Source organism: Streptomyces sp. NPDC048192 (assembly GCF_043202415.1).
Lineage (GTDB): Bacteria > Actinomycetota > Actinomycetes > Streptomycetales > Streptomycetaceae > Streptomyces.
The window spans coordinates 97,195-154,865 of record NZ_JBIDAL010000010.1; the positions used below are offsets into that span (position 1 = coordinate 97,195).

Sequence of the window (57,671 nt, forward strand, 5' to 3'; positions counted from 1 at the left end):
GCGGGCACCGGCCATTAGTGGCCCGCCCCGGGGGGCGTCGCATGGCCACCCGGGGGGGGGCCGGGGGGGGCCCCCCCCGCCGGCGGGGGGGGGGGGCCCCCGGGCCCCCCCCCCCCCGGCGCGCTACTGCTTGCCCGACTGCAGCGCCCGGCGCAGGGGGCGGCCCACCACGCGGCGGGCGCGGCGGTAGACGGAGGTGGCCGGTGCGGGCAGCGCGCCCTGCTCCTTGCGGGAGCGGGCCAGCTCCTTGCGCAACTTCGCGTTCGCCTGCGTCAGTTCCCCGACCTGGGCGTGCAGCCAGCCGAACCGGCTGCTCAGCGAGGCGAGATCGGCGTCGTTCCACGGCCGGATGCCCGGCGGGAAGGACAGCGACCGCATCCGCTCCTCGAACGCGGCACCGCCGTCGCCGTGCGTGAAGGTGTTCCGCAGCCCGTTCTTGTCCAGGAAGCCGGTGAACCGGTCGAACCGCTCGCGGTGGTTGCCCACCAGCCCGCCGAGGTCCGCCTCCTCGTACAGCCGCGCCGGATCCGCCGCCTGAGGATCCTTGGCGGCCTGGTCCAGCCGCCGGTGCGGGATCTCGAAGTACCGGCACAGCTCCAGCGTCCGCGAGTCACCGCACAGCACGGTCGCGGGCGTCCCCGCCAGCAAGGCGGCGATGTTGCCGTGGATGCGCGAGCCGAAGGAGAAGTCGAAGCCGCGCAGATCGTCGATCCAGGTGACCGGGTCGATGTAGACCCGCACCTTGTCCTCCCGGTACATCGGGTGGTCCGGGTGCGTCGGCATCGCGGTCACCAGGGAGTTGGGGTCCGACAGGTCCCGCCAGTGCAGCTGCCGGGCGTCGCTGAGGTTCTGGCCGACGAACCGCAGGTTCGGATAGCGCGCGTGGGTACGCTCGATGATCCGGTCCAGGCCCTGCTTCTGCACCGCGCTGTGCGAACCGTTCACCGCGATCCGCGACTCGGCGGTCAGCGCCGGCACCCGCTTGCGGACGTCCAGTTCGGCGCCGTACAGGAACATCGACGGGCAGCCGATGACCTCCACGTCACGGAAACCCATGTCCCGCAGATACTGCTCGGTGAACTCGCCGCGCACCCCGATCGACGAGCTGCGCTCCAGCACCGCCGCGCAGAACTCGCGCACCGACCGCTCCATCGGCCTCAGCCGGGCCGGGTCGTAGGTCACCCCGGTCTGCGCGCCGACGCCCAGGACCACGACCGGGATCCTCAGCTTGGAGATCAGCCGGGTCAGCCGCTTCAGCCGGGCCTCGAAGGACGGCCGGAAGGCGTTGGCCAGCGGGACGACGAAGGCGTCGTACTCCTCGTTGATCCGCGCGGCCGCGGTCACGTCCGTCCCGATGCCGTTGGAGGCGACCTCGGTGTCCGGCGTCTGCAGGATCTTGTGGGCCGCGTCGCTGAAGATCAGATTGCCTGAGTTTGTGGCGATGACGTCCCGGTGCAGTGCTTCCTCGACGGACAGGACGTCGTACGGGCTCTTGCCCGACCTCAGCAGAATGCGTTTCACGATCTTCAACTTATGTTGACACGAGCTTTAATTTCCATACGCAACCAGTACAACCTTTTTGCCGTACGCAAACCGTGAAGGTGCCGCTACGGACCGCATGTCCGGAGGCTGGACCGACGCGCGCGGGACGATCCACTTCGCGTAGATTGCCGGTCAGGCGGGCCGTGACCGCGCGCGGCACCGAGAGGGAACAGAGGGCAAGGTGACAAGGGCAAGGCAGGCCGTGGGCGAGGCCCGCAGGATCGTCGTCAAGGTGGGCTCCTCCTCGCTGACCACCGCGGCCGGCGGACTGGACGCCGACCGCGTCGACGCCCTGGTCGACGTGCTGGCCAAGAGCCGCACCAGGGGAGAGCGGGAGGTCGTCCTCGTCTCCTCCGGCGCCATCGCCGCCGGTCTCGCGCCGCTCGGCCTGCGCCGCCGCCCGAAGGACCTCGCCCGCCAGCAGGCCGCCGCCAGCGTCGGCCAGGGCCTGCTCGTCGCCCGCTACACCGCATCCTTCGCCCGCTACGGCATCCGCGTCGGCCAAGTCCTGCTCACCAGCGACGACATGAGCCGCCGCGCCCACCACCGCAACGCCTCCCGCACCCTCGACAAGCTCCTCGCGATGGGCGCCTTCCCGATCGTCAACGAGAACGACACCGTCGCCACCGACGAGATCCGCTTCGGCGACAACGACCGCCTCGCCGCCCTCGTCGCCCACCTCGTCCACGCCGACCTGCTGGTCCTGCTGTCGGACGTGGACGGCGTGTACGACGGCGACCCCAGCAGGCCCGGCACCTCCCGGATAGCGGAAGTGAAGGGGCCGGAAGACCTCGCGGGCGTCGAGATCGGCAGCGCGGGCAAGGCCGGCGTGGGCACCGGCGGGATGGTCACCAAGGTCGAGGCCGCCCGGATCGCGGCCGCCGCCGGCATCCCCGTGGTCCTCACCAGCGCCGTCCACGCGGCGGAGGCCCTGAGCGGCGGCGACACCGGCACCTACTTCCACCCCGCCGGCAAACGCTCCGCCGACCGGCTGCTGTGGCTCCAGCACGCCTCCACCCCGCAGGGCGCGCTGACCCTTGACGACGGCGCGGTGGACGCCGTCGTCAAGCGGCGCAAGTCGCTGCTGCCCGCGGGAATCGCCGCCGTCGAGGGCGAGTTCAGCGCCGGCGACCCCGTCGAACTGCGTGACGCCTCGGGGCGCGCGGTGGCCCGCGGGCTCGTCAACTTCGACGCCAAGGAGATCCCCCGGCTGATCGGGCGCTCGACCCGCGAACTGGCCCGGGAACTCGGCCCGGCGTACGAACGCGAGGTCGTACACAGGGACGACCTGGTGCTCCTGCACGCGTAAACCCTGACGCAACCACGGCCCCCGGTGGGGGACCTTCCGTAAAACCGCCCCGCGGACCCTTACGGGCTGCTCAACTTTGTCTCAGGCAACGTTCCCGAGCGCTGGGTGAAGGAGGCCGTCGTGAGACGAGTGCGCCCTGGGGCGACAACCCGCGGTGCCCTGACGAGCGTCGCGGCCGGGGACACCTACGAGGAACCCGTGGACCTGCCCCGGCTGTGGCACGTCACCCTCAGCGTCGCCGGTCCCGCGGTCCCGCTCAAGGAGCTGCGCCGGGCCCTGGAACAGCTCGCCCACGACCATCCCTTTCTGCTGACCAGCAGATACGCGAGCGACCACGCGGAGATCCGGTACTGGGAAGAGGCCCGCGACCTGCACGACGCCGCCGCCGTCGCCCTGCGCCTGTGGGGCGAGCACCGCCAGAGCGCCGGGCTGCCCCCGTGGGAGATCGTCGGCCTGGAGGTCATCGACCGCGAGACCTACCACCAGCGCCTCGCCGAGGGCTACGGCCCCCCGCCCGCGACACCGGTCGGGGTGCACCCCTTCTGAGCCCCTCCAAGACGCCGGCTCGCGGCTCCCCTGAGACGCTGTCTCGCGCTTCGGGATGAGCGGTGACCAGCCCCTGCCGCGCACTACCCTTCCCTCATGACCACGCTCTCGCCGTACGACTCCATGTCCCCGGTCACCCGGGCCGCCTACCGGGCCAGGGCCGCCGCCGCCGATCTCGCGCCGCTCCCGCGCGCGGAGAAGGACGACGCGCTGCTCGCCATCGCCGACGCCCTGGAGGTCCGGACCGCCGAGATCGTCGAGGCCAACGCCCGCGACGTGGCCAAGGCCCGGGAGAACGGCACCAGCGAGGCCATCGTCGACCGGCTCACCCTCACCCCCGAGCGGGTCCGGGCGATCGCCTCCGACGTCCGTGACGTCGCGGGGCTGCCCGACCCGGTCGGCGAGATCGTCCGCGGCTCCACCCTGCCCAACGGCATCGACCTGCGCCAGGTCCGCGTCCCGCTCGGCGTCGTCGGCATCATCTACGAGGCCCGCCCGAACGTGACCGTCGACGCGGCGGCGCTGTGCCTGAAGTCCGGCAACGCCGTGCTGCTGCGCGGCTCCGCCTCCGCGTACGAGTCCAACACCGCCCTCGTCCGCGTCATCCGGGACGCCGTCGGCGGCGCCGGGCTGCCCGCCGACGCGGTCCAGCTGGTCCCCGGCGAGAGCCGCGACTCCGTCCGCGAGCTGATGCGCGCCCGCGGCCTGGTCGACGTCCTCATCCCGCGCGGCGGCGCCTCCCTGATCCAGACCGTCGTGAACGAGTCGACCGTCCCGGTCATCGAGACCGGCACCGGCAACTGCCACGTCTACGTCGACGCCGAGGCCGACATCGACATGGCCGTCGACATCCTGATCAACTCCAAGGCCCAGCGGGTCAGCGTCTGCAACGCCGCGGAGACCCTCCTCGTCCACCAGGACATCGCCCCCCGGTTCCTGCCGCGCGCCCTCGACGCCCTCGCCGAGGCCGGCGTCACCGTGCACGCCGACGAGCGCGTCCTGGCCTACGCCAAGGACTCCAAGGCGACCGTCGTGGAGGCCGTCCCCGAGGACTGGGAGACCGAGTACCTCTCCCACGACATCGCCGCCGCGGTGGTGGACTCGCTGGACAAGGCCGTCGAGCACATCCGGCTGTGGACCTCCGGCCACACCGAGGCGATCGTCACCACCTCCCAGCAGGCCGCCCGCCGCTTCACCCAGCTGGTCGACTCCACCACCGTCGCCGTCAACGCCTCCACCCGCTTCACCGACGGCGGCCAGTTCGGCTTCGGCGCCGAGATCGGCATCTCCACCCAGAAGCTGCACGCCCGCGGCCCGATGGGCCTGCCGGAGCTGACCAGCACCAAGTACATCGTCACCGGCGACGGCCACGTGCGCCCCTGACGTTCACCCGTCCGGCCGCAGGTCACCCGGCGTGCCCACGGCACAGCCGGGAACCGGGGCCGCGCGACCGGAAGGCGTCTCACCAGTCAGACGAATTTCCCTACCGTCTGCCCAAATTGACCCCCCAGGTCTACTCTGGATGCGTGCCGGAGGACGTGGGGGGCACGCCGTTCCCTGACGGCTGGGAGCCCGACGACGACCACGACCACGGGGTGTCGGACGAAGAGTTCGCCTCCGTGGTCTTCGACGAGGCCTTCATACAGGCGGCCACGGTCCACGAGCCGACCGCCGTCGAACGCCTCCTCGCCGCCGCACAGGCCAGAGCCGAGGCCTCCGAGGCAGAAGCCCGCCGCTCCCACGCCCGGGGCGAGCGCTACGACGACGCCTACGGCCCGGAGGGCGCCGATTTCGGCCAAGATCCGGACGACGAACTGGAGGACACCTACGTCCTCGGCGACCGCCACCTGGGCGGGTACGGCAAGCAGGTCCGCTGGCACCGCCCCGTGGCCTGGGTACTGGCCGTCGTGATGGGCATCGGCATGGTCGCCCTCGCCTTCGCCGCCGTCTACCGCGGCGGCTCCGCCGGCACCCGCGACGGAGTCCCCACACCCGCCCCCACCGGCCTGGAGCAGGGCAGCGCCGCCGCGCCCTCCGTCTCCGCCGACACCTCCCAGCCGGCGGCCTCCGCCATCCCGAGAACCCCCTGAGCGCCCACCCCCGCTTTTGGTGAGCACCTGTCAGAAGTTGTCCGCCGACGGGGCGTTTACCCGAGGCGTACGCGACCTACCCTGAAAGTATGGGCGGGCCTGTAGACCCACCGGAGGGCGGCCCCGAGGGCAGCCCCGGCGGCGCAGAGGACGAGTACCGATCCGTCGTGTTCGACGAGTCGTTCATCCGCGCTGCCCGCCTCCAGGAGTACTCCGCCGAGGAGCGGATGGCCGACCACGCGCCCGCCGTACGGCGCCGCCCGCCCCTGCACCGCGGACTCACCCGCCAGGCCCTGATCCTCCTCGTGCTGATAGCCGTCGCCTTCGCCACCGCGATCTACATGGGCGTCCGCCACCCCTACGGCTCCCCGGAGGCCCGGCGCCCCGTCGAGCCCCTGCGGACGACGGTGATCCCGCTCGCCCCGACGGGCAGGGTGCCCGGCACCGCCGACGCCGAGTACCTGTACGAGCACAGCCCCGCCGCCCAGTACGACGTCGGCGCCGAGGGGATATCCCTGCCGGCCACCCGCAGCACCGCCCACTTCTCCGTCAGCCAGGTGGTCAGCGCCCTCACCACCGCGAAGGACTACATCGTCCGCTCCTCGCTCTACCCGGAGGTGCTCACCGGCCGTGACGTCCAGCCCGCCCGGTCCCTCCTCGACGCCGACCAGCTCGACCAGTTCGACCAGAGCTTCGACCACCCGGCGGCGGACGGCCGGCATGCCCCCACCGGCTGGCTGGTCCGCCTCGACCCGTCCCGCGCCCAGCTCGCCGACGACCGCATCCGCGTCCAGGGCGATCTGCACGCCACCGAGGCCGACTCCGGCGCCCTGGAGGTCACCGCCGACCACACCTTCGTCTACGCCCTGCGCCCCACCGGCGCCGCCGCGAACGCGCCGGCCTCCCTGTTCACCGTCCGCCGCGAGCTGACCTTCCGCTTCACCCGCGACGACCTGCGCGCCCACCAGCTCCAGCTGGTCACGTCCTACGTCCAGGCAGGCCCCCTCGCCTGCGCCGAGGACTCCACGGCCTACTTCCGCCCCCTCCTGGCCGGCCAGACGACCCGCGCCGGCGGCCCCGCGGGCACCGATCCCTACGAGACGGACAGCCCGACGGCCCTGTGCGGCACGCTGGCCCCCGGGGCCGAGCCGAAGGTGTGAGGGAGGAAGGGGGGTCCCGCCTGTCAGGGGGGTTCTGGGGACTGTGAAGGCTGCGTCGGGCTGAGGGGTGGGCTGGGCGCCGGCCGTTCCCGCCGCTGTGGCTGGGCGCCGTCGCGGCGGGAAGATCGAGACCGCCGGTGTGTGCCGGGATCAGCCCTCCTGCGGGGCGTCGGCCGGCCCGCCCTTCTGCGGGGGCGGGCTGCGGAAGCCCTCGAAGCCACGCCGGACCCGGCCGCCCAGGTCGCCCGCACCGTCGGCGAGGTCCGTGACCAGCTTCATCAGCGGGTCCTTGGACGTCTTCACATCGCTCGCGTAGCTCGCCGCCGACTCACGGAAGGAGTCGCTGACCGAGGCGTCCTTGTCCTGGTCGCGCCGCGGGTAGTGACCGTCCATGATCCGCTGGAAGTCCCGGGACTCCGCCCACTTCTTCAGCTCGGCCGCGCGGATCGTGGCGAACGGGTGCGACCGCGGCAGCACGTTGAGGATCTTCAGCACCGAGTCGCGCAGATCGCCCCCCGACTCGTACTCCTCGGCCTGCTCCAGGAACGCGTCCACGTTCATCTCGTGCAGGTGGTTGCCGCCCGCGATCTTCATCAGGCCCCGCATCGAGGCCCGCAGGTCCTGGCCCACCAGCAGGCCCGCCCGGTCCGCGGACAGCTCCGACTTGCGGAACCACTCCCTGAGCGCCGTGATGATGGCCATGACCGCGAGGTTGCCCAGCGGGATCCAGGCGACCTTCAGCGCCAGGCTGGTCAGGAACAGCAGGATCGTGCGGTACACCGAGTGGCCGGACAGCGCGTGTCCCACCTCGTGCCCGACGACCGCCCGCATCTCCTCCTCGTCGAGAAGCTCCACGAGCCCCGTGGTGACCACGATGATCGGCTCGTCCAGCCCGATGCACATCGCGTTCGGCTGCGGGTCCTGGTTGACGTACATCGGCGGGACCTTCTCCAGGTCCAGGATGTAGCAGGCGTCCAGCAGCATGTCGTGCAGGTGCTGGAACTGCCGCTCGGAGACCCGCACCGAGTCGGACAGGAACAGCAGCCTCAGGCTCCGCTCGGGCAGCAGCCCGCTGAGCGCCTTGAAGACGGTGTCGAATCCGCTCAGCTTGCGCAGCGCCACCAGGGCCGAGCGGTCGGCCGGGTGCTCGTAGGCACGCGAGGAGATTTCCGGGAAGCGCCTGCGCTGCCTGCTCGGCACGCGCTCGTGCCCCGTCTGCTGCCGGCCGTCGTCGGACATGTCTTCCCCCATGTGCGTGTGAGTGGCCACTGTGCCCCCGAGGAGGAGCCCAGCCTAGGCGGAGATACCGTGGACGGGCAGTACAGCCGAAGGAGTCCGTTCATGGAGCACCACCCCGCAGCCGCCTGGCTGACCGAGACCGCCGCGAGCGCCGTAAAGCAGCACGGGGCGGGGAATCTGCTCCGCATCGTCCTCGTCCTGATGATCCTGGGCTGTGTACTGACCGCCTGGTTCCTGCTGCGCGGCTACAAGCGGAAAGACGACTGACAGCTCGCGAAAGTTCCCCGCACGGCCCAACGGAGGAGTCGGCGTGATCGCCGCCGGTCCGCCCGCATACGATGAGCCGACATCTTTATCCCGCCCACACGCGTTAGGTCCTGCCGAAGATGAGCCTTCCCAGCACCGCAGCCCACTTGGTCACCCTCGCCGAAGCCGAGGGCGGCCACCACAACAGCCTCAACCCGGCGGTCACCGGCGGCAGCGCCCTGGCCATCCTGCTGCTCCTGCTGTGGATCACCACGCGCTTCAACCGCGACCGCTGAGCGGGGACCCCGTCCCCGGCCGGACGTCACAAGCCGGGCCGGTAGGGTCTGCACGCATGGGAGAGCAGGACATGCCTACCGGTCCGGCGCACGAGACCGCCGACGACACGGTGAAGCACCCGCAGTACCGGCGGCACCGGCCGGGCCACGGCCCTGCCCACACGGGCAAGCGGCGCCTGGGCGTCATGGGCGGAACGTTCGACCCGATCCACCACGGGCACCTCGTGGCCGCCAGCGAGGTCGCCGCGCAGTTCCAGCTGGACGAGGTGGTGTTCGTGCCCACCGGCCAGCCGTGGCAGAAGTCCCACCGCAAGGTCTCCCCGGCCGAGGACCGCTATCTGATGACGGTCATCGCGACCGCCGAGAACCCGCAGTTCTCCGTCAGCCGCATCGACATCGACCGCGGCGGCCCCACCTACACCGTGGACACCCTGCGCGACCTGCGCGCCCTCAACCCCGACACGGACCTGTTCTTCATCACCGGCGCCGACGCCCTCGCCCAGCTGCTGACCTGGCGGGACAGCGAGGAGCTGTTCTCCCTGGCCCACTTCATCGGCGTCACGCGGCCCGGCCACCACCTGACCGACCCGGGCCTCCCGGAAGGCGGCGTCTCCCTCGTCGAGGTCCCGGCCCTCGCCATCTCCTCCACGGACTGCCGGGCGAGAGTCGCCAAGGGGGAACCCATCTGGTACATGGTGCCGGACGGAGTCGTGCGCTACATCGACAAGCGCGAGCTGTACCGCGGCGAGTGAGCCGAGAGGGGCACCGGTGAACGACCGATACGACGCGGGCGACGGAGGCTACGGCGCCGGTCCGTACGAGATCGTCGGCTACGACGAGTACGGCCGGCCCGTGTACCAGCAGGTCCCGGAACAACCGGCACCGCAGGCTCAGCACACCGCCTACGACCCGTACGCCCAGCAGCAGGGCTACGGCTACGACCCGTACGCCACCGGCTCGCAGCCGCAGGCGCCCTCCTACGACACCGGCAGGCCCGGCTACGACCCCTACGGCTCCCAGGCGCCCTACGACCCCTACGGCACCGGCGCCCAGCACCCCGTCGGCTACGACCCCTACGGGCAGGCCGCGAGCAGCGGGCAGCAGCCCCGGGTCACCGAGCAGACCGCCTACATCCCGCAGCAGGCCGGCCCCGCGGAGGCCCCGGCCTCCCCGGCGCGCTCCGAGGAGCCCGGACAGGAGGCCGGACGGGACTACCGCACCGAGCAGTTCGCGTTCGTCGAGGAGCCGGACGGCGACTCCGAGGACGTCATCGACTGGCTGAAGTTCACCGAGAACCGTACCGAGCGCCGCGAGGAGGCCCGCCGCCGCGCCCGCAGCCGGATCATCGCCCTCCTCGTCGTGCTCGCCCTCGTCGCCGTCGGCGGCATCGGCTACCTCTGGTACGCCGGCAAGCTGCCCGGCCTGTCCTCCTCCGGCTCCAAGCCCGGCGCGGCCACCCCGGTCAGCGCCCAGAAACGCGACGTGATCGTCGTCCACCTGCACGTCACCGGCAAGGGCGGCACCTCCACCGCGCTGCTGGTCGACAACACCACCACCAAGCAGGGCAGCACCGTGCTGCTGCCCAACTCCCTCGCCCTGAGCGACGACGACGGCTCCACCACCACCCTGGCCAAGTCGGTGGCCGACGACGGTTCCTCCGGCACCCTCGACCAGCTCGACACCGTACTCGGCACCAACATCCAGGGCACCTGGCGGCTGGACACCCCCTACCTGCAGAACCTCGTCGACCTGGTCGGCAACATCGACATCGACACCGACACCGACGTCCCCGACCCGGACGCCAAGAAGAAGGGCACCGAGCCGCTCGTCCACAAGGGCAGCGACCAGACGCTCAGCGGCAAGATGGCCGTCGCCTACGCCACCTACCGCGCCCCCGGCGAGTCCCAGAACGCCCAGCTGGAGCGGTTCGGCCAGGTCATGCAGGGCGTGCTGCGCAAGATGTCCTCCGACCCGGCGTCGGCCACGACCACCGTGCAGACCCTCGCCCAGATCCTCGATCCGCCGCTCACCGACAAGGACCTGGGCACCTTCCTCGCCAAACTCGCGGACCTCGCCAAGAGCGGCGCCTACAAGACCGCCCTGCTGCCCGTGCAGCCCGACGGCACCCTGAGCGCGAAGACCAGCGACAGCGTGGTGAAGGACATCCTCGGCGGCACCGCCAAGAGCCCCGACGCCGGCTCTGCGGTCCGGGTCTCCGTACAGAACGCCACCGGTGTGAAGGACGACGCGGAGAAGGCCCGCGTGGTCCTGCTCAACGGCGGCTTCACCTTCCTGGAAGGCGGCAGCGCCTCCGGCACCCAGGCCACCTCGAAGGTCGTCTACTCCGACGCCGCCCACAAGGCGGACGCCGCCGAGGTCGCCAAGACCCTCGGCCTGCCCGCCGGCTCCGTGGCCAAGGGGAACGTCTCCGCGGGCGCCGACGTCTCGGTCGTCCTCGGCCGGGACTACAAGCCCGCCGGTTCCTGACCCGTGTCCCTCGCACCCCACGTGCCGCAGTAATCACGTGGGGTGCGCCCGGCGGTCCGTGAGACCCTTGAGAAGTTCAGTGACCGCCGACCGAAAGCTACGCAGTGACCGCCACCGACCGTTCCCTTGAGCTCATCAACACCGCCGCCCAGGCGGCGGCCGACAAGCTCGCCCACGACGTCATCGCCTACGACGTCAGCGACGTCCTGTCGATCACGGACGCCTTCCTGCTGGCCTCCGCGCCGAACGACCGCCAGGTCAAGGCCATCGTCGACGAGATCGAGGAGCGCCTGCTGAAGGAACTCGGCGCCAAGCCGGTGCGGCGCGAGGGCGACCGCGAGTCCCGCTGGATCCTGCTCGACTACGTCGACATTGTCGTCCACGTCCAGCACAGCGAGGAGCGCGTCTTCTACGCCCTGGAGCGGCTGTGGAAGGACTGCCCCGAGCTGGAGCTGCCCGCCGACGCCAAGGCCACCCGCGGCAAGGCGGAGGAGCACGCGCGGATGCAGGCCGCCGAGGCCGAGCAGGAGCCGGGCGGGGAGTGGTGATGAGCGCCACCGGCGAGGTGACCGACCGCAAGAACCGCGGCCGCCGCATCATCCTGTGGCGGCACGGCCAGACCGCCTGGAACGTGGAGCGCCGCTTCCAGGGCAGCACGGACGTGGCGCTCACCGAGACCGGCGTCGGGCAGGCCCGCCGCGCGGCCCGGCTGCTGGCCTCCCTGGGGCCGGACGCGATCATCTCCTCGGACCTGCAGCGGGCGGCGAACACGGCCGCCGAGCTGGCCTCGCTCACCGGCCTCGACGTCACCCTCGAAGAGGGCCTGCGCGAGACCTACGCGGGCGTCTGGCAGGGGCTGACGCACGAGGAGATCATCGCCCGCCACGGCGAGGAGTACGCCGCCTGGAAGCGCGGTGAGGCGGTCCGCCGCGGCGGCGGCGAACTGGAGACCGAGGTCGCCGAACGCGCCGCACCGGTCGTCCTGCGGCACGCCGAGAAGCTGCCGGAGGACGGCACCCTCGTCGTCGTCAGCCACGGCGGCACCATCCGCACCACCATCGGCCGGCTGCTCGGCCTGGAGGCCCGGCACTGGGAGAGTCTCGGCGGCCTCTCCAACTGCTGCTGGTCGGTGCTCGGCGAGGGCGCCCGCGGCTGGCGCCTGCTGGAGCACAACGCCGGCACCCTCCCGGAGCCCGTCCTCGGCGACGACGACTGAGCCGGGGACACCCCCGGGACACCGGATTTCACTTTCTGGCAGGTCACAGGCTAAAGTTCTTCTTGTTCGCCCCGCCGAGCGGGAGCGGAACACCATGCGGCCCGGCTGCGTGGCAAGGGGCTATAGCTCAGTTGGTAGAGCGCCTGCATGGCATGCAGGAGGTCAGGAGTTCAATTCTCCTTAGCTCCACTGATCGACACTCTGTTGAGTTGTCAAGGATCGGTGATGAAGGTCCCGTCCCCGTCAGGGGGCGGGATTTTCTGCGTTCAGCCGCGGAGGAGGCCCTTCGTCTCCTCGCCCTCCGGTTCCGGCGGCCACAGCCGTATCCGTCGGGCCCGCAGCAGCCCGACCTTCTCGCGGGTCTCCTCGTCCTCGGGGGTGTAGACGACGACATCGCCGGCTACACCATCTCGTACTCGGTGCTGCTGATCACCGGCGCGCGGCTCGGCGACCGGCTCGGGCACGGCCGGGTCCACCTCACCGGGGTCACCCTGTTCACCGCCGCCTCGCTGGCCTGCGGCCTGGCACAGGGGGCGACCGAGCTGATCGTCTTCCGGCTGGTGCAGGGCGCCGGCGCCGCACTGGCCATCCCGCAGGTGCTCAGCCTGATCCAGCGCACCTTCGCCGGCGAGGCCCGGGCCCGGGCGCTCGGCGCCTACTCGGCGGTCCTGGCGGTCGGCGCGGCCGCCGGACAGATCGTGGGCGGCGTGCTGGTCAGCGCCGATCTGTTCGGCACCGGCTGGCGGCCGGTGTTCCTGGTCAACGTGCCGGTGGGCGTGCTGCTGCTCGTCCTGGGCCGCCGGGTCCTGCCGCTGGGCGGCGCGAGCCGGAGCGAGCGGGCGCGTGCGCTGGACCTTCCCGGGCTGGTGCTGCTGGGCGCGGCCGTGTCGCTGCTGACCGTGCCGCTGGTGCTCGGGCAGGAGGAGGACTGGCCGCTGTGGTCCTGGCTGTCGCTGGCCGGAGCGGCGCTGCTGTTCGCGCTGTTCTGCGGGTACGAGGCCCGGCTGGCCCGGCACGGCGGCGCCCCGCTGATCGCGCCGCGGGTGCTGCGCCACCCCGGGATCGGCCTGGCCATGTTCCGCGTCCTCACCGCGATGTCCGTCAACGCGGGCTTCCTCTTCGCGCTGACCCTGCACGTCCAGGGCGGCCTCGGCTACAGCGCGCTGCGGGCGGGCCTGAGCTTCGGCCCGACCGCCGCGGTGTTCGCCGCCGTCAGCCTGACCTGGCGGAGGTGGCCCGCCGGGCTCCAGCGGGCGCTGACGACGGCCGGGTTCGCGCTGACCGCGGTGTCCGTGGCCGTCGTGGGGCTGGCCTTCCACGGGGGCGGCGACGGGGGAGCGCTGCTGTACGCCGGATACACGGGCCTGGGCGCCGGGCTCGCGCTCGCCTTCAGCCCGACGCTCACGGGCGCGCTCGCCACCGTGCGGCCCGAGGACGCGGCGGACGCGAGCGGGCTGCTGGCGACGGTGACCCAGCTCGGTCAGCTGATCGGCGTGGCGGCTTTCGGCACACTGTTCCTGAACCGGCTTGAGTCAGTCGCGGTTGTGCGCTCGTATACCTCTGCGGAGGCGTTCTCGGTGTGTGCCTGGGCGCTGGCCGCGGCGGCAGCGGCGGGTGCCGTGTCCGGACTGGTACTGAGGCGTCGCTGACCGTATTGCTCCGGCCGTGGCAGAATCAAACGGCCGGATGGGGGCGCGGCCCGACGGGAGGGAGTAGCGATGCCTGCGAGCATCCTTGAGGAGGTCGGCCACCTCCTCGGTGCGGCGTTGATACAGGACACGACCACCCGGCTCAGCTGCCCTTCCTGCGGTTCCGCGCACGTCGCCCAAGTCCTCGGCGACAACGGCGGGATCTCCTACGTGTGCACGGCCTGCGGCCACAGCTGGAGCTGATCGATGGGTGCACACAGGCGAAAGTGCGACTGGTGTGGGAGCGGTACGCCGATCGTCCGTGACATGGAGCCGATCAATCCCGACTACCAGTACTGGTGCGAGGAATGCGCGCGGGCGCTGATCATAAAAGGCGACCCGATCGAGACGTACCGGGAATTGGAGGGCGAGCCCATCTACGGCCGCCTTCTCGAGGAACACTGCACCCTCAAACGCTTCTACTCCTTCGTGACGGCTTGAGGTCGCGCGCTGCGCCTGCCGCGCGACCGCCGAGCGTCGCGCCGAGCGACGGCTGAGCAATTCCAGGGCGCCCCGATGCACTTCGGGGCGCCCGCTTGCGTGCCGCACTCCCCGGGGCGCCACCTGCCGGCGCACCGACCGCACCGGACGGCGTCCACGCGCGCGTGGTCGGCAAGTTTGGGCCGCAAAACGGACATTTATGTATGTATGGAGGTGGCGTGGAAACCGATTTGGCGCTGCGCCGCCGGGCCTGTAATGTTTACGTCGTCGCCGGGGGAACCGGGCGAAACAAGAGAACAAGGGGCTATAGCTCAGTTGGTAGAGCGCTTGCATGGCATGCAAGAGGTCAGGAGTTCAATTCTCCTTAGCTCCACAGAAGTCGAAGGCGGATCATCCTCGCGGATGGTCCGCCTTCGGCGTGTTGCCCAGCCGGGATTGCGCGGGGCGCAGTCGAACGAAGGGGGCGGGGGCGCGCGGCTCGGCGCCCCCGCCCCCTTCGTGTGCTCAGCGGCCGAGCGCCCGCCGGCCCCGGCCCTGCGAGACGACCGGCAGGTTGCGGGACGGCGCCTGCCCGCGTGTGTCCTCCTCGATGCGCAGGGCGAGCGCAGGGCAGCGGCGCACCGCGCGCAGTGCCTTCGCCTCCGCGTAACGCGGCACTTGCGCCTGGGCGACGGTCGGGAAACCGTCGGCGCCGAGCTCGAACACCTCCGGCAGGATGTCGGCGCACAGCCCGTGGCCCCGGCACAGCGTCCAGTCGACGTAGATCTTCTGGCGGCTGGCGCCGGTCTCCTCGGGCTCTCCGCCGCCCGGGATGCCCGTGGGGGCCCTGCCTCCCTCGAAGAGCGGCAGAACGCCCTCCACGGGCCGTCCGCAGCCGTTTCCGAGGACGTGGGCGGCGAGGTCATCGGTGAACGCCTTGATGGTCGACTCCAGGAACATGGCCGAGCCGTCCGGGTGCGAACAGGCGCCGCGGCGCTTGACGTTCTTCGCGACCTGCTTCAGCGCCTCCAGAGCGGCCGGGCCGCCGCCGTTGAGGATGTCCTCCATGCCGCGCGCGGCGGCCGGCAGCCCCAGGTAGCAGGGGCCGCACTGGCCGGCGCTCTCCTCGGCCAGCCACTGCGCCACCCGCAGCGATTCGCCCAGCGGGCAGGTCTCCTGGCTGATCGGCAGGATCGCGCCCGCGCCCAGCGAACCGCCCACGGCGTCCAGCGAGTTGCGGGAGACGATCGCCTCGTTGACGGTCGCGGCGTCGATCCACTTGCCGTGGTAGCCACCGGTCAGGACGCCCTGCGGCACCGGCGGGGCGCCCGCCAGCTGCAGCACGTAGCGCAGCGGCACGCCTGTGGGGACCTCGATCACCATGGGGCGGGCCACCGCACCGGACACCGTGAGCATCACGGTGCCCGGTTCGTCGTACAGGCCGGTGTTGCCGTAGCGCTCGGGGCCGATGCGGGCGGCGATGGCCAGCTGCGCGAACGTCTCCGCGTTGGACAGCAGCGTGGGCGCGCCGCCGACGCCGCTCTGCGAGGCGCTGACCTTGCGGCCGGGCGGGATCGCCGGGCCGCCGTCGATCGAGCGGATCAGCGAGGCGGCCGCGCCGGTGACCATGCGCACCGGATTGCGCTGCACCCACGCGCGTAGCGCCGATCTACGGCTGTTGCTCAGCCCGCGTTCGGCGAGCGCGGCCTCCATGGAGCGCTGCGTCGACTCGCGTGTGACGCCGATCACGAGCGTCCGCGCGCCGAGCGCCTCGGCGCACAGCAGCGCGCCGTCCAGGATCAGGTGCGGGGCGCGGTTGATCAGCACCGTGTCCTTGCGGCAGGCCGGTTCGTCCTCGCTGCCGTTGACCACGACGACCGGCCGCACCCCGCGCTTGATCGCCGACTCGGCGACCGAGCGCAGCTTCTTGTGGAACGGGAAGCCCGCGCCGCCGCGGCCCTTGAGGTTGATGTTCTCGGCGAGCTGCGCGAGCTGTTCGCCGCCCAGCGGGTCGAGCGGTCCGTGCACCTTCAGGTGCATGGGCAGGTCGAGTCGCTCCACAAGGTCGAAGCCCGACGTGAGCTGCGGAAGACCGACCACGCGGACTTCGGGGACGTCGGGCAGGGCCTCGTTCACTTAAAGCCTCCGGACGGCGTGTTCCAGGATTCGCCCGAGCCCGGTGTGTCGAAGGACGCGCCAGGCAGTGTTTCGGTCGCGGGACCGCTGTTGTACGGGTCACTGGCGTTGTACGCGCCATAGAGGCCGTTTGTCTCACCGGTGTCGTACATGTCACTGCCGCCGTATCCGGCAGTGCCTGGATTGCCGTAGACGGGGATGGTCTGTCCGGTGTCCTGGAGCGGGTCGTACGCGGACGGCGGGGCCTCGCCGACCGGGGGCGGGGACGGGATCGGCCAGCTCCCCGAGGTGCTGGACTGGCCGTCCGCGCGCGGGACGGCCTGAGTGGCCTGCAGGTCCAGCGGCAGGTCCATGCGGGCGGTCTGGCCGGCCGCGTACGACTGCCGGGAGCGGCCCGGCGTCGAGACGGCGCGGTAGGCGGCCGCGAAGCCCGGCGCGGGTTCCGCGGCGGCGGCGACGGGGGACTGGTACAGCGGTGCGGACGGGGCGGCCGCCGCCCTGGGCTCACGCCGGCCCTCGAAGCCCGCCGGCGCCGGCTCGGCCACCCTGGACCGGCTCGCGTCCAGGTCGTCCAGCCCCGGCCGCTCGGAGCTGCCGAACAGCGCCACCAGCCGGTCGGCGACCTTGCGCTTGACCGGGCGCGGAGCGGAGCGCAGGGCGAGGGCCGCCATCACGGCCAGCAGCGACAGGCTGTAGAGGATCACGAAGATCGGCTTGGCCGAGCGCCCCGCGTACAGGCCGTGGACGAGCGCCGCGCACCAGGCGGGGTAGGCGAGCATGTGCATGGCGCGCCAGCGGGCGGCCACGGGTGCCGGGGCGGCGAAGTTGCTGCGCAGGGCTCCGGTGATGCCCACGAAGATCATCAGCAGGCCGGCGAGCGAGCCCAGGCCGATCAGGCCGCCGATCCCGGTGACGCCGAGCGAGAAGGGGATGATCGCCGCGATCAGCTGCGTGTGGCCCATGGCGATCTTCGTGGTGATGTGCAGCAGCAGGAACGCGATCGAGGCGACCGCGGTGGTCCGGTGCACCGCCTGGCCGACGATCCGCTGCCGGGTGTTCAGGAAGATCCGGTCCTGTGCGAACAGTCCCCAGATCACCGAGCAGCTGAGCGAGACCAGGGACAACACGCCCGCGCCGAAGTTCAGGAAGTCGCGGAACTGGTTGCCTCCGACCAGCACGGCCACGGGTATGAGCAGCAGAACGACAGCGGACGCCACCCCATAGGCCGAGCGGCCCGGTTTGGGGAGGGAGCTGGTACTACGACGAGGGTTCATGGGGGCAACTCCGAGCAGTTTCGGGAAAGCGGTCCCGCTGCCGAACTCTAAGTGGCTGCATACCGATCAGTACGAGGGTTTCGGTTATTGCGCTGTTATCAACGGACAATATGGCTGGAGCGATGTCCCTTGGTGGACGGTACGCGAAGCAGTCGTTGACCTTGATTCAGCTCCCTCGTGGGTCCTGGCATGTCCACAAGGGATACGCAAGCGCGTCCCGGCTTGCTCAAGCCCGTCGCCGCTCGCTCAGGGCCTGCGGTACCCTAACGCCATGCGTGCCGTACGCCTTCTGCTTAGCGGGCCGCGCTGATCAGTACCGACCCCGGTCGCACCGTGAGGTCGGCATCGGCGCGGCGTCCCCTCCTGTGTGAGGGGTTTTTTCGTTTCTTTGGATGTCACAGCCGCAGGCAGAGACGATCGATGGAGCTTTGAGGATCATGAGCGAGACGAACCCCGCTGCCGCCGCCGCCACGTCGGCGGAGGCAGCGCCGCACCGCTACACGGCCGCCATGGCGGCCCTGATCGAGGCACGCTGGCAGGACTTCTGGGACGCCGACGGCACCTACGCCGCGCCCAACCCCAAGGGCGACCTGGCGGGCGACCCCGAGCTGGTCGCCAAGCCCAAGAAGTTCATCATGGACATGTTCCCGTACCCCTCCGGTGCGGGCCTGCACGTCGGCCACCCGCTGGGCTACATCGCCACCGACGTCTACGCCCGGTTCCAGCGCATGACCGGCCACAACGTCCTGCACACCCTGGGCTTCGACGCCTTCGGCCTGCCCGCCGAGCAGTACGCCGTGCAGACCGGCACGCACCCGCGCGTGTCCACCGAGGCCAACATCGAGAACATGAAGGCCCAGCTGCGCCGGCTGGGCCTGGGCCACGACAAGCGCCGGTCCTTCGCCACGATCGACCCGGACTACTACAAGTGGACCCAGTGGATCTTCCTGCAGATCTTCAACTCCTGGTACGACGACGAGGCGCGGAAGGCCCGCCCGATCTCCGAGCTGATCGCTCAGTTCGAGTCCGGTGAGCGCCCGGTTCCGGGCACCACGCGCGCGTGGAGCGAGCTGAGCGCCCGCGAGCGCGCCGACGTCCTGGGCGAGTACCGCCTGGCCTACGCCTCCGACGCGCCGGTCAACTGGTGCCCGGGCCTGGGCACCGTACTGGCAAACGAGGAGGTCACCGCCGACGGCCGCTCCGAGCGCGGCAACTTCCCGGTCTTCAAGGCCAAGCTGCGCCAGTGGAACATGCGCATCACCGCCTACGCCGACCGGCTGCTGGAGGACCTGGAGGAGCTGGACTGGCCCGAGGCCATCAAGCTGCAGCAGCGCAACTGGATCGGCCGCAGCGAGGGCGCCCGCGTCGACTTCCCGATCGACGGCGAGCACATCACGATCTTCACCACCCGCCAGGACACCCTGTTCGGCGCGACCTACATGGTGCTGGCGCCCGAGCACCCGCTGGTCGAGAAGTTCACCCCCGGTGCCTGGCCCGAGGGCACCCACGAGGTGTGGACCGGCGGCCACGCCACGCCCGCCGAGGCCGTCGCCGCCTACCGCGCGCAGGCCGCCTCGAAGTCCGACGTCGAGCGGCAGGCCGAGGCCAAGGACAAGACCGGCGTCTTCACCGGCGCGTTCGCGACCAACCCGGTCAACGGCGAGAAGATCCCGGTCTTCATCGCCGACTACGTCCTGATGGGCTACGGCACCGGCGCGATCATGGCCGTCCCGGCGCACGACACCCGCGACTTCGCCTTCGCGCGCGCCTTCGAACTGCCGATCCGCTGCGTGGTCGAGCCGACCGACGGCCGCGGCACCGACACCTCCACGTGGGACGACGCGTTCGTCTCGTACGACGCGAAGCTGGTCAACTCGGCGAGCGACGAGGTCTGTCTGGACGGCCTGGGCGTCACCGAGGCCAAGGCGCGCATCACCGAGTGGCTGCAGAGCAAGGGCATCGGCGAGGGCACCGTCAACTTCCGCCTGCGGGACTGGCTGTTCAGCCGCCAGCGCTACTGGGGCGAGCCCTTCCCCATCGTCTACGACGAGGACGGCGTCGCCCACGCCCTGCCCGAGTCGATGCTGCCGCTGGAGCTGCCCGAGGTCGAGGACTACAGCCCGCGCACCTTCGACCCGGACGACGCCGACACCGAGCCCGAGACCCCGCTGTCGCGCAACGAGGACTGGGTCAACGTCACCCTGGACCTGGGCGACGGGCCGAAGAAGTACCGCCGCGAGACCAACACCATGCCCAACTGGGCGGGCTCCTGCTGGTACGAACTGCGCTACCTGGACCCGCACAACGACCAGCGGCTGGTCGACCCGGAGATCGAGCAGTACTGGATGGGCCCGCGCGAGGGCCAGCCCCACGGCGGCGTCGACCTGTACGTCGGCGGCGCCGAGCACGCCGTGCTGCACCTGCTGTACGCGCGCTTCTGGTCCAAGGTCCTGTACGACCTGGGCCACGTGTCCTCGGCCGAGCCGTTCCACAAGCTGTTCAACCAGGGCATGATCCAGGCCTACGTCTACCGCGACAGCCGCGGCATCGCGGTGCCGGCCGCCGAGGTCGAGGAGCGCGACGGCGCCTACTACTACCAGGGCGAGAAGGTCACCCGCCTCCTGGGCAAGATGGGCAAGTCCCTGAAGAACGCGGTGACCCCGGACGAGATCTGCGCCGAGTACGGCGCCGACACGCTGCGCCTGTACGAGATGGCCATGGGCCCGCTGGACGTCTCCAGGCCGTGGGACACGCGCGCGGTGGTCGGCCAGTTCCGGCTGCTGCAGCGGCTGTGGCGCAACATCGTCGACGAGACGACCGGCGAGGTCACCGTCACCGGCGCCGAGCCCGACGAGGACACCCTGCGCGCCCTGCACAAGGCGATCGACGGCGTCCGCCAGGACCTGGAGGGCCTGCGCTTCAACACCGCCATCGCCAAGGTCACCGAGCTGAACAACCACCTGACCAAGGCGGGTACGGCGGTGCCGCGCTCGGTCGCCGAGCCGCTGGTGCTGATGGTCGCCCCGCTGGCCCCGCACATCGCCGAGGAGCTGTGGCGCAAGCTGGGCCACACCGACTCCGTCGTCCACCAGGACTTCCCGGTCGCCGACCCGAACTACGTCGTGGACGAGACCGTGACGTGCGTCGTGCAGATCAAGGGCAAGGTCAAGGCGCGCCTGGAAGTGCCGCCGGCCATCTCCGAGGAGGAGCTGGAGAAGGTGGCCCTGGCCGACGAGAAGGTCGCCGCGGCGCTGGGTGGCGCGGGCATCCGCAAGGTGATCGTCCGCGCGCCGAAGCTGGTGAACATCGTTCCGGCGTAACCCGCGCGGGGCGTCGCGCACCGACTCGGGGTAGTCCCCTACGGGCAGGTTCGGGGTTTTTCTGGAACCTCGGACCTGCCCGTTGCGTTTACCGTGGAAAGCGCAGGCGGCGAGTGCCGCCCCCCGGAGGAGGAGCCTCGTGGAAGCAGTGATCACCGTGTTCGCCCTGCTCTTCCTGCTCTTCGTCGGCCTGGGCGTGTACGCCACGGTCAAGGCGGTCGGCGCCGCCAAGCGCGGCGTGGACCGGACCATCGAGCAGGCCCGCCGCACGGTCGAGGACCACACCCTGCGCGCCAAGTCCCTCATCCAGGCCGGCCCGGCCGCCGAGATCGCGCAACTGCGGCTCGCCTTGCGCACTTCCATGCGCGCCACTCAGGACGCGCTGCACGTGGGCGTGGCCGAGGACGAGTCGCTGAAGGAGTCCCTCGGCCTCTTCGAGCGGCTCAGCGCGCACGGACACGAGCTGGACGCCGACCTCAGGCGCCTGGAGTCGGAGCCGGACCGGGCCGAACTCACCGCACGGCTGCCCGAGCTGCGCGGCCGCACCGAGCGCATCACCAAGTCCGCGGACTCGCTGCGCTGGGCGGTCCGCGACCGGGCGCGCCGCTTCGTCGAGGACGATCTGGGCACGCTCAGCGACCAGATCGACATCGAGGCCGACGCCCTGCGCCACTGGACCCCGGCCGGCCCCGCGGCGGCACCGGGACAGCCGCCCCACCCCTCCAGCGCGTCCGCCCCCGCGCCTGATCACGGCCCGGCGGCACAGCACGCCCGCTCCCGTCCGTCCCGCCCCGCCGACGAGCAGGCCCGCCAGGCGATCACCCCGCCGTCACCGCGTCTCGTCCACCCCTGGCAGAAGAAACCCCGCCCCGAGAGCACCACCTGATCCGGCCGCTACGGGCCGCTCCACGGGGGCTGGGCTGCCGCGCGCGCACCACGGCAGGTAACCTCCAGCTCATGTCCCGCCATGTCGCGATCGTCACCGATTCAACGGCCTACCTGCCGCCACGGACGGTGGAGCGGCACGGCATCACAGCGGTGCCCCTGACCGTGGTCCTCGGCGACCAGGCACTCGAAGAGGGCACCGAGATCTCCACCCGCTCCCTGGCCCAGGCGCTGCAGAAGCGGCGTCCCGTCACCACCTCGCGCCCGAGCCCCGAGGTGTTCGCGGAAACCTACCGCAGGGTCGCCGAGTCCGGCGCCGACGGGATCGTCTCCCTGCACCTGTCCGCCGAGCTGTCCGGCACCTACGACGCGGCGGTCCTCGCGGCGCGCGAGGCGCCGGTGCCGGTGCGGGTGGTGGACACCGGGATGGTCGCGATGGCCCTCGGCTTCTGCGCGGTCGCCGCGGCCGAGGCCGCGGAGGCCGGTGGCACGGTGGACGAGGCCGTCACGGCTGCCGAGAAGCGGGCCGCGGGCACGTCCGCCTACTTCTACGTCGACACCCTCGACTATCTGCGCCGCGGCGGCCGCATCGGCGCCGCACAGGCCCTGCTCGGTTCCGCGCTCGCCGTCAAACCCCTCCTCCAACTCGACGGCGGCCGCATCGAGCTGCTCGAAAAGGTCCGTACGGCGTCCAAGGCCATCGCCCGCCTCGAGGAGATCGCCGCCGAGCGGGCCGTGGACGCCGAGGTCGACATCGCCGTCCATCACCTCGCGGCCCCCGAGCGCGCCGCCGCACTCGCCGACCGGCTGCGCGAACGGGTGCCGGGCCTGGCCGAACTCCACGTCAGCGAGATCGGCGCGGTGATCGGGGCGCACACCGGTCCCGGGCTGCTCGGCGCGGTGATCTCACCCCGCTGACCCTTCGCACGGTCCACACATCACTCGTCCGGGTGGCGGAGTTATCCACAACTGGGTGACCATCCCCCGAAATCAACCAAGATCATCGTGAATCGGCGGGATATCTCATCCTCGTCGCATGGCACTTCGATCAGGTTCACGCACAGCCACTCCCACCAGCGGCCCCGGCCGTGGCCCCGCCTCCGACGGCCGCGTCCACCACCGAGGCACCGGGCACCGCCGCTCCATCGGCCATCGCCGGGCCCGCCACCACTCGCCGGCACCGGCCGAGGAACTGCGCCGCCGGGCGGCACTCCTCTTCGGCGAACGAGCGGTGAAGTGGCGGGAGTCCGGGAACGGGCCGCCGGACGGGGAGGGTCCGGCGAGCACGCCGACCGTGCCGGCAGCGGAGGCAGCGGAGGCAGCGGAGGCAGCGGAGGCAGCGGAGGCAGCGGAGGCAGCGGACGAGGTGGCGGGGCGAGCGGCCACGGTGTCGGTCACCGGCCGGGCGTCCGGGCTGAGCCCGGCGAGGGCGGTGACGACCACGGCCGAGGCTGAGTCCTTTCCGGCCGCGCCGGCGCACCCCTGGCCGACTGCTGGCCCGGCGCCGACCCCGGCCCTCGAAGACGTCGAACCAGCGGGTGCGGCGGGCATGTTGGAGGGGGCACAGCCCGGCATCCCCGGCTGGCGGGACCGAATGGGGCTCGCGCTGCGGGAGCGGATGCCCGTGTGGTTGCAGACGCGGTGCGGGGTGGACAGGCGGGGAGTCGTGGCGCTCGCCGTGGTGCTCGTGGCCGCCGCCGTGTTCGCCGTGCAGCACTTCTGGGCAGGGCGTACCCAGTCCCTGAGCGCACCTCAAGTGGTGCGCGCGGAGAAGCCCTACACGGAGGCGTCGACGCCCTACGCCAGGAAGGAGGACGGCGCGAAAGCCGGTGCGGGCTCGGGAGCCGCGGTGACGCCGGGCGGACAGATCGTCGTGGACGTCAGCGGCAAGGTCCGCAAACCGGGCATTCAGCGGCTGCCCGCCGGTTCCCGGGTGGTCGACGCGCTGCGGGCGGCCGGCGGTGTCCGTCCGGGCGTGAGCACCGAGGGACTCAACCGGGCTCGTTTCCTGACCGACGGTGAACAGATCGTCGTCGGCGCACCCGCCGGGGCGGTGGCGGCGCCCGGCCCGGCGGCAGGTCCCGCCACCGGTCAGGCCGGAGCGGGTCCCACCACACCCGTCTCCCTCAACACGGCCACGGCGGACCAGCTCGACACACTGCCCGGCGTCGGTCCGGTCCTCGCTCAGCACATCATCGACTACCGCACCCGGCACGGCGGTTTCCGCTCGGTGGACGAACTGCGCGAGGTCAACGGCATCGGCGACCGCCGATTCAACGATCTGCGCAGCCTGGTGCGGCCATGAGTCGCACGATCACCGACCGGTCGCGTCGGCGCGGAAGTTCGGGCCGGCCGGCGAATGCCGGCCGAGGAGACCGAGGGATCGGCGGCGCGAGTCGTGCTCCCAAGGAGGACGGGGCCGCTCACGGCGATCGGGCGGGGCCCCTGGACCTGCGCCTGGTGCCGCCCGCGCTCGCGGCCTGGGCCACGGCGGCCCTGACACTGGACACGCCGGCGCCCTGGACGGCCGGGATCGCTGGCGCCTGCCTGGTGGGCGGCGTCCTCCTGCTGCGGGTGCGGAGACCGAGCAGGGCCCGACGGCCGGTGGCGGCGACACATACGGCAGCGAACGCACCGTCGGCACGGCAGGGACCTGGAACACCGGCGCCGCGGCCGGCAGCCAGTGGGCCGGCGGTGCACACGGCAGCTGATCGAGCGGCGGCACGGCAGGGACCCAACGCACCGGCGGGGCATGCAGCGCCGCATGCCCCGACGCCATCAGCCAGCCACTCCGGACGGCGGGTGCGAGCCGGGCGGTCGACCGGGCCTGCTGGACGGAGGACGCGGTCCGGGCGGTTCGCGTGGGCCCGTGCCTCCCTCGCCGCTGTGCTGCTCTGCGCGGGCGCGGCGGCGGCCTCGGCCGGGCTTCACGGAGCGGACCTGCGGCGCGGGCCGGTGCCCGAGCTGGCCCGGCGGTACGCGACCGTGACCGCCGAGGTGGAGGTGAGCGGTGACCCCTGGCTGAGCCGGCCGCGCGTGCGCGGTGATCACGCCGCGCCGGTGGCGGTGCTGGCCCGGGCGGAGGTGCGGCGCGTCGAGCGGAGCGATGGGTCGAGCATGCGGACACGGACCCCGGTGCTGCTGGTCGTCGACGCGGACACTCCGGCACCGGAAGGAGCTGCCGCGCGGAACAGCGGGTCCGCGGGGAAGGAGGACGCGGCGCTGTCCGCCGGCCCGGGTGCGCGAGGTGCCCAGGGCACATGGCGTGCACAGGGCCCGCAGGGGGCACGGCAGGCCTGGCTCGGGTTGTTGCCGTCCACGCGCCTGCGGGTCGGCGGGCGGCTGGCGCCCGCGCTGAACGGTGGAGAGCGGACCGCGGCCGTGCTGCGGGTGCGTGGCCGTCCGTTCCCGCGGATCGTGGCCGGGCCCAGCGGACCGCAACGGCTGGCGGGACGGCTCAGGGCCGGGCTGCGGGAGGCGACCGACGGCCTGCCGGGGGACGCGCGAGCGCTGCTTCCGGGGCTCGTCGTCGGCGACACCTCACGGATCACACCCGAGCTGGACGACGCGTTCAAGGAGACGGACCTGGCGCACACGCTGGCCGTGTCCGGCAGCAACCTCACCGTCCTGCTCGCGCTGCTCATCGGCCCGCCCGGGCTGGCGCAGCTGGCCGAGCGCCGTGGCCTGGCCCGGCGGCTCGGGCTCTCGCTGCGGGCGACCGCGCTGCTGGCCGGAGTGCTCACGCTGGGATTCGTGGTCGTGTGCCGGCCCGACCCCAGCGTGCTGCGGGCCGCGGCCTGCGGCGCGGTCGCGCTGCTCGCCCTGGCCACCGGACGCCGTAGGAGCCTGGTTCCCGCGCTGGCCACGGCAGTGCTGCTGCTGGTGCTCTACGACCCGTGGCTGGCCCGCAGTTACGGCTTTCTGCTCTCCGTGCTGGCCACCGGCGCGCTGCTCGTGCTGGCCCCGGGCTGGAGCGAGGCACTGCGCCGGCGCCGGGTGCCTCCCAGGATCGCGGAGGCGCTGGCAGCGGCCGCCGCGGCACAGGCGGTGTGTGCGCCGGTCACGGCGGTGCTGTCGGCGCGAGTGAGCCTGGTCGCGGTGCCGTGCAACCTGCTGGCCGAGGTGGCGGTGGCGCCGGCCACGGTGCTGGGATTCGCGGCGCTCGTGACGGCGCCGGTGGCGATGGCACCCGCCAAGGCGTTGGCGTGGTGCGCGGGGTGGCCCGCCGGCTGGATCGCCCGAGTCGCCCGGACGGGAGCCGCGCTGCCCGGTGCGGGAGTCGACTGGCCGGGCAGCTGGCCGGGGGCGCTGGCGCTCGCGGCGGTCACCGTGGCCGTCGTCCTGGCCGGCCGGCGGCTGATACGGCACCCGTGGTGGTGCGGGCTGCTCGGGGTGCTGGTGCTGCTGGCGGTGGTGCGGCCGGCGCCGCTGACCCGGGTGATCACGGGCTGGCCGCCACCGGGCTGGCGGTACGCGATGTGCGACGTGGGTCAGGGCGATGCGACCGTCCTGGCGGCGGGCGAGGGAGCCGGAGTGGTGGTCGACACCGGACCCGATCCGGCACTGGTCGACCACTGCCTGCGGCACCTGGGCATCACCCGCGTCCCGCTGCTCGTCCTGACCCACTTCCACGCCGACCACGTCGCGGGACTGCCCGGTGTGCTGCGGGGCCGTTCGGTGGCCGCGATCGAGACCACGGGATTCGAGGAGCCCGCCGATGAGGCCGCGTTCGTCAGAAGGGAGGCGGCGTCGCGGCACATCCCGGTCACACGCGCCGTGGCGGGGGAGGAGCGCCGCACGGGATCACTGTCCTGGCGGGTCCTGTGGCCCCCGCCGGATATCCGGCCGCCCGGGGACACACGGACCCCGCTCTGGCCGGGACCGGTGCCCGAGCCGGAGGATCCGAACGACGCCAGCATCGCGATGCTGGTCCGCTCCGGCGGTCTGCGGCTGCTGTTGCTGGGCGATCTGGAACCGCCGGCCCAACAGGCGCTGGCACGCTCGCCGGTGGCGGCCGAGCTGGCCGGTGTGGACGTGCTGAAGGTCGCCCATCACGGGTCGGCGTACCAGGATCCGGAGCTGATACGGCTCGCGGCTCCCCGAGTGGCGCTCATCAGCTGTGGTGAGGACAACCCGTAGGGTCGTGACTTCCAGTTCTAGCACGTCCTACCTGGTCAGCGCATCAACGCAACGGCAGAAGTGAGGCCCAAATTACGGCAGTTACCTGCACTCGAAGGGTTCCAGCCGCGTAACCTGATCACGTAAAAATCAGCGCCCCGGCGGGAAGGGTGATGGCTTCCGCACCGGGGCTTACCGACTGATTGGAGTCGGCATGCCTGAGCCTATCGGCACTGGGACACAAGAGCCCATGCGCCGCCTTCCGTGGACCGATCCGGATGGCAGGGCGGAGTACGTAGCGCCGGGGGAGGTGGACCAGATTGCGGACCGCGCGGAAGCTCACATCATCCGCATGGCGCGCAGTGATGCCGCTTACGCGCTGACCATGGCCCAGCGCCCGGAAGTCTCACGCGCTGAACTGTGCGCCCTGGTGGTCAAGTTGGCTGACGCCGTGAAGGATGTTGCCAGCGTGGCGGAACTGCGCGGGGAACGGCTCAGCGAACCCATGTATGCCCCAGCGGCAAGGGCACTGGAAAAGGCCCTACGCGAAGCCCTGAGCCAGCGCTGAATACCGGGTAGCAGGAAGCCCCGCCCGTATGCCACAGGGGGAGTAGCACACGGACGGGGCAGCCGACACACACTGAGCCATCGGCGAAGCCCAGCGGGCCGGAGTCTTACCAGCGGATAGGTTCCGCATCCCCACCGACACATACGGGGCAGGCACGCTTAAACGTCCATCCGCAGAGTGCACATCCGTCGAATCCCCAGCACCCGTCACACCAAATTTCACGGTGCCCAGCGCAGCACCCGCACAGGTCCCCGAATTTCCACAGAGACCAGGGCTCTTCTCCGCCCGTTCGTCCGGCGCGTGGCTTTGGGTGGTATGGCGTGACAGCACGGCGCTTCGGGCGCTCTGGCGCTGTGGTCATCCATGCCCGTCCGGGTGCCGCGCCATAAGGACGTTGCAGTCAGTCACGGTTGTCCAGTCGCCACCCGCCCGCGCACGGTCCCGAACGTTGGCCAGCTCTCGACAACCGGCGCATCCGTCAACGGGCGTTGGCTCCAATTCGGCTGCCCGGTACGGAAGCTCGACCGGCGCGCTTGGGTATCGCTTCGGTTCCGTCATGCGCCCCAGCGTCCGCCCGAAGTCGATCTAGAACTAGCGGCCACATGTAGGCCAGATGTCGGCCAGAATTGGAGACATGGGGACCAGCATCGGGGCCAACATCAAACGTCTGCGCGAACAGCGCGGGTGGAGTCAGGCACGGCTAGCGCATGAGGTCTGTCAGGCAGCCGGGGTGATTGGTGATCCGGTCGGACGGCAAGAGATCAGCCGATGGGAGACAGGCAAGCGCACGCCCCGTGAGTGGCTGCCGTTCCTCGCTGCCGCCCTAGGCGTGTCCGTGGATGTGCTCAGGGAGCCTCAGAAGCCCGCTGAGCCCCCTTTGCCGACCCTCGCTGACTTCCTGCCCGAAGGGGACCCGCTAAGCCCGCTGGAAGCCCGTACCGGCCGTATCGGCATGTCCACGGTGGATGACCTACAACAGCGCGTGCACGGGCTCAGGCTTGCTGATGATGTGCTGGCCGGCGGAGACCTTATTCGTCCTGCCCTTCGGGACCTTCGGCGCGCTGTGAAGCTGTACCGAGAGAACACCTACGGCAGCGAAGTAGGGCGCCAACTACTCAGGCAGATCGGAGAGTTGGCACAGATTGCCGGATGGATTGCCAGCGACGCCGGGCAGCACGAAGAGGCAGAGCGCATCTACCGGCTAGGAATCAGCGCGGCAAGACAGGCCGAGGACCACACCCTTGCCGGGAACATTGCCGGGTCTCTTGCCTACCAGCTCAGCAACACAGGTCGGGAATCCGAAGGGCTCACGCTGGCACAAGCCGCCTTGAATGACGCTGGCAGCGACGCACCCCCGAAAGCCCGCGCGCTATACCTGGACCGGGTGGCATGGGCGCACACGAAAGCCGGGGGAGTGGAGAACGGGCAGCAAGCCATGCGTGCACTGGGGGAAGCCGGGCAGGCGCTCAGCGAAGACAGCCCCGGGACGGAATCGCCTGCCTACCTGTATTGGGTGGACGCTGGAGAACTCCGGGTCATGGAATCCCGGGTTTACACAGAGCTTCACCGACCCTTGCGCGCTGTGCCGTTGCTCCGGGAAGTCCTCAGCGGCTATGACGCCACGCACACCCGGGAATTGGCCCTGTACCTGTCTTGGCTGGCCGTTGCGCTGGCTGACGCGAATGAGCCGGAAGAGTCGGCGGCAGTGGCCGGACGGGTCATTTCCCTAGGATCTGACACACCGTCAGAAAGAGTGGCCGAACGGGTGCGCGTCGTTCTCGGCCGGTTGCAGGTATATGCGAACGTACCGGAGGTGCGAGCGATCCTAGATAGTGCAGCCTAAAATCTTCAAGTTGATCGCATTCAAAGGGGGTATGGCTGTGGTTTTCGAATATGACGGTGAACTCGACAGACGAGTTAACGCGGCGCATCAAATTCTTTCGCCACTCGGCTTCAAGCGGGTTTGTGCCCTGGAATCGATTGAGTCGAGTCTCGTTGCAAGATTTCGAGCGGAAGTCGAAGCCGCCACCAACGAAAAGCCGATGCAGAAAATCCTTTGGGAGTATCCACAGATTCTGGCCCGCTTCCTAGGGCCTGGCCATTGCTGGTGGATAAAACAGGAAGTGCGCTTGGGTAACGAGCTAAGGCCAGACTTCATGGCCGCTCGAACGGAAAGCATCTTCTTGAATTACCGACTGGTGGAACTGGAAAGCCCTACAGCACTATGGTTCAACCCGAGCAACGGGAAGCCAGCAGAGAAGATGGTGGAAGCCGTACAGCAGGTAGCCGAATGGCGGTATTGGATCGAGAAGAATCAAGATTACGCGCAGAAACCGAAGCCATTTGGGCTCGGTCTCGCGAATTTGACTCGACACTACATGCGCTCTCAGATTGTGATTGGGCGACGCAAGTCAGTGACAGATGCCGACCGAGAGCGGCTGAATGCAATGAAGTCCATCGAAGCAGGCTATACAGTACACACGTATGATTCCCTAATCGAACGGTCCAAACGCCCCCCGGCCAATGAGTACGGACAAGGAGGAAATGACCTTTGTGAAGAGTGTCACTATATTGCGGACGATCTGTAAGCCCGCGCAAATGGCTCTGCTTGCGGCGCTAGCTTTTTCCCTCCCTGCCGGTCAATCTCTGAGGGGGAAGGGGGTCACCCCCCACCCGGGTAGGTCTCAGAACGGAGGAACGTCATCAGGCTTCGGCGGCTGAGGCTTCACCTTCTCGGCTGCCCAACCACCAGGCTGATTCTTCGCGGTCTCACTGTCATGGCATGGCTTGCACAGTGGTCGAAGGTGCTTAGGTGCATCAGGGTTTGGCTCACCTCTTGCTTGCAATTGCTTTCGACTCAGCGGCCAATGGTCAGCGACGGTTGCCGCGCGACTGCACAGGACACACCACGGATTCGCGTACAGGTAAGCCTTGCGCTTGCGCTGCCAGCCAACGTCATAACCACGCTTGCTCGCACTGCCCCGCTGTTCCTCGCGCTGCCTCTTGTGCTGAGCGCATGGACCACCATTGGTCAGCTCACTGCATCCCGGCTGGCTGCACGGCTTCATTGGCTTTCTCGGCATGTCGGTACTCCCGGGGGCATGGGTGGGCACCTACGAATTTCGGAGGTGGGGGCAGGCCGGCACATACAGGAATAGCCCCGTCATCACCCGGTGCCAGTAAAGGTGATGACGGGGCCAGATCATGTGGCTACGTCATTAGGAAGCAGCGTTGGTGATGCGGACGTGAGCACCAGCCACGGGCATACCGAAGGCAACTCGCATGGTGCCTCGCACGCCGACACGGTCAGAGGAGAAGTACGCCGAACGGTCAACGTCAAGGCGCGTGTCCTCACGGGTCACCACAAGCAAATCATCCTTGCTGATGCCGTAAACCGTGTCAGCCGGAACGTACGGGCTAACGATGATCGGACGGCCGAGAATGGTACGGCGTCCATCAGCGGTCAGGTCCGGGTTTAGAAGCGCCTTGTTGGAACCGGTCGCATCCTTGAGCTTCGCAATCTCAAGGGCCGTGGCAGCACCTGTGACCCAAGAGGTAATCCGGCCCCCGGAAGCCTCACTGAGAGAAACGGCCTCTTCGAACGGGTCAAGGTTGGCGTACGTGACCGGGGCAGAAACAGTCGAGATACCGGCCAGCGAAGCGAAGCCAGCCGGGTTAGGCGAAGACAGCGCATTGAATAGCGCGTTATCCACGCTGTTGGCAATCTGCCGTGCGATGCTCCGTCCGATCTGGTCAGTCGCAGAAGGGTTGGAATCGTCGGCAAGCTCACGGCTGACAATGGTCAGGCCAGCGAACTTAGCCGGGGTAACCACCAGCTCATCAAAGTCAGCGTCAGACGGGGTGATCTCCGCGCCCTCAGCCACAGCGCCAACGGTCACGTCAGACGCGAGAATCGGAATGCGGTAGTCATGCGCCTTAGTGATGACCTTCGTACCGGCCAGGTAAGCGACGGAAAGAGCCTCAACGGGCTTCGTGACAATCTCCCCGTACTCCGGGGGTAGAACGGCACCGTTGGCAGGAGTAAGCATGGTCATGCTGAAAGTCCTTTGTGTTTGGGCATGTGCGCGGCGAATGGCCAGCGCGATGAATGGAGCCCGCTGCACCTGGCAGCGCGGAAATGCGGGCACCTGGCCCAAACAGCGAAAAATCCGCCGCCCACCTGGGGCACTAGCGGATTCTCAGAAGGCACCTACGGATATATGTAGATGGGTATTCAGTTATGTGGATGATCCGGGGCAGGAAACCACCCCGGACCCTTGTCAGCGTCCCTTGAACTGAAGTGCGTCAAGCATGCTCAGAGGGCGTTCTGCCACTTCGTGACGGCCCCCACCAACATCACCCCAGGGGCGATTGGGATTGCCGAGACCAGGACGCTTCGCTAGGAGCGCTTCAATTGCGGCATCAACGGCGTCCGGCATGACGTTCCCTTCCGGGTCGGTCAGATCCTCAACGTTGACCTTGCCTATTTCGAAGAGATCAGCACCAACGGCTAGCTTGTCCGCTGCGTGTGCCTCAATCTCCTTGCGCAGTAGCGCCGCAATTCGGGCTTCGGCAGCCTCTAGCTTCGTTTCAGCTTCGCGGAGCTTCGTTCGGTACTTCGCGGCTTCTCGGTTCGCCGAATTCCCTTCACCTGACGTGTTATCAGGTGCGGCAGCCGGCGCGGAGGTTTCGGGACTCTGGTCCGGCGTTCCCTCAGCGGGAGTAGGCGCCTCAGGCATCGGCCTTACCTCCCTCGCTGTAGATGAACGTCAGCAAGTGCGACGCCGGGCAATTGGTCGCGTACGTGACCACCTCAGAAGCGGTCATGTGGCTGCCGTACAGGGTGCGCATTTCGTCTTCGTCAAGAAAGAGCGCCTGTGCAAGCGCAGAAACGGGAAGCTGAGCATCCGGCGCGCTGTGGGCTATCGCTGCAACGATCTGGCAGGCGGCAAACTGATCATCTGCAAGCTGCGCAAGAAGAGAAGTCATGATCTGTGTCCTTTGTTGAATCCCCGCCGCTCAACCGGACCAGGACACGGAACCCGGGAGCGGCGGGGAAGAATGTGAGCCCATACCCGGCAGGTATCGCACCTGAAGACGCCCGGGTATGGGCATGCGGGGTAACCACTCCCGACTTAGGAGATTGGGCTATGAATCTAGCCCTTACCGCTGAGACCAGTCAGCGGAGTCTTTGAGCACCTACGAATTTCGGAGGTGGCTAGCCCTGCCAGCGCAGCGCGCTACGAATGCGGGAATCCAGCGAGGGGCCTTTATGCTTCGGCTGTGCGTAGGCGATTCCATGGGCTGTACGCTTCTCCACTCGAATGCCTAGGCTTCGGAGTGTCCTTGCGTACGGGCCGTAGGGAGCACCATTCTTGCCGTTCCGCCACAGCCAGCCCTGTACGTCCCGGAATAGGTCTTCTACCTTTACGGAACCGTTCGGGTCGGTGCGTATCAGTGCGTCCAGTGCAGCGCAGATATCCGGTACGTGTGCATGGTCGGAGTCTCGGAATGCCATCAGATAACCCCCGCAGCGCGATAGAGCAGAGACACCAGGAATGTGAGGCTGACCAGATCAACCACGAACGCAGTGCGCATCAGCGACCACCAGCCGCATAGGCGCGGACTAGCCGGGCATGTGTTGCGCGCTCGGCGTCGACTGGCTGCCTGCCGTAGCGACTTCCTAGGCCCTTGTCCTGAGCGTCTAGGAATGCGTGTGCGGCCTTCGCGCTGCGTTCCCGGGCCATGCCCTCAGTGAAGCGCCGTTCATCGCGCACAGCGGCATAGGCGGCCTTGATGAGCGGGGCAATGGTTTCTTCCAGACCCTCACGGCCGACACGCCGGTAAGCCTGGTCCATCTTCCGATGGCAGGAGCGGCAAAGGGCAACGTAATTCCGGCTGTCCTCAGACCACACGCGCCCGTCTTCGCTGCGCTCATTCTCGTCATTCCAGCGGTAAGCCCACTGGTCGGCACTCAGGAAGCACCAGGCGCACGCATGGTATTTGGCAGGAAGCCTCAGAGCGTCTAGCCGGCGGTGCATTGCACGGTACTCAGATTCGACGGAAGTCATGTGAAGTTCTTTCGGTGGGGTGCAGGAACGACTAAAGGCCCAATCCAGGGACTCAGCACAACTAGGCACCCCTGCCAGTCATGCGAGTCAACCCGGATTGGGCCTTTAGAGGTGTGCGGAAATGCTCTTGGAGCTGCCCCCGCACGGGCGTTCATGGGCAGACCTCAGCAGGGGTGCGGTCCGCAGCGAAGACACGGAAGGTGCCTTCAAGATGTGTCTAGTGAGTCGAATGCCTATTTCGACTGAAAGTCACGTGATTCTGAGCGACCGGCTAAAGCGTTACGGACCCGTTACCGCTGACGGGGGTCGGTGCCCAAAAACCATAAGGAATGCAGAAGTGTAGGTTTGGCAGTCAGTCTCGATATCGGCATAGAAACCTATATCGGTTATGAGAGTGGGTGCACTTTCTACACTTCTACACTGGAGAGAAGTTTATGCAGGTCAAGTGGGGTCTAGCTGATGGTATGTCAGGTTGTGGCGTGTAGGTTCGCCCTTCCCGCTGAACCAAAGAGGTCTAGACCAGTCTCGTAAGTTGAGATATCAACAGCAACTGTGGACAACTGCGTCCGCGTGTCGGGACATCCGCAACCCTGTGGATGGCGCCAGCAAGCGCCCTGAGTGCCCGTCTGAGCCGTTCCGGCACTTCTCGGGTGCCAGGTTGCCTCACCCCGCCAAGCGGGCTCACAGGGGCGCTGAGGGCACGAGAAAAGCCCCGCCGGGCGTCGCTGCCTGACGGGGCCTGGGTTGGGCGCTGTTGGGCCTATGTGGCTAGCGCTCTGCGGCTTCCAACTCCGCTGCCACGGCCGTGATTGCGTCTGCTGCCTCAGCGAAGAACGGGTGTTTCACGTCGAAGTTGACGCGCCGGGTATCCAACGTGCGCCACCCCCCACGCTGCGCGCGCTTAACGCTCAGATACGCCCCGGCGCTCTGCAACAGCTTTCGCTTTCCGGCCAAGTCGGCTTCCGCCCACAGGTCCGTATAGGTCTTGCCAGTCCCGATTACCTCAGTACGGGGCTCCACACGCTCACGCGTTTCCAGTTCAGCCAGTCGTGCGTCAAGGGCATCCGCCCGCTTCTGCCACGCTGCCTTAGCCGCACTGGACTTCTGCCGCCCCTGTTGCGCCTGGTGCTCTTCGTACTCAGCGAGCGTGGCGGCAATCTCAGGCTGAGGGTCATACCCCGGAATGGTGCGCGTGTGCGTGACTTCGAGCGCTCCCAGCATCCGTAGAAACTCACGCTCCGCGTACTCATCGGCCCATTCCCGCTTGATGATTGCGGGTGCATCGCACTTACGGCCCCGGGTGTGTGCGCTGCACTTGTATGTGTGGGTCATGCTGGTGCTCTTACTCTTAGGGGACGGCTGGTGCAGATACATCCGCTCCCCGCAGCTTTCACAGTGAATGACCCGGAGCAGAAGAGCCACAGTGTCCACGCGGTCCGGCTTCTTGTTGTCTACAGAGCGCTCAGCCAGCACAGCGCCGATTGCGTCGAATTCCTCGCGGGTGAGAATCGGCTCAGGGCTAGCCATGACTGGCCGGCCTTCGCTGTCCCGCACCGGCCCTGTTTCCGTGACCTTCCACCCCAACAGGCGCTCAGAGGTGAGAAGGTGCTTAATCGCGCCGTGTCGCCAAGTGAATCGGCCCCGTACGACGGTTTCACCAGCCGCACCGCCTGTCTTTCCGCCCGTCTTACGCCCTTGCTTGATGCTCCAGTGATCCCGGGAAGAGGGAATCTGGTCTTCGTTGAGCCCCCGTGCAATTGCGGCAAGGCTCTTAGGGGGAACGCCCTTGCTGGGGTCTCCCTTGAGTTCCTTGATGATGCGCTCAAGCACGGCAACGGCTTCCGGGTCCTGCACCAGCGTGTAGCCGCCGCCTTCCATGGGAGCGGGCATGTAGCCATACGGCGGACGGGAACCGCGCCAACGAAGGGGCATGACGCGCATTGCTGCCTGGGCGCTGGTCACGCGTTCCCGGATTGCCTGAGCTTCCATCTGTGCCGCAAAGGCGAAGAGCGTGACCATGAGCTGAGCCATGGGGTCCAGCGGATTGCGGAAGTCCAGCACCAGTCGCCCGCCCGGACCTTCGGCGAACACAATCATTTTCCGGTGTTCGCGTGCCCATGCAGCCAAGTTGTGCATGTCTTCCATGGATCGGACCGCGCGGTCAAAGCGCCAAAAGACCAGCGCGTCAAAGTCATCGGGGCGACGAAGCCAGGCACCCAATTCCGGGCGCTCAAAGGGCGTGGTCTTGCTTGCGCTTACTCCGAGATCAACGGCTTCCCGGTCGGCAAGGTCAATTCCCAGCGCCATTGCAGCGCCCCGGTTGGCTTCTCGCTGGCGTTCCGGGCTGGTGGTCTCGTCGGTCAGTACGGACAGGCGGAGGCAAGACACGCCCCTGAGCTGAGTGGTCACGGTCCCGTGTGAGTGAGTCGAAGGCTCAAGGCCTCTGACCTGCACAGATGCCGCCATGGCGGGTGTCTCCTAGAACTACTAGTCGGAGACCCTGCGGAAACCCGTACGGACACCCGGCCCCGGCGACCGTGGCCGCGCTGCGGACGGGCGGAGCGCTGGTGCTGCGCACCGACCGGGACGGAGAGCTCGCGGTCGGCGAAACCGGTGGGACGGGCGGGGAGATGCGGGTGGCGAGAGACCGATGACCGGGATTCGACCAGACTGGATGCATGGACTCACGTCAGGCCGACGCATATCTCCGCCGGATCAGCGCTAAGCGCCCGCCGAAACCCACCAGCGGGGCGCTGCACGAGCTGCATCTGCGCCATCTGCGGACGGTGCCCTTCGAGAACCTGTCGATCCACCTCGGCGAGGAGATCGTGCTGGAGGAGGAGCGGCTGCTGGACAAGCTGATCGGACGTGGGAGGGGTGGCTTCTGCTACGAACTGAACGGCGCCTTCGGTGCGTTGCTCACCGCACTCGGCTACGAGGTGGAGTTGCTCGCTGCACGCGTGTACGGCGCCGAGGGACGGCTCGGCATCCCCTACGACCATCTGGCTCTGCGGGTCGGGACGGTGGAGGGGGACTCCTGGATCGCGGACGTCGGGTTCGGGGCGCACAGCCACCACCCGCTGCGCTGCACGGACCGCGCGGAGCAGGCCGACCCCGGCGGGGTGTTCCGGGTGGCGGACGCCGGGCCGGACGCGGCCGGGGTGCGGGGCGGCGGCTCGGCCGGCGCCGGGGACCTGGACGTCGTACAGGATGGGACACCGCGGTACCGGCTGGAGACGCGGCCCCGGGCGCTCGGGGACTTCGTGGCCGGCGCCTGGTGGCACAGCACCTCCCCGCTGTCGCACTTCACCCGGTCGCTGGTCTGCTCCCGGCTCACCGAGGACGGCGGGAGGATCACGCTCAGCGGGCGCGAACTGAAGACGACGGCGGTCGACGGCACGCGCACCGCAACGGAGTTGGAGACCGAGGAGGCGATCCTGACGGCGTACCGGGAGAGGTTCGGGATCGAGCTGGACCGGGTGCCGACGGTGCGGGACCGGAACCCGAGCCCGAACCCGTAATTGGGCTCAGTTCCGGCGCTTGTGCCTGATTCCCGCTATGTGGGCGCGAGTTGCCTCGAAAGCCGCATCGGTGACCGAATGGATCTTCGGCAACAGGTGATGTCGAGGCGTACAGGGGTGTCGTGCATGTTCGGCCGCTGGCGGAATGACCGGGCGAAGCGGATGCAGCAGACGGGTCCCCTGACGGCGGTGCAGACGCCGCCCGGCGCCGGAGTGCTGAGCTGCCGCGTGGTCGATCCGGTCAGCGGTCCGGTCGCAGGGGCGGAGTTCGCGGTCAGCGACGCCATGGGCCGCAAGGTCGTGAGCGGCGGCACGGACCCCTACGGGTCGTTCATGACGGTCGTGCCGGCGGGAGGACCGCCTCGCGGTGTCGGCGGAGGGCTATGCGCCCTACCGGGCCACCGCGCTGGTCGGCGAGAACTCCCTCGCCTCCCTCGGTGACGTGGTCCTTCAGGTGGCCCAGCCGCCGGAGCCGCCGGCCCCGGGCGAGTGGGAGATCGAGCCCATGCACTCCTCGATCGGCTTCGCCGCGCGGCACATCGGGCTGGCCCGGATCCACGGGCGGTTCAACTCGTTCGCCGGGGCGGTGCGGATCGGGGAGCGGGTGGAGCAGTCGGCGATGCACGTGGTGATCGACGCCGCGTCCATCGACACGAGCGTGCGGACGCGGGACGACCATCTGCGCTCGGCGGACTTCCTGGACGTGCAGCGGTTTCCGACGCTGGAGTTCTACAGCGACCGGTTCGTCCACAAGGGCGGCAGCCGGTGGGCGATCACCGGTGCGCTGACGCTGCACGGCGTGACCCGCACGGTCACGCTCGACGCCGAGTACCTCGGGCTGGGCAACGGCATGGAAGGCGAGGTACGGGCGGCCTGCCGGGCCACCACGGAACTGCACCGGGACGACTTCACCGTGAGCTGGCAGTCCATGCTGGCGCGGGGCATCGCGGTCGTCGGTCCCAGCATCCGGGTCGACCTCGACGTGCAGATCGTGCCCAAGGGCTGACCTGGCGATCCGGTGTCCGAGCGGTGCCGGAGAATGTGGCCGTGAGTGATGTGCGACATGTACTGGTGCTGCCCGACCGGGACGCGGCGGAGGGGGCGGCCGAGGCGCTCGGAGAGCGGTTCGGCATCGACGAGGAGCCCCGGCTCGTCCGGGACGCGCTGGCCGGGGAGGACGACGCCGAGGACGCGCAGTGGCTGGTGGTGCTGCGGGACGAGGACGGACGGCTGGATCCGGCGGAACTGGACGCGTTCGCGGGCGAGTGGGACGGCTGGCGCGAGGAGCCGTGACCGGCAGCCGCGACCGGCGAGCCATGACCAGCGAGCGCGAAGGCTCCGGCACGGCGCCGCATGAGCCGCCCCGGTCCCGGCCCCGCTTCCTGCCCTCGGCCCCGCTTCAACCCCTCGGCCTCGCTCGCGCCGCGACCCGCCGAGCCCCGGGTTCCTGAGCCCGGGCCTGCCGAGCCGCGGGCCCCTCCGCGCTGGCCCGCGGAGACTCGGGTCCCTGAATCCCGGCCTGCCGAACCCTGCGTCCTTGAGCCCATGCCTGCCGAGCCGCGGGCTAAGCCCCGGCCCTTCGCCCCCCGCCCCTAAGCCCCGGCCCTACGAACCCCTGCCCCCCGAACCGCCGGCCCGCCAAGCCCCGCCCGCCGAACCCCCGTCACCGAACCTCCGCCCGCCAAGCACCGTCCATCCCCGAGAGCTGCTCCGGGTGCGGTCAGGGAACGGTCAGGGGTTGTGGGGAGCCTGATTGTCAGTGCCGCGTGGGATGCTTTGAGCGATGGCCAGGAAGACTGCGAATGACGACCCTCTCGCCCCGGTGACGCTCGCCGTGGGCCAGGAGGACCTCCTGCTCGACCGTGCCGTGCAGGAGGTGGTGGCCGCCGCCAAGGCCGCCGACGCCGACACGGACGTACGCGACCTCACCCCGGACCAGGTGCAGCCCGGCACGCTCGCCGAGCTCACCAGTCCCTCGCTCTTCGCCGAGCGGAAAGTCGTGGTCGTACGCAATGCGCAGGACCTGTCCGCTGACACGGTCAAGGACGTGAAGGCGTATATCGGGGCGCCCGCCGAGGAGATCACGCTCGTGCTGCTGCACGCGGGCGGGGCCAAGGGCAAAGGACTGCTGGACGCCGCGCGCAAGGCGGGCGCGCGGGAGGTCGCCTGCCCCAAGATGACCAAGCCGGCGGACCGGCTGGCCTTCGTGCGGGGCGAGTTCCGCTCCTTCGGGCGTTCGGCCACGCCCGAGGCGTGCCAGGCGCTCTGCGACGCCATCGGCAGCGATCTGCGGGAGCTGGCCTCGGCGGTCTCCCAGCTGGTCGCCGACGTGGAGGGGACGATCGACGAGGCGGTCGTCGGGCGGTACTACACCGGCCGGGCCGAGGCCTCCAGCTTCACGGTCGCGGACCGGGCCGTGGAGGGGCGCACGGCGGAGGCGCTGGAGGCGCTCAGATGGTCGCTGGCGACGGGCGTGGCGCCGGTGATGATCACCAGCGCGCTCGCCCAGGGCGTGCGGGCGATCGGCAAGCTGTCCTCCGCGCGCGGGGGGCGGCCGGCGGATCTGGCGCGGGAGCTGGGGATGCCGCCGTGGAAGATCGATCGGGTACGGCAGCAGATGAGGGGGTGGACACCGGACGGGGTCGCGGTGGCGATGCGGGCGATCGCCGAGGCCGACGCGGGCGTGAAGGGCGGCGGCGACGACCCGGAGTACGCGTTGGAGAAGGCCGTCGTGGTGATCGCCCGCGCCGCTCGCTCCCGCGGCCGCGGATAGGCGAATAGACGGATAGCGGGGGATGCCGAGGGATACCGGAGCCTCCGCCGCAGCCCCTGCTTGCCGAACTCCACCCCGGCCACTGAGAACTCCACCCCGGTCCCTGAGAACCCCACCCGGCCCCTGAGCCCCCCGGAACCTCAGAACCCCACCCCAGCCCCTGAGAACCCCACCCGGCCCCCGATCCCCCATCCCCGCCCCGGCTTGTGAAAGTCGCCCCCCGCATGCCGAAAGCCCCGCCACCCACCCTGGGGAAGGGGGAGCGGAGGGGCCTTCGGTCGAGCTGGTGGACTCGCACCCGCGTGGCGAACGCAGGCCGCGTGCGAATCCGGGGTGCCGGTCGGGAGCGGATGAGAGAGGGCCCGCTCTGGGTCCTTCCGGCGGTCAGATCAAAGAGGAGGTTCAGCCCTTGAGGGTCGCGACCTTGGAAGCAAGCGCCGACTTCTTGTTGGCGGCCTGGTTCTTGTGGATGACGCCCTTCGAGACGGCCTTGTCGAGGGCACGCGCGGCGGCGCGCTGCAGCTCGGTGGCCTTCTCGACGTCACCCGCGGCAGCGGCCTCACGGGCCTTGCGGATCGCGGTCTTCAGGGAGGACTTGACGGCCTTGTTGCGCAGCCGGGCCTTCTCGTTGGTTTTGATCCGCTTGATCTGGGACTTGATGTTCGCCACGAAGGAGCCTTTTCAGGTTCAGGTGCGGGGCCGCGAAGGTCCCGTACCGGTGATCCAAAATTGTTTGTCGCGCCTCGCGCTGAGAGGGCATGAGGCACAGCCATCTACAGTACCAGTGGCCCTGCGAGCGGCCCAAAACGGTCCCCGGTCCCTCCGCGTGGGACCATGGAGACTACGTATCGATCCGACCCGAGGCATAAGGCGCCTCAAGAGACAGGACCCTGCGTGCCCGCGACCCCTAACCATGTGCCCGAGCCGAGCCGTACCGACCCGGCTCTGATCCGCAATTTCTGCATCATCGCGCACATCGACCACGGCAAGTCCACGCTCGCCGACCGGATGCTCCAGCTGACCGGTGTGGTCGAGCAGCGGCAGATGCGTGCTCAGTACCTCGACCGGATGGACATCGAGCGCGAGCGCGGCATCACGATCAAGTCCCAGGCGGTGCGTCTGCCCTGGGCCCCCACCGAGGGCCCCGACCAGGGCACGACCCACATCCTCAACATGATCGACACCCCGGGGCACGTCGACTTCACCTACGAGGTCTCGCGGTCGCTCGCCGCCTGTGAGGGCACCATCCTCCTCGTCGACGCCGCCCAGGGCATCGAGGCGCAGACCCTCGCCAACCTCTACCTGGCGATGGAGAACGACCTCACGATCATCCCCGTACTCAACAAGATCGACCTGCCGGCGGCGCAGCCGGAGAAGTTCGCCGAGGAGCTGGCGAACCTGGTCGGCTGTGACCCGGAGGACGTCCTCAAGGTCTCCGCCAAGACCGGTCTCGGCGTGGACGCGCTGCTGAACAAGGTCGTCAAGGAGATCCCGGCGCCGGTCGGCGTCGCCGACGCGCCCGCCCGGGCGATGATCTTCGACTCGGTGTACGACTCCTACCGCGGTGTCGTGACGTACGTCCGTGTCATCGACGGCCAGCTCAACAAGCGCGAGCGCATCAGGATGATGTCGACCGGCGCCACCCACGAGCTGCTGGAGATCGGCGTCAACTCGCCCGAGATGCTGCCGGCCGACGGCCTCGGCGTCGGCGAGGTGGGCTATCTGATCACCGGTGTGAAGGACGTCCGCCAGTCCAAGGTCGGTGACACCGTCACCAGTCAGAACAAGGGGGCGACGGAGGCGCTCGGCGGGTACAAGGACCCGAAGCCGATGGTCTTCTCGGGCCTGTATCCGCTCGACGGCTCCGACTACCCGGAGCTGCGCGAGGCCCTGGACAAGCTGCAGCTCAACGACGCCGCGCTGGTCTACGAGCCGGAGACCTCGGCCGCGCTCGGCTTCGGCTTCCGCGTCGGCTTCCTCGGCCTGCTGCACCTGGACGTGATCCGGGAGCGGCTGGAGCGCGAGTTCGGTCTGGACCTGATCGCCACCGCCCCCAACGTGGTGTACCGCGTGATCATGGAGGACGGCACCGAGCACACGGTCACCAATCCGAGCGAGTTCCCCGAGGGCAAGATCCAGGAGGTCTTCGAGCCCGTGGTGCGGGCCACCATCCTGGCGCCCACCGAGTTCATCGGCGCGATCATGGAGCTGTGCCAGACCCGGCGCGGCACCCTGCTCGGCATGGACTACCTCTCCGAGGACCGGGTCGAGATCCGCTACACCCTGCCGCTCGCGGAGATCGTCTTCGACTTCTTCGACCAGCTGAAGTCCAAGACGCGCGGCTACGCCTCCCTCGACTACGAGCCCACGGGCGAGCAGAGCAGTTCCCTGGTCAAGGTCGACATCCTGCTGCACGGCGACAAGGTCGACGCCTTCTCGGCGATCACCCACAAGGACCAGGCGTACGCGTACGGCGTGCGGCTCGTCGCCAAGCTGAAGGAGCTGATCCCGCGGCAGAACTTCGAGGTGCCGGTGCAGGCCGCCATCGGCTCGAGGGTCATCGCCCGCGAAACCATCCGCGCCATCCGCAAGGACGTCCTCGCCAAGTGCTACGGCGGTGACATCTCCCGTAAGCGGAAGCTGCTCGAGAAGCAGAAGGAAGGCAAGAAGCGGATGAAGATGGTGGGTTCCGTGGAGGTTCCGCAGGAAGCGTTCATCGCCGTGCTGTCGAGTGATGACGGTGCGGGGTCGGCCAAGGGCAAGAAGTAACCAGAGGTAACAGCCGGTTACGTCGACAAACGGGACACAAAGGGGCCCGTCGTGCGAAAGCGCGGCGGGCCCCTGGGCGTCCATGGCGTCGCGGCGACTGGAAAGTGACTGGCCGAAGCCCCTTACGCAGCGGCCGGTCGCGGCTTACTCTGATCCCTGCTCGATAGTTACTCGCGAGTTAAACAACAGCGCAGCAGCAGCACGAACCCCCACCGTGAGTGAACCCAGCCGCACCGAGTACGCCGCACCGTCGCGGGCCCCGGAGGATGTCGTGAGCGACACACAGACCCTGATCGAGAACCGTCCGCCGTCCGTGGCGGCCCTCTTCCTGGAGCGCGTGGCGGCCACACCGGACGCCGAGGCCTACCGTTACCCGGTGCCTCCTGCCTCCGGTCAGGGCCCCGACGACTGGAAGTCGCTCAGCTGGGCGCAGGCGGCCGAGCGGGTCTACGCGATCGCGGCCGGCCTCATCGAGCTGGGCGTCCAGCCCGAGCAGCGCGTGGCGCTCGCCTCCTCGACCCGCGTCGAGTGGATCCTCGCCGACCTCGGCATCATGTGCGCGGGCGGCGCGACCACGACCGTCTACCCGCAGACCAACGCGGACGAGTCGGCGTTCATCCTCTCCGACTCCGAGAGCCGGGTGCTGATCGCCGAGGACGCGGCCCAGGTCGCCAAGGCGGTCGAGAAGCGCGCCGAGCTGCCCGACCTGACCAAGGTCGTCGTCATCGACCCGGCCGGCGTCGAGGCGGGCGACTGGGTCATCACCCTCGCCGAGCTGGAGCGGCGCGGCGCCGCCTACCTGGAGACGCACCCCCAGCTGATCAAGGAGCGGGTCGGTGCGATCGCCAGGGAGCAGCTCGCCACGCTCATCTACACCTCCGGCACCACCGGCCGCCCCAAGGGAGTCCGGCTCCCGCACGACAACTGGGCGTACATGGCGAAGGCGATCGCCGCGACCGGCCTGGTCACCATGGACGACGTGCAGTACCTGTGGCTGCCGCTCGCGCACGTCTTCGGCAAGGTGCTCACCTCCGGCCAGATCGAGGTCGGTCACGTCACCGCCGTCGACGGCCGCGTCGACAAGATCATCGAGAACCTGCCGGTGGTGAAGCCGACGTACATGGCGGCCGTGCCGCGCATCTTCGAGAAGGTCTACAACGGCGTCGCCGCCAAGGCCCGCGAGGGCGGTCCGGCCAAGTACAAGATCTTCCAGTGGGCCGCCGGGGTCGCCCGCGAGTACGCCAAGGTCAGCCAGGACAACTTCCGGCGCACCGGCACCGCCGCCGTGCCGTTCGGGCTGGCCGCCAAGCACAAGGTCGCCGACACCCTGGTGTACGCCAAGCTCCGCGAGGCCTTCGGCGGCCGGCTGCGCGCCTGCGTCTCCGGCGCCTCCGCGCTCGCGCCCGAGATCGGCTACTTCTTCGCGGGCGCCGGTATCCACATCCTGGAGGGCTACGGCCTCACCGAGTCCTCCGCCGCCTCCTTCGTCAACCCCGGCGAGGCCTACCGCACCGGCACTGTCGGCAAGCCGCTGCCCGGCACCGAGGTGCGCATCGCCGACGACGGCGAGATCCTGCTGCGCGGCCCCGGCATCATGCAGGGCTACCACAAGCTGCCCGAGAAGACCGCCGAGGTGCTGGAGTCCGACGGCTGGTTCCACACCGGCGACATCGGCGAGCTGTCGCCCGACGGCTACCTGCGCATCACCGACCGCAAGAAGGACCTGATCAAGACCTCCGGCGGCAAGTACGTGGCGCCGGCCGAGGTCGAGGGGCAGTTCAAGGCGGTGTGCCCGTACGTCTCCAACATCCTGGTGCACGGCGCCGACCGGAACTACTGCACCGCCCTCATCGCCCTGGACGAGATCGCGATCCTGGACTGGGCGAAGGAGAACGGGCTGGAGGGCAGGTCGTACGCCGAGATCGTCGCCGCCCCGCAGACGGTCGAGATGGTCGACGGCTATGTGCGGGAGCTCAACGCGGGGCTCCAGAAGTGGCAGACCATCAAGAAGTTCCGGCTGCTGCCGCGGGACCTCGACGTGGAGCACGGGGAGATCACGCCGAGCCTGAAGCTGAAGCGGCCCGTCGTGGAGCGGGAGTACAAGGACCTCATCGAGGAGATGTACGCCGGCACGCGGGAGGCCTGAGCGGTTTTCGAAGGGGTGGCGGGGCCGTCCGGCGGCGGGTGATCCGTGGTCTCCGGCGCCCACGCGGCGCAGCCGCGTGGCGACACGGCCCCGCACCCCTCGATGTTCACCGGCGCTCAAAAGGCGCCCACTTCTGTCCATTTCGGTAACTCCCCGCTTATGACCGCCCCCTGTCTGTCACCCTGGCCGCATGGACATGGCGGCCATACCGACGCAGAGGGAGAGCGAGCCCCGGGCCAGTGAGGCCCGGGGCCGGGCCACGCTGCCCGGCAGCCCCCTCGCGCCCGGGGCGGCCCGCGCCCTGGTGCAGGCCGCGCTGGCCGAGGCGCCCGGGGTCTCGCCCCGGCTCGTCGACGACGCCCTGGCCGTGGTCAGCGAGCTGGTCACCAACGCCGTCGTGCACGCCGGTACGGACGTGGACGTCGACTGGCGGCTGGAGGAGACCGGCGCCTTCGTCGTGGAGGTGGGCGACCGGCACCCCTCCCGCGCCCCGCGCGACGCCCTCGGCGGCGACGGCTCGTACGACACCGCCGAGTACGGACGCGGCCTGCGCCTGGTCACCACCCTCGCCGAGTCCTGGGGCGTCACCTACCGCGCCGGCGCCAAGACCGTCTGGGCCAGGCTGCCGCCCGGCGGCGTGGACGGCCCGGACGCCTCCGCGCCGGACGCGGCCCTGGAGGTCGCCGAGGACCTGGCCCCGCAGCCGCACCGCGCCGACGGCGACCGGGACTGGCTCGGCCGGGGCGCGCTGTCGTTCCTCGCCGAGGCCTCCGACCTGCTCGCCGGACAGCTGGACGAGAACCTGGTCACGGCGCTCACCGGCCAGCTCATCGTGCCCCGGCTCGCCGACTGGTGCGCGGTGTGGCTGGAGGACGAGGCGACCGTGCGCGGCCGCGGTGCCGGCGGGCCCGACCGGGTCTGGCACGCCAGCGAGAACCGCATCGAGGAGCTGCGCTGCGCCCTGGAGAAGGAGCCGCCCTGCCCCGGCGAGGGCCTGCGCTCCGGCCCCGAACCGTACCCGTGGCCGGGCCCCGCGCTCGGCCCGCAGGGCGCCGACGGCACGGCACTGGCGTACCGGCTGATCGCGGGCGGCCGGCCGCTCGGCACACTGGTCATCGGCCGGTGCGGGACGGCCGGCTTCCGCGAGGAGGTCACCGGGCTCGTGGAGGACCTGGGCCGCCGGGTGGCCCTGGCGATCGGCGCGGCCCGCCAGTACGCCCGCCAGGCCACCATCAGCGCGGTCCTGCAGCGCGGCCTGCTGCCCGGCGCGGTCGCCGAGATCCCCGGGATGAGCAGCGCCCTCGTCTACGAGCCGTGCGACAAGGGCGGCCCCAGCGGCGACTTCTACGACCTGTTCCCGGCCGGCGACGGCCGCTGGTGCTTCGCCGTCGGGGACGTCCAGGGCAAGGGACCGGAGGCGGCCGTCGTGATCGGCCTCGCCCGCCCGTGGCTCCGCCTCCTCGCCCGCGAGGGCTACCGCGTCGCCGACGTCCTCGACCGCCTCAACCAGCTCCTGCTGGACGACGCCACCGAGGCCGCCGACGCCGCCGCGCGCGCCCTGGTCGCGGCGGGCGGCCGTCCGGTGGCCGCCGGGGACGGGCCGCAGACCCGCTTCCTGTCGCTGCTGTACGGCGAGCTGACGCCGTACGACGGCGGGGTCCACTGCACCCTCGCCTCCGCGGGGCACCCGCTCCCGCTCGTCCTCAGCCCCGACGGCACCGTGCGCACGGCGGCCCGTCCGCAGACCCTGCTCGGCGTCGTCGAGGACGAGACGTACACCAGCGAGAGCATCGACCTGCGGCCCGGCGACAGCCTGCTGTGCGTCACCGACGGGGTGACCGAGCGGCGCTCCGGCTCCCGCCAGTTCGACGACGGCGACGGCCTGGCCCACGCCCTGTCCGGCTGCACCGGCCTGAGCGCCGAGGAGATCGCCGAAAGGATCCGCCGCCTGGTCCACGACTTCAGCGGCAGCCCGCCCGAGGACGACCTCGCCCTGCTGGTCCTCCAGGCGGAGTGACGGCGGCGGGGTCACGGCGCCGGTGCTGGACAATGGAAGGCATGCCTTCCGCACTCCCCGACGGCGAGCCCGTCCCCGCCGACGGCGCGCTGCCCGCGCACGCGCTCGCCGGCGCCGCCGAGCGGCCCCTCGGGTTCTACCTCCACGTCCCGTACTGCGCGACCCGCTGCGGCTACTGCGACTTCAACACCTACACCGCGACCGAGCTGCGCGGCACCGGCGGCGTCCTGGCGTCCCGCGACAACTACGCCGGCACGCTGACCGACGAGATCCGCCTCGCCCGCAAGGTGCTCGGCGACGACCCGCGCCCGGTGCGCACGGTGTTCGTCGGCGGCGGCACGCCGACCCTGCTGGCGGCCGAAGATCTCGTACGGATGCTGGGGGCCGTCCGTGACGAGTTCGGGCTGGCGCCGGACGCCGAGATCACGACGGAGGCCAACCCCGAGTCGGTCGGCCCCGCGTACCTCGCCGCGCTCCGGGAGGGCGGCTTCACCCGGATCTCCTTCGGCATGCAGAGCGCCAGGAGGCATGTGCTGGACGTGCTGGACCGCACCCACACCCCCGGCCGCCCCGAGGCCTGCGTCGCGGAGGCCCGCGCGGCGGGCTTCGAGCACGTCAACCTGGACCTGATCTACGGCACGCCCGGGGAGAGCGACGACGACTGGCGGGCCTCCCTGGACGCGGCGATCGGGGCGGGCCCGGACCACATCAGCGCGTACGCCCTGATCGTCGAGGAGGGCACCCAGCTCGCCCGCCGCATCCGCCGGGGCGAGATCCCGATGACCGACGACGACGTGCACGCGGACCGGTACCTGATCGCCGAGGAGACCCTGAGCGCGGCGGGCTTCGAGTGGTACGAGGTCTCCAACTGGGCCACCTCGCGGGCGGGCCGCTGCCTGCACAACGAGCTGTACTGGCGCGGCGCCGACTGGTGGGGCGCCGGCCCCGGCGCGCACTCGCACGTGGGCGGCGTGCGCTGGTGGAACGTCAAGCATCCCGGGGCGTACGCGGCGGCCCTCGCCTCCGGCCGCTCACCGGGCGCCGGGCGGGAGCTGCTGTCCGACGAGGACCGGCGAGTGGAGCGGATCCTGCTGGAGCTGCGGCTGCGGGAGGGTGTGCCGCTGGCCCTGCTGAAGGACGAGGGGCTCGCGGCGTCCCGCCGGGCGCTGGCGGACGGTCTCCTGCGGGAGGGACCGTACCGGGAGGGCCGGGCGGTGCTGACGCTTCGGGGGCGGCTGCTGGCGGATGCCGTGGTCAGGGACCTGGTGGACTGATCGTCGTACGGATAGGGTCCCCGGGCATGATCTCCGACAGATGGCCGGAAACCGACGCCACCGTGGTGCGGTTCGGGCTGCGGTGGCTGCTGTGGTTGCTGCTGCTGATCGTCCTGCCGTTCGGCGGGATGGGCGTGACCGGCCTGTTCATCGTCCTGTGGCAGGGCGACGCCTCCGGCTGGCCGTTCCTGCCGGGCCTCGTGAGCCTGTTCGTGCTCCGCCCGGTGTGGTCGTGGCGCCGTCGGGTCACGGCCCTGGACAGCCAGGGTTTCTGGGTGATGCAGGGCAAGCAGGCCGTGCTGATCCCCTGGGACTCGCTGGCCGGGGCCGGGATCTACTGGGCGCCCTTCGGCCGCACCCACCTCTACACGCTGGAGCTCTGCCCCCGCGGTGACATCGACTGCGACCATCCCCTGCTCTGGGAGTTCGTCCGGGACGTGGCGCCGCTGCGCCTGGGGCTGCCGCGGTTGCGCTACCGGTTCGACGTACGGCACTTCTTCGGCGTGTACGAGGAGGCGTTCCGGCGCTGGGCGCCGCCCGGCGTGTGGTTCGGGCGGGTCGAGCAGCCCAGCCACTACCGCCCGGGCGCGCCCGACCGGGCCGGCCACAAGCGGCGCATCCGCGAGGCCGCCGCGCGCGTCACTCCGGGGCCGTGACGAAGTCGATCAGCTCCTCCACCCGGCCCAGCAGCTCTGGCTCCAGGTCCTTGTAGGACGTCACCCGTTTCAGGATCGCCTGCCACACCGCCCCGGTGTTCTCCGACGGCCAGCCCAGGGCCCGGCACACGCCCGTCTTCCAGTCCTGTCCCTTCGGCACCGTCGGCCAGGCCCGGATGCCCAGCGCGGCCGGTTTCACCGCCTGCCAGATGTCGATGTACGGGTGGCCGACGACGAGGGCGTGTTCGCTGGTCACCGACTCCGCGATCCGCCACTCCTTCGTGCCCGGCACCAGGTGGTCCACCAGCACGCCCAGCCGGGCGTCGGGGCCCGGCGCGAAGGACGACACGATCGACGGCAGGTGGTCCACGCCCTCCAGGTACTCCACCACCACGCCCTCGACGCGCAGGTCGTCGCCCCAGACCTTCTCGACCAGCTCGGCGTCGTGCCGGCCCTCGACGTAGATGCGGCCGGCGCGGGCCACGCGGGCGCGCGCGCCGGGCACGGCGACCGAACCGGAGGCGGTGCGGGCGGGCCGTGCCGGGCCGCCGGACGACGGCCGCACCAGCGTGACCACGCGGCCCTCCAGCAGGAAGCCGCGCGGCTCCAACGGGAACACCCGGTGCTTGCCGAAGCGGTCCTCCAGCGTCACCGTGCCCGCCTCGCAGCGGATCACCGCCCCGCAGAAACCGGTACCGGCCTCCTCCACCACCAGACCCGGCTCCGCCGGTACCTCCGGCACGGGTTTCGGCTTCTTCTTCCACGGAGGGGTGAGATCGGCGGCGTACTGGCGCATTCGGATGACGATAGGAGAAGCGGTGGGGCCGTACCTACGACACGCCGAAACGTGCTGCCAGCTCGTCGCGTTGGCGCCGTACGAAACCCGCGTCCACCACCGCTCCGTGACCGGGCACGTACAGCGCGTCCTCGCCGCCCAGGGCGAGGAGACGGTCCAGGGCGTCCGGCCAACGGGACGGGACGGCGTCCGGACCGGCCTGCGGTGCGCCGGACTCCTCGACCAGGTCGCCGCAGAAGACCACCTCCCGGTCCCCGGGGACGAGGACCGCCAGATCGTGCCCGGTGTGGCCCGGGCCCACGTTGGCCAGCAGGACCTGACGGCCGCCGCCGAGGTCCAGGGTCCACTCGCCCGAGACCGGGTGGCCGGGCGGCACGAGCGCGTCCACCGCCTCGTCGGCGTCCGCCACCGCGAGTCCGTTGCGGACGGCGTCCAGGCGCAGCGCCTCGCGTTCGTGGGCGAGGACGGCGTCCAGGCCCACCGCCCCGTACACCTCCGCGCCCGCGAAGGCGGCCGCCCCGAAGACGTGGTCGAAGTGGGGGTGGGTCAGCGCGAGATGGGTCACACGGCCGCCGGCCAGTTCCTCGGCACGGCCCCGGAGCCGGGCGCCCTCGGCGAGACTGGAGCCGGCGTCCACCATCAGCGCCGTACCCGCGCCGAGGACCAGACCGGCCGTGCAGTCCCAGCCGGGCAGCCGGCACCGGCCGACGCCCGCGGCCAGCCGTTCCCAGCCCAGCTCTTCCCAAGTCACCGTCATACCGCGACGCTATCCGCACGAGCCGCCGCGAGGGCACCGACCTTGCCCCGGGTGTACCCGACAGCCGTACACTGGGCCCGGGACGCTGGCACTCGCATGCGAAGAGTGCCAGGCGGACGAAGGCAGGACCGAGCGGAGCCGAGGGGACCACATGCTGGAGGTGCGCGCGAATGCTGAGTGAACGCAGGCTTCAGGTGCTGCGCGCCATCGTCCAGGACTATGTGGGCACCGAGGAGCCGGTCGGGTCGAAGGCCCTGACCGAGCGGCACAACCTCGGCGTGTCCCCGGCGACGGTCCGCAACGACATGGCCGCCCTGGAGGACGAGGGGTACATCGCGCAGCCGCACACCAGCGCGGGGCGCATCCCCACCGACAAGGGCTACCGGCTGTTCGTGGACAAGCTGGCGGGCGTCAAGCCGATGACCGCGCCCGAGCGGCGGGCGATCCAGAACTTCCTGGAGGGCGCCGTCGACCTCGACGACGTCGTGGCGCGCACCGTGCGGCTGCTCGCCCAGCTCACCCGCCAGGTCGCCGTGGTGCAGTACCCGTCCCTGACCCGGTCCACCGTCCGGCACGTGGAGCTGCTCTCGCTCGCCCCCGCGCGCGTGATGCTCGTGCTGATCACGGACACCGGGCGGGTCGAGCAGCGGATGGTCGACTGCCCGGCGCCCTTCGGCGAGGCCTCCCTCGCCGACCTGCGCGCGCGGCTGAACAGCCGGGTCGCGGGCCGCCGGTTCACGGACGTGCCGAAGCTGGTCGAGGACCTGCCGGAGGCCTTCGAGGCCGAGGACCGCGGTACGGTCTCGACGGTGCTCTCCACTCTCCTGGAGACACTCGTCGAGGAGAACGAGGAGCGGCTGATGATCGGCGGCACCGCCAATCTCACCCGCTTCGCGCATGACTTTCCTCTCACGATCCGGCCGGTGCTCGAGGCGCTGGAGGAGCAGGTCGTGCTCCTCAAGCTGCTCGGCGAGGCGAAGGATCCGGGCGTGACGGTGCGCATCGGGCACGAGAACGCCCACGAGGGACTCAACTCCACCTCCGTGGTGTCGGTCGGCTACGGTTCGGGCGGCGAGGCGGTTGCCAAGCTCGGCGTGGTCGGACCGACCCGCATGGACTACCCGGGAACGATGGGAGCGGTACGCGCAGTGGCACGGTACGTCGGACAGATCCTGGCGGAGTCGTAAGTGGCCACGGACTACTACGCCGTTCTCGGCGTGCGCCGCGACGCGTCGCAGGATGAGATCAAGAAGGCGTTCCGCCGGCTCGCCCGCGAGCTGCACCCGGACGTCAACCCGGATCCGAAGACCCAGGAGCGGTTCAAGGAGATCAACGCCGCTTACGAGGTGCTGTCGGACCCGCAGAAGAAGCAGGTCTACGACCTCGGCGGCGACCCGCTCTCGCAGAGCGGCGCCGGCGCGGGCGGCTTCGGGGCCGGCGGCTTCGGCAACTTCTCCGACATCATGGACGCCTTCTTCGGTACGGCGTCGCAGCGCGGCCCGCGTTCGCGCACCCGGCGCGGCCAGGACGCGATGATCCGGATCGAGGTCGAGCTGGACGAGGCGGCCTTCGGGACGACCAAGGACATCCAGGTCGACACCGCGGTCGTCTGCAACACCTGCAACGGCGAGGGCGCGGCCCCGGGCACGTCCGCCCAGACGTGTGACATGTGCCGGGGCCGCGGTGAGGTCTCGCAGGTCACGCGGTCCTTCCTGGGCCAGGTCATGACCTCGCGGCCGTGCCCCCAGTGCCAGGGCTTCGGCACCGTGGTGCCGACCCCGTGCCCCGAGTGCGCGGGCGACGGCCGGGTCCGCTCCCGCCGCACCCTCACCGTGAAGATCCCGGCCGGTGTCGACAACGGCACGCGGATCCAGCTCGCCGGCGAGGGCGAGGTCGGGCCGGGCGGTGGGCCGGCCGGTGACCTGTACGTCGAGATCCACGAGCTGCCGCACCCGACCTTCCAGCGGCGCGGCGACGACCTGCACTGCACGGTGACGATCCCGATGACGGCCGCGGCGCTCGGCACCAAGGTGCCGCTGGAGACCCTGGACGGCATGGAGGAGGTCGACATCCGGCCCGGCACCCAGTCCGGCCAGTCGATCCCGCTGCACAACCGGGGTGTCACGCACCTGCGCGGCGGCGGCCGGGGCGACCTGGTCGTCCACGTCGAGGTCCAGACCCCGACCAAGCTCGACCCCGAGCAGGAACGCCTCCTGCGCGAGCTGGCCAAGCTCCGCGGCGAGGAACGCCCAAAGGGCCAGTTCCAACCGGGGCAGCAGGGCCTGTTCTCGCGGCTGAAGGATGCGTTCAACGGGCGCTGAAGCGGGCGCTGAGAGGCTGGGTACGGGGTGTTTTCCGCACCCCGTATGCCAGCGGTTTATGCCGCGGGAAGCCCGATTCGGACTCTTTCAAAGGACGTGACAACATGCGGTCATGTCCTCCGCGCTGACCGATCTCCTCCTGCATCCCATCGTGCAGGCCCCCATGGCGGGCGGTGTCTCCGTCCCGCAACTCGCCGCCGCCGTCTCCGAGGCCGGTGGCCTCGGGTTTCTCGCCGCCGGGTACAAGACCGCCGACGGCATGTACCAGGAGATCAAGCAGCTGCGGGGCCTCACCGCCCGCCCCTTCGGCGTGAACGTGTTCATGCCGCAGCCCGAGTATCCCGGTGCAAGCACCGGCACCACTGGAGCGGCTAACGCCGCGCCCCCTTCCGGTGCCGTCGAGGTCTACGCCCACCAGCTGGCCGGCGAGGCCGCCTGGTACGAGACCGAGCTGGGCGACCCGGACAGCGGCCGGGACGACGGCTTCGACGCCAAGCTCGCCGTGCTCCTGGACAACCCGGTGCCGGTGGTCTCCTTCCACTTCGGCGTGCCGAGCCCCGAGGTGGTCGACAGCCTGCGCCGCGCCGGCACCTTCACCCTGGTCACGGCCACCACCGCCGAGGAGGCCCGCGCGGTGGAGCGGGCCGGCGCGGACGCGGTGATCGCACAGGGCGTGGAGGCCGGCGGTCACCAGGGCACCCACCGCGACGTCCCCGAGAACGACGGCGCCGGCATCGGCCTGCTGTCGCTCGTCGCGCAGATCCGCGAGGCCGTGGACATCCCGGTCGTCGCCGCCGGCGGCATCATGCGCGGCAGCCAGATCGCCGCCGTCCTCGCGGCCGGCGCGAGCGCGGCCCAGCTGGGCACCGCCTTCCTCGCCACCCCCGAGTCCGGCGCCCACGCCGTGCACAAGCAGGCGCTGACCAACCCCCTGTTCACGCACACCGAGCTGACCCGCGCGTTCTCCGGGCGGCCGGGGCGCGGACTGGTCAACCGGTTCCTGCGCGAGCACGGTCCGTACGCTCCCGCCGCCTACCCGGACGTCCACCACCTCACCTCGCCGCTGCGCAAGGCCGCCGCGAAGGCCGGGGACGCGCAGGGCATGGCGCTGTGGGCGGGGCAGGGGCACCGGCTGGCCCGCGCGCTGCCCGCCGCGGAGCTGGTGGAGGTGCTGGCCGCCGAACTCGACGCCGCCAGGACAGCGTTGTCGGCCAAGGGCGGACCGGGCGGACCGGGCGGACCGGGCCGCCCGGGCGGACTGGGCGGCCGGCGATGACCGCGCCGGTGTTCGTCGTCGACTCGCTCCAGGGCGTGGGCCCCGGCTCGGTCGTCGACGTCACGGGCGCCGAGGGACGGCACGCGGTCTCCGTGCGGCGCCTGCAGCCCGGCGAGCACGTGGTGCTCACCGACGGCAAGGGGCGTGGGGCCGCCGGGGTCGTCGTCGGCGTGTCCGGCAAGGACCACCTGGTGGTGGAGCCCCACGAGTTCCCGGTGGAGCCGGAACCCAGCCCCCGGATCACCGTCGTACAGGCGCTGCCGAAGGGCGACCGGGGCGAACTCGCCGTCGAGACGATGACCGAGACCGGCGTCGACGCGATCGTGCCCTGGCAGGCCGCCCGCTGCATCACCCAGTGGAAGGGCGAGCGCGGCCAGAAGGCGCTCGCCAAGTGGCGGGCCACCGCGCGCGAGGCCGGCAAGCAGTCCCGCCGGCTGCGCTTCCCCGAGGTCGCGGACGCGGCGAGCACCAAGCAGGTTGCGGCACTTCTCGCCACAGCGGACTTCGCCGCCGTGCTGCACTCCGACTTCGAGCACGACAGCGGGCGGCTGGCGACCGCCGAACTGCCCGCCGAGGGAGAGATCGTGCTGGTCGTCGGCCCGGAAGGCGGCGTCGCCCGGGACGAGTTGGCGCTCTTCGAGGAGGCGGGTGCGAAGGCGTACGTGCTCGGTCCTACCGTGTTGCGGACATCGACCGCCGGCACCGCGGCCGCAGCCCTGCTGCTGGGCCGAACGGGCCGCTGGTCCTGACCCACCCGACACCCTGGGGGAACGCCGTGGAACTCGCCCAAGTCCGGCTCCTGGTCACCGACTTCGCCACCTGCTACCGCTTCTACGCCGACGTCCTCGGGCTCAAGGCGCAGTCCGGGGCGACCGAGGGCCCGTACGAGAAGTTCAGCCCGCACACCGGCTCCGCGGGGATCGCCCTGCAGGACCGCTCGATGATGGCCGAGGTGCTGGACGAGCTGGGCGAGTCGGCCACGGGGCACCGGTCGCTGGTGGTGCTGCGGGTGGACGACCTGGATGCGTACGTGTCGGAGATCACCGGCCGCGGTGCGGTGGTGGTGCACGGGCCCGCGCCCATGACGGACCGCATGCGGGTGGCCCATCTCAAGGACCCCGAGGGGAACCTGGTGGAGCTTCAGGAGTGGCTGCTGCTGCGCGGGTAGCCCGCCCCCCCCGTACGGGTGAGTGGCCGTATGTGTTCTTCCCCGGCGCCCGTGCCGGTGGCACCCTCGCCTGCATGGGGGTTTCGAGAGGGAACCGGCGTGCGGTGCGGGCGCTGGCCGCGGGCGGTGTCGTCGTGGCGGCCGGTGCGGTCCTGGTGGCGTGCCAGCCCGGTGATCTCAGCACCACCTCCGCCGCCTACACCACCGACACCACCGCGACGGCCGAGCTGAAGCGGCAGCACGTCGACGTCAGCTGGCTCACCTGCACCGGTGAGTACGGCGGCGGCTCGGCGAAGAGGACGCCCTCGCCCAGCGAGAGCACCGTGGTGTCCGTCGACTGCCGGGGTGAGACGAAGGACGGCCGGAAGATCACCGTCACCGGGAAGGTGACCCGGGCCGTCGACGGCGCCTGTGTGCGCGGGGACCTGACCGCGAAGGTCGGCGGCCGGCAGGTGTTCCACGTCGACGGGCTCGGCGACTGCAACGCCACGACCGGGCCGACGTACCGGCCGCCCACGTACCGGCCGGGCGGCGGTCGGCCGACCGTGACCGTCACCGTCACCCGGACGCTGTGGTGCAAGGGCGATCCCACCTGCTGGCCCGTCCAGGGCAAGTGATCGGAACACCGGGCGCGGTACGCCCCCGCTGCGTACAGTGACGGGGTGACTCAGGGTGCCGCTTATCTCCGATATCCCCATGTACACGGCGACTTGGTGGCCTTCGTCGCCGAGGACGACGTCTGGCTCGCGCCCTTGGAGGGCGGCCGGGCCTGGCGGGCCAGCGCCGACAACATGCCGGTCACCACGCCCCGGATCTCGCCGGACGGCCGGCACCTCGCCTGGACCTCGACCCGTGACGGCGCGCCCGAGGTGCATGTGGCCCCCGCCGAGGGAGGGCCGGCCGAGCGGCTAACGTACTGGGGCAACCGCCGTACCGAGGTGCGCGGCTGGACCCCCGACGGGCGGGTGCTCGCGCTCGGCGCGCACGGCCGGCACAGCTTCCGGCACAGCTGGGCGTACGCCGTCCCGCTGGACGGCGGCCCCGCCGAGACCCTGCCGCACGGCCCGGTCGGCGAGGTCGCCTTCGGCCCGGCCACCGTGCTGCTGTCCGCGCCGATGGGCCGCGAGGCCGCCCACTGGAAGCGCTACCGGGGCGGCACGGCGGGCAAGCTGTGGATCGACCGGGAGGGGAGCGGGGAGTTCGAGCGGCTGCACGAGGAGGTCGACGGGAACATCGAGTGCCCGGTGTGGGCGGGCGACCGGATCGCCTTCCTGTCCGACCACGAGGGCACCGGCGCGCTGTACTCCTCCCTCGCCGACGGCTCCGACCTGCGCCGGCACACCCCCCTCGACTCCTTCTACGCCCGGCACGCCTCCGGTGACGGCAGCCGCGTCGTCTACAGCTCCGGCGGCGAACTCTGGCTGCTGGACGACCTGGAGGGCGCCGAGCCGCGCCGGCTGGAGGTGCGGCTCGGCGGCCCCCGCGTCGATCTGCGCCCGCAGTCCGTGGACGCCGCCCGCTGGTTCGGCGAGGCGGCGCCCGACCACACCGGGCGCGGCAGCGCCGTCTGCGTGCGCGGCGGCATCCACTGGGTCACCCATCGCTCCGGGCCCGCCCGCGCCCTCGCGGCCACCCCCGGCGTCCGCGCCCGGATGCCGCGCACCTTCCGCGCCGACGGCGAGGAGTGGGTGGTGTGGGTGACGGACGCGGAGGGCGACGACGCCCTGGAGTTCGCCCCGGCGACCGGGACCGTACCGGGCGCCCCGCCCCGCCGGCTGGCCGCCGGGCAGCTCGGCCGGGTGCTGGAGCTGGCCATGGCCCCCGACGGCAGCCGGGCCGCCGTCGCCGCGCACGACGGACGGCTGCTCCTCGTCGAACGGGAGACCGGCGAGGTCCGCGAGGTCGACCGCAGCGACGACGGCGAGGTCTCCGGTCTCGCCTTCTCGCCCGACTCCGCCTGGCTGGCCTGGGCCCACCCCGGTGCCCGCCCGCTCTCCCAGCTGCGCATCGCCCACACCACCGACCTGTCCGTCACCGAGGCGACCCCGCTCCGCTTCCAGGACTACGCGCCCGCCTTCACCCTCGACGGCAAGCACCTGGCGTTCCTCTCCAACCGCGCCTTCGACCCGGTCTACGACGAGCACGTCTTCGACCTCGCGTTCGTGGTCGGCGCCCGGCCGCACCTGATCACCCTGGCCGCCACCACCCCCTCGCCGTTCGGCCCGCAGCGCCACGGCCGCCCCTTCGAGAGCCCCGACAAGGACGAGACCCCGGACAGCGAGGGCGCCCCCGCCACGCGTATCGACCTCGAAGGCCTCGCCGACCGGATCGTGCCCTTCCCGGTCGAGGCCGGCCGCTACTCCACGCTGCGCGCCGCCAAGGACGGGGTGCTCTGGCTGCGCCACCCCGTGCACGGCGTCCTCGGCGCCGCCCGCGCCCACCCCGAGGACCCCGCCCCGCACACCGACCTGGAGCGCTACGACCTCGGCCAGCGGCGCCTGGAGCAGCTGGCCGCGGGCGCCGACCACTTCGAGGTCAGCGGCGACGGCCGACGCGTTCTGCTGTGGGCCGGCGAACGGCTCCGGG

General features: G+C 70.5%; 49 protein-coding genes, 2 tRNA genes and 1 pseudogene (1 of these 52 running past the window's edge). 40 read left to right on the plus strand and 12 right to left on the minus strand.

The genetic code is table 11. The features are described 5' to 3' along the window. Positions 1–123: 123 nt before the first annotated feature. Entirely contained in the window at positions 124–1,521 is a 1,398-nt protein-coding gene (locus tag ACGFZN_RS22685) for a polysaccharide pyruvyl transferase family protein (protein WP_393860280.1), read from the minus strand. 223 nt (positions 1,522–1,744) lie between these two features. Between ACGFZN_RS22685 and proB the strand changes: the two genes are divergently transcribed. From proB to ACGFZN_RS22710, 5 genes are all read left to right on the plus strand, one after another. After that, entirely contained in the window at positions 1,745–2,851 is a 1,107-nt protein-coding gene (gene proB / locus ACGFZN_RS22690; RefSeq protein WP_393860521.1) for a glutamate 5-kinase, read from the plus strand. Positions 2,852–2,971: 120 nt separating this feature from the next. Beyond that, positions 2,972–3,397: a hypothetical protein gene (locus tag ACGFZN_RS22695; protein ID WP_393860281.1), complete on the plus strand. Its 426-nt coding sequence runs from the start codon at positions 2,972–2,974 to the stop codon at positions 3,395–3,397. Between the two features lie 96 nt (positions 3,398–3,493). Further along, positions 3,494–4,780, plus strand: a complete 1,287-nt coding sequence (locus ACGFZN_RS22700) for a glutamate-5-semialdehyde dehydrogenase (RefSeq protein WP_393860282.1) — start codon at positions 3,494–3,496, stop codon at positions 4,778–4,780. Positions 4,781–4,896: 116 nt separating this feature from the next. Beyond that, the gene (locus ACGFZN_RS22705; RefSeq protein WP_393860283.1) at positions 4,897–5,487 is read left to right on the plus strand and encodes a hypothetical protein; all 591 of its coding nucleotides are present in this window, start codon (positions 4,897–4,899) and stop codon (positions 5,485–5,487) included. An 89-nt stretch (positions 5,488–5,576) separates the two neighbouring features. Next, the gene (locus ACGFZN_RS22710) at positions 5,577–6,647 is read left to right on the plus strand and encodes a hypothetical protein (protein WP_393860284.1); all 1,071 of its coding nucleotides are present in this window, start codon (positions 5,577–5,579) and stop codon (positions 6,645–6,647) included. 150 nt (positions 6,648–6,797) lie between these two features. On the opposite strand, the gene ACGFZN_RS22715 is transcribed toward ACGFZN_RS22710, so the two are convergent. Further along, positions 6,798–7,886: a M48 family metallopeptidase gene (locus ACGFZN_RS22715; protein ID WP_393860285.1), complete on the minus strand. Its 1,089-nt coding sequence runs from the start codon at positions 7,884–7,886 to the stop codon at positions 6,798–6,800. Positions 7,887–7,988: 102 nt separating this feature from the next. On the opposite strand from ACGFZN_RS22715, the gene ACGFZN_RS22720 reads away from it, so the two are divergent. From ACGFZN_RS22720 to ACGFZN_RS22770, 11 genes are all read left to right on the plus strand, one after another. Then, positions 7,989–8,153: a hypothetical protein gene (locus tag ACGFZN_RS22720; RefSeq protein ID WP_393860286.1), complete on the plus strand. Its 165-nt coding sequence runs from the start codon at positions 7,989–7,991 to the stop codon at positions 8,151–8,153. A gap of 119 nt (positions 8,154–8,272) precedes the next feature. Next, the gene (locus ACGFZN_RS22725) at positions 8,273–8,428 is read left to right on the plus strand and encodes a hypothetical protein (RefSeq protein WP_330340003.1); all 156 of its coding nucleotides are present in this window, start codon (positions 8,273–8,275) and stop codon (positions 8,426–8,428) included. A 56-nt stretch (positions 8,429–8,484) separates the two neighbouring features. Further along, on the plus strand, positions 8,485–9,180 hold the full coding sequence (gene nadD, locus ACGFZN_RS22730) for a nicotinate-nucleotide adenylyltransferase (protein WP_330340004.1): 696 nt from the start codon (positions 8,485–8,487) through the stop codon (positions 9,178–9,180). A 16-nt stretch (positions 9,181–9,196) separates the two neighbouring features. Next, the gene (locus ACGFZN_RS22735; protein WP_393860287.1) at positions 9,197–10,915 is read left to right on the plus strand and encodes a LytR C-terminal domain-containing protein; all 1,719 of its coding nucleotides are present in this window, start codon (positions 9,197–9,199) and stop codon (positions 10,913–10,915) included. Positions 10,916–11,019: 104 nt separating this feature from the next. Further along, entirely contained in the window at positions 11,020–11,463 is a 444-nt protein-coding gene (gene rsfS, locus ACGFZN_RS22740; protein ID WP_393860288.1) for a ribosome silencing factor, read from the plus strand. Further along, positions 11,463–12,131 carry a histidine phosphatase family protein gene (locus tag ACGFZN_RS22745; protein WP_393860289.1) on the plus strand — a complete coding sequence of 223 codons (669 nt, stop codon included), beginning with the start codon at positions 11,463–11,465 and terminating at the stop codon, positions 12,129–12,131. Before rsfS ends, ACGFZN_RS22745 begins: the two co-directional genes overlap by 1 nt. Before the next feature lie 116 nt (positions 12,132–12,247). Then, a tRNA-Ala gene (locus ACGFZN_RS22750) sits at positions 12,248–12,320 on the plus strand. Then, positions 12,284–13,780, plus strand: a complete 1,497-nt coding sequence (locus ACGFZN_RS22755) for an MFS transporter (protein ID WP_393860522.1) — start codon at positions 12,284–12,286, stop codon at positions 13,778–13,780. The genes ACGFZN_RS22750 and ACGFZN_RS22755 overlap by 37 nt, the downstream gene beginning before the upstream one ends. 69 nt (positions 13,781–13,849) lie before the next feature. Then, on the plus strand, positions 13,850–14,023 hold the full coding sequence (locus ACGFZN_RS22760; protein ID WP_330340009.1) for a hypothetical protein: 174 nt from the start codon (positions 13,850–13,852) through the stop codon (positions 14,021–14,023). A gap of 3 nt (positions 14,024–14,026) precedes the next feature. Continuing rightward, entirely contained in the window at positions 14,027–14,260 is a 234-nt protein-coding gene (locus ACGFZN_RS22765) for a hypothetical protein (RefSeq protein ID WP_006136074.1), read from the plus strand. Between the two features lie 300 nt (positions 14,261–14,560). Then, positions 14,561–14,633: transfer RNA gene (locus tag ACGFZN_RS22770), tRNA-Ala, on the plus strand. A gap of 131 nt (positions 14,634–14,764) precedes the next feature. On the opposite strand, the gene ACGFZN_RS22775 is transcribed toward ACGFZN_RS22770, so the two are convergent. Together ACGFZN_RS22775 and ACGFZN_RS22780 are read right to left on the minus strand one after the other, a co-directional pair. Then, complete coding sequence (locus tag ACGFZN_RS22775; RefSeq protein ID WP_393860290.1) at positions 14,765–16,375, minus strand: NADH-ubiquinone oxidoreductase-F iron-sulfur binding region domain-containing protein; 1,611 nt, start codon at positions 16,373–16,375, stop codon at positions 14,765–14,767. Then, the gene (locus ACGFZN_RS22780) at positions 16,372–17,649 is read right to left on the minus strand and encodes a cytochrome b/b6 domain-containing protein (protein WP_393860291.1); all 1,278 of its coding nucleotides are present in this window, start codon (positions 17,647–17,649) and stop codon (positions 16,372–16,374) included. The genes ACGFZN_RS22775 and ACGFZN_RS22780 overlap by 4 nt, the downstream gene beginning before the upstream one ends. Positions 17,650–18,086: 437 nt before the next feature. Between ACGFZN_RS22780 and leuS the strand changes: the two genes are divergently transcribed. From leuS to ACGFZN_RS22820, 8 genes are all read left to right on the plus strand, one after another. Then, positions 18,087–20,969, plus strand: a complete 2,883-nt coding sequence (leuS, locus tag ACGFZN_RS22785; protein ID WP_393860292.1) for a leucine--tRNA ligase — start codon at positions 18,087–18,089, stop codon at positions 20,967–20,969. Between the two features lie 139 nt (positions 20,970–21,108). After that, positions 21,109–21,855, plus strand: coding sequence for a hypothetical protein (locus tag ACGFZN_RS22790; RefSeq protein ID WP_393860293.1), 747 nt, complete (start codon positions 21,109–21,111; stop codon positions 21,853–21,855). A gap of 71 nt (positions 21,856–21,926) precedes the next feature. Beyond that, positions 21,927–22,772, plus strand: a complete 846-nt coding sequence (locus tag ACGFZN_RS22795) for a DegV family protein (protein WP_393860294.1) — start codon at positions 21,927–21,929, stop codon at positions 22,770–22,772. Between the two features lie 118 nt (positions 22,773–22,890). Beyond that, positions 22,891–24,159 carry a helix-hairpin-helix domain-containing protein gene (locus ACGFZN_RS22800; RefSeq protein WP_393860295.1) on the plus strand — a complete coding sequence of 423 codons (1,269 nt, stop codon included), beginning with the start codon at positions 22,891–22,893 and terminating at the stop codon, positions 24,157–24,159. 497 nt (positions 24,160–24,656) lie between these two features. Then, the gene (locus ACGFZN_RS22805) at positions 24,657–26,993 is read left to right on the plus strand and encodes a ComEC/Rec2 family competence protein (RefSeq protein WP_393860296.1); all 2,337 of its coding nucleotides are present in this window, start codon (positions 24,657–24,659) and stop codon (positions 26,991–26,993) included. A gap of 289 nt (positions 26,994–27,282) precedes the next feature. After that, complete coding sequence (locus ACGFZN_RS22810) at positions 27,283–27,540, plus strand: hypothetical protein (RefSeq protein ID WP_393860297.1); 258 nt, start codon at positions 27,283–27,285, stop codon at positions 27,538–27,540. Positions 27,541–28,174: 634 nt separating this feature from the next. Then, a complete protein-coding gene (locus ACGFZN_RS22815) occupies positions 28,175–29,383 on the plus strand; it encodes a helix-turn-helix transcriptional regulator (protein ID WP_393860298.1) in 1,209 nt (402 codons plus the stop codon). Between the two features lie 10 nt (positions 29,384–29,393). Beyond that, positions 29,394–30,128: a Shedu anti-phage system protein SduA domain-containing protein gene (locus ACGFZN_RS22820; protein WP_393860299.1), complete on the plus strand. Its 735-nt coding sequence runs from the start codon at positions 29,394–29,396 to the stop codon at positions 30,126–30,128. A 630-nt stretch (positions 30,129–30,758) separates the two neighbouring features. Here the strand turns inward: ACGFZN_RS22820 and ACGFZN_RS22825 are convergent. The 5 genes from ACGFZN_RS22825 to ACGFZN_RS22845 all read right to left on the minus strand — a co-directional run bounded on the left by ACGFZN_RS22825 (position 30,759) and on the right by ACGFZN_RS22845 (position 36,020). Continuing rightward, complete coding sequence (locus ACGFZN_RS22825) at positions 30,759–31,688, minus strand: phage major capsid protein (protein ID WP_393860523.1); 930 nt, start codon at positions 31,686–31,688, stop codon at positions 30,759–30,761. 132 nt (positions 31,689–31,820) lie between these two features. Beyond that, positions 31,821–32,279 carry a hypothetical protein gene (locus ACGFZN_RS22830; protein ID WP_393860300.1) on the minus strand — a complete coding sequence of 153 codons (459 nt, stop codon included), beginning with the start codon at positions 32,277–32,279 and terminating at the stop codon, positions 31,821–31,823. Further along, entirely contained in the window at positions 32,272–32,529 is a 258-nt protein-coding gene (locus tag ACGFZN_RS22835; RefSeq protein ID WP_393860301.1) for a hypothetical protein, read from the minus strand. The genes ACGFZN_RS22830 and ACGFZN_RS22835 overlap by 8 nt, the downstream gene beginning before the upstream one ends. A gap of 608 nt (positions 32,530–33,137) precedes the next feature. Next, entirely contained in the window at positions 33,138–33,611 is a 474-nt protein-coding gene (locus tag ACGFZN_RS22840; protein WP_393860302.1) for a hypothetical protein, read from the minus strand. Positions 33,612–34,379: 768 nt separating this feature from the next. After that, positions 34,380–36,020: a recombinase family protein gene (locus tag ACGFZN_RS22845; protein WP_393860303.1), complete on the minus strand. Its 1,641-nt coding sequence runs from the start codon at positions 36,018–36,020 to the stop codon at positions 34,380–34,382. A 269-nt stretch (positions 36,021–36,289) separates the two neighbouring features. Here ACGFZN_RS22845 and ACGFZN_RS22850 point away from each other — a divergent pair, with 269 nt between their 5' ends. The 4 genes and pseudogenes from ACGFZN_RS22850 to holA all read left to right on the plus strand — a co-directional run bounded on the left by ACGFZN_RS22850 (position 36,290) and on the right by holA (position 39,905). Further along, positions 36,290–37,132: an arylamine N-acetyltransferase gene (locus ACGFZN_RS22850; RefSeq protein WP_393860304.1), complete on the plus strand. Its 843-nt coding sequence runs from the start codon at positions 36,290–36,292 to the stop codon at positions 37,130–37,132. Between the two features lie 162 nt (positions 37,133–37,294). After that, positions 37,295–38,138: pseudogene (locus ACGFZN_RS22855) on the plus strand (YceI family protein). A 41-nt stretch (positions 38,139–38,179) separates the two neighbouring features. Further along, the gene (locus ACGFZN_RS22860; RefSeq protein ID WP_393860305.1) at positions 38,180–38,425 is read left to right on the plus strand and encodes a hypothetical protein; all 246 of its coding nucleotides are present in this window, start codon (positions 38,180–38,182) and stop codon (positions 38,423–38,425) included. Between the two features lie 490 nt (positions 38,426–38,915). Next, positions 38,916–39,905, plus strand: coding sequence for a DNA polymerase III subunit delta (gene holA / locus ACGFZN_RS22865; RefSeq protein WP_393860306.1), 990 nt, complete (start codon positions 38,916–38,918; stop codon positions 39,903–39,905). Between the two features lie 402 nt (positions 39,906–40,307). Here holA and rpsT read toward each other — a convergent pair whose 3' ends face one another. Next, the gene (rpsT, locus tag ACGFZN_RS22870) at positions 40,308–40,574 is read right to left on the minus strand and encodes a 30S ribosomal protein S20 (RefSeq protein ID WP_061922887.1); all 267 of its coding nucleotides are present in this window, start codon (positions 40,572–40,574) and stop codon (positions 40,308–40,310) included. Between the two features lie 225 nt (positions 40,575–40,799). Here rpsT and lepA point away from each other — a divergent pair, with 225 nt between their 5' ends. From lepA to ACGFZN_RS22895, 5 genes are all read left to right on the plus strand, one after another. Further along, positions 40,800–42,674 (plus strand): translation elongation factor 4, encoded by a 1,875-nt coding sequence (lepA, locus tag ACGFZN_RS22875; RefSeq protein ID WP_393860307.1) that lies wholly within the window; start codon positions 40,800–40,802, stop codon positions 42,672–42,674. A 271-nt stretch (positions 42,675–42,945) separates the two neighbouring features. Beyond that, positions 42,946–44,820: an AMP-dependent synthetase/ligase gene (locus ACGFZN_RS22880; protein ID WP_393860308.1), complete on the plus strand. Its 1,875-nt coding sequence runs from the start codon at positions 42,946–42,948 to the stop codon at positions 44,818–44,820. A 196-nt stretch (positions 44,821–45,016) separates the two neighbouring features. Beyond that, positions 45,017–46,837, plus strand: coding sequence for a SpoIIE family protein phosphatase (locus tag ACGFZN_RS22885; protein ID WP_393860524.1), 1,821 nt, complete (start codon positions 45,017–45,019; stop codon positions 46,835–46,837). Between the two features lie 41 nt (positions 46,838–46,878). Then, the gene (gene hemW, locus ACGFZN_RS22890) at positions 46,879–48,111 is read left to right on the plus strand and encodes a radical SAM family heme chaperone HemW (RefSeq protein WP_393860309.1); all 1,233 of its coding nucleotides are present in this window, start codon (positions 46,879–46,881) and stop codon (positions 48,109–48,111) included. Between the two features lie 26 nt (positions 48,112–48,137). Continuing rightward, a complete protein-coding gene (locus ACGFZN_RS22895; RefSeq protein ID WP_393860310.1) occupies positions 48,138–48,767 on the plus strand; it encodes a hypothetical protein in 630 nt (209 codons plus the stop codon). Here ACGFZN_RS22895 and ACGFZN_RS22900 read toward each other — a convergent pair. Next, positions 48,751–49,563, minus strand: a complete 813-nt coding sequence (locus tag ACGFZN_RS22900) for a DUF3097 domain-containing protein (protein ID WP_393860311.1) — start codon at positions 49,561–49,563, stop codon at positions 48,751–48,753. The genes ACGFZN_RS22895 and ACGFZN_RS22900 overlap by 17 nt on opposite strands. Before the next feature lie 34 nt (positions 49,564–49,597). Next, positions 49,598–50,320, minus strand: a complete 723-nt coding sequence (locus ACGFZN_RS22905; protein WP_393860312.1) for an MBL fold metallo-hydrolase — start codon at positions 50,318–50,320, stop codon at positions 49,598–49,600. A gap of 170 nt (positions 50,321–50,490) precedes the next feature. Between ACGFZN_RS22905 and hrcA the strand changes: the two genes are divergently transcribed. From hrcA to ACGFZN_RS22940, 7 genes are all read left to right on the plus strand, one after another. Then, positions 50,491–51,507, plus strand: coding sequence for a heat-inducible transcriptional repressor HrcA (gene hrcA / locus ACGFZN_RS22910; RefSeq protein WP_330340026.1), 1,017 nt, complete (start codon positions 50,491–50,493; stop codon positions 51,505–51,507). Beyond that, positions 51,508–52,641, plus strand: coding sequence for a molecular chaperone DnaJ (gene dnaJ, locus ACGFZN_RS22915; RefSeq protein WP_393860313.1), 1,134 nt, complete (start codon positions 51,508–51,510; stop codon positions 52,639–52,641). A gap of 112 nt (positions 52,642–52,753) precedes the next feature. After that, on the plus strand, positions 52,754–53,917 hold the full coding sequence (locus ACGFZN_RS22920; RefSeq protein WP_393860314.1) for a nitronate monooxygenase: 1,164 nt from the start codon (positions 52,754–52,756) through the stop codon (positions 53,915–53,917). Beyond that, a complete protein-coding gene (locus ACGFZN_RS22925) occupies positions 53,914–54,666 on the plus strand; it encodes a 16S rRNA (uracil(1498)-N(3))-methyltransferase (protein ID WP_393860315.1) in 753 nt (250 codons plus the stop codon). The genes ACGFZN_RS22920 and ACGFZN_RS22925 overlap by 4 nt, the downstream gene beginning before the upstream one ends. 26 nt (positions 54,667–54,692) lie before the next feature. Then, a complete protein-coding gene (locus ACGFZN_RS22930) occupies positions 54,693–55,085 on the plus strand; it encodes a VOC family protein (protein WP_393860316.1) in 393 nt (130 codons plus the stop codon). 74 nt (positions 55,086–55,159) lie between these two features. After that, the gene (locus ACGFZN_RS22935; RefSeq protein ID WP_393860317.1) at positions 55,160–55,702 is read left to right on the plus strand and encodes a hypothetical protein; all 543 of its coding nucleotides are present in this window, start codon (positions 55,160–55,162) and stop codon (positions 55,700–55,702) included. A gap of 93 nt (positions 55,703–55,795) precedes the next feature. Beyond that, a protein-coding gene (locus tag ACGFZN_RS22940; protein WP_393860525.1) for a S41 family peptidase crosses the window boundary here: on the plus strand, positions 55,796–57,671 show its 5' portion. The gene runs 1,271 nt beyond the window's last position; only the first 1,876 of its 3,147 coding nucleotides appear in the window; the start codon lies at positions 55,796–55,798; its stop codon lies beyond the right edge, outside the window.

What these genes read in the sequence shown, in the direction of transcription:
- ACGFZN_RS22840 (WP_393860302.1), bottom strand. Translation starts at nt 33,611, where the DNA reads ATGACTTCCGTCGAATCTGAGTACCGTGCAATGCACCGCCGGCTAGAC.
- hrcA (WP_330340026.1), top strand. Translation starts at nt 50,491, where the DNA reads ATGCTGAGTGAACGCAGGCTTCAGGTGCTGCGCGCCATCGTCCAGGAC.
- ACGFZN_RS22795 (WP_393860294.1), top strand. Translation starts at nt 21,927, where the DNA reads ATGTCCCGCCATGTCGCGATCGTCACCGATTCAACGGCCTACCTGCCG.
- ACGFZN_RS22850 (WP_393860304.1), top strand. Translation starts at nt 36,290, where the DNA reads ATGGACTCACGTCAGGCCGACGCATATCTCCGCCGGATCAGCGCTAAG.
- ACGFZN_RS22835 (WP_393860301.1), bottom strand. Translation starts at nt 32,529, where the DNA reads ATGACTTCTCTTCTTGCGCAGCTTGCAGATGATCAGTTTGCCGCCTGC.
- nadD (WP_330340004.1), top strand. Translation starts at nt 8,485, where the DNA reads ATGGGAGAGCAGGACATGCCTACCGGTCCGGCGCACGAGACCGCCGAC.
- ACGFZN_RS22935 (WP_393860317.1), top strand. Translation starts at nt 55,160, where the DNA reads ATGGGGGTTTCGAGAGGGAACCGGCGTGCGGTGCGGGCGCTGGCCGCG.
- ACGFZN_RS22760 (WP_330340009.1), top strand. Translation starts at nt 13,850, where the DNA reads ATGCCTGCGAGCATCCTTGAGGAGGTCGGCCACCTCCTCGGTGCGGCG.
- ACGFZN_RS22895 (WP_393860310.1), top strand. Translation starts at nt 48,138, where the DNA reads ATGATCTCCGACAGATGGCCGGAAACCGACGCCACCGTGGTGCGGTTC.
- ACGFZN_RS22830 (WP_393860300.1), bottom strand. Translation starts at nt 32,279, where the DNA reads ATGCCTGAGGCGCCTACTCCCGCTGAGGGAACGCCGGACCAGAGTCCC.
- ACGFZN_RS22755 (WP_393860522.1), top strand. Translation starts at nt 12,284, where the DNA reads ATGCAGGAGGTCAGGAGTTCAATTCTCCTTAGCTCCACTGATCGACAC.
- ACGFZN_RS22720 (WP_393860286.1), top strand. Translation starts at nt 7,989, where the DNA reads ATGGAGCACCACCCCGCAGCCGCCTGGCTGACCGAGACCGCCGCGAGC.
- ACGFZN_RS22745 (WP_393860289.1), top strand. Translation starts at nt 11,463, where the DNA reads ATGAGCGCCACCGGCGAGGTGACCGACCGCAAGAACCGCGGCCGCCGC.
- ACGFZN_RS22700 (WP_393860282.1), top strand. Translation starts at nt 3,494, where the DNA reads ATGACCACGCTCTCGCCGTACGACTCCATGTCCCCGGTCACCCGGGCC.
- ACGFZN_RS22885 (WP_393860524.1), top strand. Translation starts at nt 45,017, where the DNA reads ATGGCGGCCATACCGACGCAGAGGGAGAGCGAGCCCCGGGCCAGTGAG.
- ACGFZN_RS22905 (WP_393860312.1), bottom strand. Translation starts at nt 50,320, where the DNA reads ATGACGGTGACTTGGGAAGAGCTGGGCTGGGAACGGCTGGCCGCGGGC.
- ACGFZN_RS22765 (WP_006136074.1), top strand. Translation starts at nt 14,027, where the DNA reads ATGGGTGCACACAGGCGAAAGTGCGACTGGTGTGGGAGCGGTACGCCG.
- ACGFZN_RS22725 (WP_330340003.1), top strand. Translation starts at nt 8,273, where the DNA reads ATGAGCCTTCCCAGCACCGCAGCCCACTTGGTCACCCTCGCCGAAGCC.
- leuS (WP_393860292.1), top strand. Translation starts at nt 18,087, where the DNA reads ATGAGCGAGACGAACCCCGCTGCCGCCGCCGCCACGTCGGCGGAGGCA.
- holA (WP_393860306.1), top strand. Translation starts at nt 38,916, where the DNA reads ATGGCCAGGAAGACTGCGAATGACGACCCTCTCGCCCCGGTGACGCTC.
- ACGFZN_RS22900 (WP_393860311.1), bottom strand. Translation starts at nt 49,563, where the DNA reads ATGCGCCAGTACGCCGCCGATCTCACCCCTCCGTGGAAGAAGAAGCCG.
- ACGFZN_RS22925 (WP_393860315.1), top strand. Translation starts at nt 53,914, where the DNA reads ATGACCGCGCCGGTGTTCGTCGTCGACTCGCTCCAGGGCGTGGGCCCC.
- ACGFZN_RS22780 (WP_393860291.1), bottom strand. Translation starts at nt 17,649, where the DNA reads ATGAACCCTCGTCGTAGTACCAGCTCCCTCCCCAAACCGGGCCGCTCG.
- ACGFZN_RS22800 (WP_393860295.1), top strand. Translation starts at nt 22,891, where the DNA reads ATGGCACTTCGATCAGGTTCACGCACAGCCACTCCCACCAGCGGCCCC.
- hemW (WP_393860309.1), top strand. Translation starts at nt 46,879, where the DNA reads ATGCCTTCCGCACTCCCCGACGGCGAGCCCGTCCCCGCCGACGGCGCG.
- ACGFZN_RS22715 (WP_393860285.1), bottom strand. Translation starts at nt 7,886, where the DNA reads ATGTCCGACGACGGCCGGCAGCAGACGGGGCACGAGCGCGTGCCGAGC.
- ACGFZN_RS22710 (WP_393860284.1), top strand. Translation starts at nt 5,577, where the DNA reads ATGGGCGGGCCTGTAGACCCACCGGAGGGCGGCCCCGAGGGCAGCCCC.
- ACGFZN_RS22815 (WP_393860298.1), top strand. Translation starts at nt 28,175, where the DNA reads ATGGGGACCAGCATCGGGGCCAACATCAAACGTCTGCGCGAACAGCGC.
- ACGFZN_RS22920 (WP_393860314.1), top strand. Translation starts at nt 52,754, where the DNA reads ATGTCCTCCGCGCTGACCGATCTCCTCCTGCATCCCATCGTGCAGGCC.